This is a genomic window from Kaistia algarum, from assembly GCF_026343945.1.
In the GTDB taxonomy this organism is placed as follows: Bacteria; Pseudomonadota; Alphaproteobacteria; order Rhizobiales; family Kaistiaceae; genus Kaistia; species Kaistia algarum.
Map to the genome: position 1 here is coordinate 110,663 of NZ_JAPKNJ010000005.1, position 57,671 is coordinate 168,333.

At 63.6% G+C, this 57,671-nt stretch carries 40 protein-coding genes, 1 tRNA gene and 3 pseudogenes (2 of these 44 running past the window's edge); 15 read left to right on the top strand and 29 right to left on the bottom strand.

Going from position 1 to position 57,671, the window contains the following annotated elements; genetic code table 11:
• From OSH05_RS24530 to OSH05_RS24540, 3 genes are all read right to left on the bottom strand, one after another.
• A protein-coding gene (locus OSH05_RS24530) for a nucleoside hydrolase (protein WP_165801651.1) crosses the window boundary here: on the bottom strand, nt 1-282 show its start. 747 nt of this gene lie to the left of the window's left edge; the window shows 282 of its 1,029 coding nt (coding positions 1-282); its start codon is at nt 280-282; the stop codon falls past the left edge of the window.
• A gap of 317 nt (nt 283-599) precedes the next feature.
• On the bottom strand, nt 600-2,453 hold the full coding sequence (locus OSH05_RS24535; RefSeq protein WP_104220226.1) for an ABC transporter ATP-binding protein: 1,854 nt from the start codon (nt 2,451-2,453) through the stop codon (nt 600-602).
• A gap of 153 nt (nt 2,454-2,606) precedes the next feature.
• Nucleotides 2,607-3,647 carry a zinc-dependent alcohol dehydrogenase gene (locus tag OSH05_RS24540; protein ID WP_104220227.1) on the bottom strand — a complete coding sequence of 347 codons (1,041 nt, stop codon included), beginning with the start codon at nt 3,645-3,647 and terminating at the stop codon, nt 2,607-2,609.
• A 140-nt stretch (nt 3,648-3,787) separates the two neighbouring features.
• Between OSH05_RS24540 and guaD the strand changes: the two genes are divergently transcribed.
• Nucleotides 3,788-5,134 (top strand): guanine deaminase, encoded by a 1,347-nt coding sequence (gene guaD / locus OSH05_RS24545; RefSeq protein ID WP_104220228.1) that lies wholly within the window; start codon nt 3,788-3,790, stop codon nt 5,132-5,134.
• An 80-nt stretch (nt 5,135-5,214) separates the two neighbouring features.
• Here guaD and OSH05_RS24550 read toward each other — a convergent pair whose 3' ends face one another.
• Complete coding sequence (locus OSH05_RS24550) at nt 5,215-6,609, bottom strand: glycoside hydrolase family 1 protein (RefSeq protein ID WP_104220229.1); 1,395 nt, start codon at nt 6,607-6,609, stop codon at nt 5,215-5,217.
• 217 nt (nt 6,610-6,826) lie between these two features.
• On the opposite strand from OSH05_RS24550, the gene OSH05_RS24555 reads away from it, so the two are divergent.
• The 4 genes from OSH05_RS24555 to OSH05_RS24570 all read left to right on the top strand — a co-directional run bounded on the left by OSH05_RS24555 (nt 6,827) and on the right by OSH05_RS24570 (nt 9,106).
• Nucleotides 6,827-7,777: a ring-cleaving dioxygenase gene (locus tag OSH05_RS24555; RefSeq protein WP_104220230.1), complete on the top strand. Its 951-nt coding sequence runs from the start codon at nt 6,827-6,829 to the stop codon at nt 7,775-7,777.
• Nucleotides 7,778-7,839: 62 nt separating this feature from the next.
• A complete protein-coding gene (locus OSH05_RS24560; protein WP_104220231.1) occupies nt 7,840-8,517 on the top strand; it encodes an alpha/beta hydrolase in 678 nt (225 codons plus the stop codon).
• Between the two features lie 47 nt (nt 8,518-8,564).
• Nucleotides 8,565-8,750, top strand: a complete 186-nt coding sequence (locus OSH05_RS24565) for a tautomerase family protein (protein WP_104220232.1) — start codon at nt 8,565-8,567, stop codon at nt 8,748-8,750.
• 266 nt (nt 8,751-9,016) lie between these two features.
• Nucleotides 9,017-9,106 (top strand) — tRNA-Ser (locus OSH05_RS24570).
• A 494-nt stretch (nt 9,107-9,600) separates the two neighbouring features.
• Here OSH05_RS24570 and OSH05_RS24575 read toward each other — a convergent pair.
• Together OSH05_RS24575 and OSH05_RS24580 are read right to left on the bottom strand one after the other, a co-directional pair.
• Nucleotides 9,601-10,254: a hypothetical protein gene (locus tag OSH05_RS24575; protein ID WP_133163131.1), complete on the bottom strand. Its 654-nt coding sequence runs from the start codon at nt 10,252-10,254 to the stop codon at nt 9,601-9,603.
• A 191-nt stretch (nt 10,255-10,445) separates the two neighbouring features.
• Nucleotides 10,446-11,306, bottom strand: a complete 861-nt coding sequence (locus OSH05_RS24580) for a recombinase family protein (RefSeq protein ID WP_266353079.1) — start codon at nt 11,304-11,306, stop codon at nt 10,446-10,448.
• A 100-nt stretch (nt 11,307-11,406) separates the two neighbouring features.
• Between OSH05_RS24580 and OSH05_RS24585 the strand changes: the two are divergent.
• A pseudogene (locus OSH05_RS24585) lies at nt 11,407-11,857 on the top strand (MucR family transcriptional regulator).
• 971 nt (nt 11,858-12,828) lie between these two features.
• On the opposite strand, the gene OSH05_RS24595 reads toward OSH05_RS24585, so the two are convergent.
• The 4 genes from OSH05_RS24595 to OSH05_RS24610 form a co-directional block, all read right to left on the bottom strand.
• On the bottom strand, nt 12,829-13,374 hold the full coding sequence (locus OSH05_RS24595) for a hypothetical protein (RefSeq protein WP_104220237.1): 546 nt from the start codon (nt 13,372-13,374) through the stop codon (nt 12,829-12,831).
• On the bottom strand, nt 13,371-14,108 hold the full coding sequence (locus tag OSH05_RS24600; protein ID WP_165801652.1) for a carboxymuconolactone decarboxylase family protein: 738 nt from the start codon (nt 14,106-14,108) through the stop codon (nt 13,371-13,373). The genes OSH05_RS24595 and OSH05_RS24600 overlap by 4 nt, the downstream gene beginning before the upstream one ends.
• Before the next feature lie 102 nt (nt 14,109-14,210).
• Nucleotides 14,211-14,600, bottom strand: a complete 390-nt coding sequence (locus OSH05_RS24605; protein ID WP_104220239.1) for a VOC family protein — start codon at nt 14,598-14,600, stop codon at nt 14,211-14,213.
• 58 nt (nt 14,601-14,658) lie between these two features.
• Entirely contained in the window at nt 14,659-15,840 is a 1,182-nt protein-coding gene (locus OSH05_RS24610) for a BKACE family enzyme (RefSeq protein ID WP_123058911.1), read from the bottom strand.
• Between the two features lie 384 nt (nt 15,841-16,224).
• Between OSH05_RS24610 and OSH05_RS24615 the strand changes: the two genes are divergently transcribed.
• Entirely contained in the window at nt 16,225-17,175 is a 951-nt protein-coding gene (locus tag OSH05_RS24615) for an AraC family transcriptional regulator (protein ID WP_266353080.1), read from the top strand.
• A 271-nt stretch (nt 17,176-17,446) separates the two neighbouring features.
• On the opposite strand, the gene OSH05_RS24620 is transcribed toward OSH05_RS24615, so the two are convergent.
• Both OSH05_RS24620 and OSH05_RS24625 read right to left on the bottom strand, forming a co-directional pair.
• Nucleotides 17,447-18,427, bottom strand: a complete 981-nt coding sequence (locus tag OSH05_RS24620; RefSeq protein ID WP_104220241.1) for an antibiotic biosynthesis monooxygenase — start codon at nt 18,425-18,427, stop codon at nt 17,447-17,449.
• A gap of 313 nt (nt 18,428-18,740) precedes the next feature.
• Complete coding sequence (locus OSH05_RS24625) at nt 18,741-19,490, bottom strand: helix-turn-helix transcriptional regulator (RefSeq protein WP_104220242.1); 750 nt, start codon at nt 19,488-19,490, stop codon at nt 18,741-18,743.
• Nucleotides 19,491-20,357: 867 nt separating this feature from the next.
• Here OSH05_RS24625 and OSH05_RS24630 point away from each other — a divergent pair.
• Together OSH05_RS24630 and OSH05_RS24635 are read left to right on the top strand one after the other, a co-directional pair.
• Entirely contained in the window at nt 20,358-20,849 is a 492-nt protein-coding gene (locus OSH05_RS24630; RefSeq protein WP_104220243.1) for a nucleoside deaminase, read from the top strand.
• Nucleotides 20,850-21,173: 324 nt separating this feature from the next.
• Nucleotides 21,174-22,568, top strand: coding sequence for an FAD-binding oxidoreductase (locus OSH05_RS24635; protein ID WP_104220244.1), 1,395 nt, complete (start codon nt 21,174-21,176; stop codon nt 22,566-22,568).
• Between the two features lie 567 nt (nt 22,569-23,135).
• Here OSH05_RS24635 and OSH05_RS24640 read toward each other — a convergent pair.
• From OSH05_RS24640 to OSH05_RS24655, 4 genes are all read right to left on the bottom strand, one after another.
• Nucleotides 23,136-23,951 (bottom strand): glutathione S-transferase family protein, encoded by an 816-nt coding sequence (locus OSH05_RS24640; protein WP_104220245.1) that lies wholly within the window; start codon nt 23,949-23,951, stop codon nt 23,136-23,138.
• Between the two features lie 191 nt (nt 23,952-24,142).
• Nucleotides 24,143-24,343 (bottom strand): hypothetical protein, encoded by a 201-nt coding sequence (locus tag OSH05_RS24645; RefSeq protein WP_104220246.1) that lies wholly within the window; start codon nt 24,341-24,343, stop codon nt 24,143-24,145.
• A 108-nt stretch (nt 24,344-24,451) separates the two neighbouring features.
• Entirely contained in the window at nt 24,452-24,997 is a 546-nt protein-coding gene (locus OSH05_RS24650) for a GNAT family N-acetyltransferase (RefSeq protein ID WP_104220247.1), read from the bottom strand.
• Between the two features lie 280 nt (nt 24,998-25,277).
• The gene (locus tag OSH05_RS24655) at nt 25,278-31,064 is read right to left on the bottom strand and encodes an autotransporter outer membrane beta-barrel domain-containing protein (protein ID WP_133163132.1); all 5,787 of its coding nucleotides are present in this window, start codon (nt 31,062-31,064) and stop codon (nt 25,278-25,280) included.
• A gap of 1,890 nt (nt 31,065-32,954) precedes the next feature.
• On the opposite strand from OSH05_RS24655, the gene OSH05_RS24660 reads away from it, so the two are divergent.
• Nucleotides 32,955-33,611, top strand: a complete 657-nt coding sequence (locus OSH05_RS24660) for an AAA family ATPase (protein WP_266353091.1) — start codon at nt 32,955-32,957, stop codon at nt 33,609-33,611.
• 223 nt (nt 33,612-33,834) lie between these two features.
• A complete protein-coding gene (locus OSH05_RS25245) occupies nt 33,835-34,134 on the top strand; it encodes a dTMP kinase (RefSeq protein ID WP_407660483.1) in 300 nt (99 codons plus the stop codon).
• A gap of 94 nt (nt 34,135-34,228) precedes the next feature.
• Here OSH05_RS25245 and OSH05_RS24665 read toward each other — a convergent pair whose 3' ends face one another.
• The 4 genes from OSH05_RS24665 to OSH05_RS24680 all read right to left on the bottom strand — a co-directional run bounded on the left by OSH05_RS24665 (nt 34,229) and on the right by OSH05_RS24680 (nt 41,842).
• Nucleotides 34,229-35,056: a hypothetical protein gene (locus OSH05_RS24665; protein ID WP_104220251.1), complete on the bottom strand. Its 828-nt coding sequence runs from the start codon at nt 35,054-35,056 to the stop codon at nt 34,229-34,231.
• Between the two features lie 23 nt (nt 35,057-35,079).
• Nucleotides 35,080-36,609: an MBL fold metallo-hydrolase gene (locus OSH05_RS24670; RefSeq protein ID WP_104220252.1), complete on the bottom strand. Its 1,530-nt coding sequence runs from the start codon at nt 36,607-36,609 to the stop codon at nt 35,080-35,082.
• Nucleotides 36,602-40,225 (bottom strand): S8 family serine peptidase, encoded by a 3,624-nt coding sequence (locus tag OSH05_RS24675; protein ID WP_104220253.1) that lies wholly within the window; start codon nt 40,223-40,225, stop codon nt 36,602-36,604. The genes OSH05_RS24670 and OSH05_RS24675 overlap by 8 nt, the downstream gene beginning before the upstream one ends.
• Nucleotides 40,226-40,303: 78 nt before the next feature.
• A complete protein-coding gene (locus OSH05_RS24680; RefSeq protein ID WP_104220254.1) occupies nt 40,304-41,842 on the bottom strand; it encodes a M15 family metallopeptidase in 1,539 nt (512 codons plus the stop codon).
• Between the two features lie 242 nt (nt 41,843-42,084).
• Here OSH05_RS24680 and OSH05_RS24685 point away from each other — a divergent pair.
• Nucleotides 42,085-43,189, top strand: a pseudogene (locus OSH05_RS24685) (IS3 family transposase).
• A 1,402-nt stretch (nt 43,190-44,591) separates the two neighbouring features.
• Here the strand turns inward: OSH05_RS24685 and OSH05_RS24690 are convergent.
• From OSH05_RS24690 to OSH05_RS24720, 7 genes and pseudogenes are all read right to left on the bottom strand, one after another.
• Nucleotides 44,592-44,864: pseudogene (locus OSH05_RS24690) on the bottom strand (peptidase M14); the annotation flags it as partial.
• A 9-nt stretch (nt 44,865-44,873) separates the two neighbouring features.
• A complete protein-coding gene (locus OSH05_RS24695) occupies nt 44,874-45,797 on the bottom strand; it encodes a dihydrodipicolinate synthase family protein (RefSeq protein WP_104220256.1) in 924 nt (307 codons plus the stop codon).
• A gap of 1 nt (nt 45,798) precedes the next feature.
• On the bottom strand, nt 45,799-46,962 hold the full coding sequence (locus OSH05_RS24700) for an ABC transporter ATP-binding protein (RefSeq protein ID WP_104220257.1): 1,164 nt from the start codon (nt 46,960-46,962) through the stop codon (nt 45,799-45,801).
• Nucleotides 46,963-46,969: 7 nt separating this feature from the next.
• Nucleotides 46,970-47,794 carry a carbohydrate ABC transporter permease gene (locus OSH05_RS24705; RefSeq protein WP_104220258.1) on the bottom strand — a complete coding sequence of 275 codons (825 nt, stop codon included), beginning with the start codon at nt 47,792-47,794 and terminating at the stop codon, nt 46,970-46,972.
• A 2-nt stretch (nt 47,795-47,796) separates the two neighbouring features.
• Nucleotides 47,797-48,696, bottom strand: coding sequence for a carbohydrate ABC transporter permease (locus tag OSH05_RS24710; protein WP_165801654.1), 900 nt, complete (start codon nt 48,694-48,696; stop codon nt 47,797-47,799).
• A gap of 109 nt (nt 48,697-48,805) precedes the next feature.
• A complete protein-coding gene (locus OSH05_RS24715; protein WP_104220260.1) occupies nt 48,806-49,996 on the bottom strand; it encodes an alpha-hydroxy acid oxidase in 1,191 nt (396 codons plus the stop codon).
• A 13-nt stretch (nt 49,997-50,009) separates the two neighbouring features.
• Complete coding sequence (locus tag OSH05_RS24720) at nt 50,010-50,768, bottom strand: FadR/GntR family transcriptional regulator (RefSeq protein ID WP_165801655.1); 759 nt, start codon at nt 50,766-50,768, stop codon at nt 50,010-50,012.
• Between the two features lie 179 nt (nt 50,769-50,947).
• Here OSH05_RS24720 and OSH05_RS24725 point away from each other — a divergent pair, with 179 nt between their 5' ends.
• A complete protein-coding gene (locus OSH05_RS24725; RefSeq protein WP_104220262.1) occupies nt 50,948-52,681 on the top strand; it encodes an IlvD/Edd family dehydratase in 1,734 nt (577 codons plus the stop codon).
• Between the two features lie 87 nt (nt 52,682-52,768).
• On the opposite strand, the gene OSH05_RS24730 is transcribed toward OSH05_RS24725, so the two are convergent.
• Nucleotides 52,769-53,518: an SDR family NAD(P)-dependent oxidoreductase gene (locus OSH05_RS24730; RefSeq protein WP_165801656.1), complete on the bottom strand. Its 750-nt coding sequence runs from the start codon at nt 53,516-53,518 to the stop codon at nt 52,769-52,771.
• A gap of 164 nt (nt 53,519-53,682) precedes the next feature.
• On the opposite strand from OSH05_RS24730, the gene OSH05_RS24735 reads away from it, so the two are divergent.
• Together OSH05_RS24735 and OSH05_RS24740 are read left to right on the top strand one after the other, a co-directional pair.
• A complete protein-coding gene (locus OSH05_RS24735; RefSeq protein WP_104220264.1) occupies nt 53,683-55,305 on the top strand; it encodes a GMC family oxidoreductase in 1,623 nt (540 codons plus the stop codon).
• Nucleotides 55,306-55,373: 68 nt separating this feature from the next.
• A complete protein-coding gene (locus tag OSH05_RS24740; protein WP_165801657.1) occupies nt 55,374-56,711 on the top strand; it encodes an ABC transporter substrate-binding protein in 1,338 nt (445 codons plus the stop codon).
• 58 nt (nt 56,712-56,769) lie between these two features.
• Here the strand turns inward: OSH05_RS24740 and OSH05_RS24745 are convergent, their stop codons facing one another.
• Nucleotides 56,770-57,671: the 3' portion of an aldo/keto reductase gene (locus tag OSH05_RS24745; RefSeq protein ID WP_266353081.1), read on the bottom strand. It continues 121 nt past the right edge of the window; 902 of the gene's 1,023 nt are visible here — the last part of the coding sequence; its start codon lies beyond the right edge, outside the window — the gene reads right to left on this strand; its stop codon occupies nt 56,770-56,772.

The window sequence follows — 57,671 nt, forward strand, 5'->3', positions numbered from 1 at the left end:
CGGCTCCGCGACCAGACGCGACAGCGCCGCTGCGCCCGATTCGGCCATGGTATACCCTTCGGACGTCACGATCGCCGCGACGTGGCGGTTTCCGATCACGATCGGGATCGCCATCATGTCGTCAATGTCGAAATCGGTGTCGATGACAACGCATTTGTCGACCGCCGGCGCAGCGTAAGCCGACTGTGCCGTCACGGCGGAAAGGGCGACCAAGAGGGCGCCGAGCGCGGCCCGGAGCCAGGGGTTCCAGCGCGATCCGCCGGCCTCCTTAAGGAATATCATCGCGTATGTCTCGTCTCGTTCGAATGGTCCCGCGCGGCAAGAGCCAACGGGAACGAGCCATGGCGATCGCATAGCAGGCGCGGCCTCTCCGCCACGCGTCGATGTCGTTGCGATCGGCGTTTTGCAACACGCCAATCGGCCGTTCATCGTCCCCTGCCCGGTAATTCCTCAGCCCGTCCCAGCCAATCGTTACACAAGCGGTCCCGCCTTCGAAAGGGAGGCAGGCCGGAATTTGCATCATGGCCAATTAAAGATAAGCCAGCGGACCAGCAGGCGGGCCCGTCCGATCGGGTCGGGAGCGAGGCCTCCGAAGCCGCCTATGCCGCCGGACTGTGCTCGGCGAATTGGTAGCGGTAGAGCTTCTCGTAGAGGCCGCCCTTGCGCACCAGTTCGCCATGGGTGCCGATCTCCAGCACCCGGCCGTTCTCGATCACGGCGATCTGGTCGGCATGCACCACGGTTGACAGGCGGTGAGCGATGACGATCGTCGTGCGGCCCTGCACCAGCTTGTCGAGCGCGATCTGGATGACGCGTTCGGATTCCGAATCGAGCGCCGAAGTCGCCTCGTCGAGCAGCAGTATCGGCGCGTTCTTGAGGATCGCGCGGGCGATGGCGATGCGCTGGCGCTGGCCGCCGGAGAGCTGGACGCCGTTCTCGCCGACCGTACTGTCATAGCCGTTCGGCATCGCTATGATGAAATCATGGGCAAAGGCATCCCGCGCCGCGCGCTCGACCTCGGCATCGGAGGCATCGAGCCGGCCGATGCGGATGTTGTCGAGCACCGAGCCGGAGAACAGGAAAACGTCCTGGCTGACAAAGGCGATTTCGTGCCGGAGCGAAGAAACCGAAACCGTACGGATATCCTGGCCATCGACGCGGATCGCACCCGTCTGCACGTCATAGAAACGCTGGATCAGCGATAGCAGCGTCGACTTGCCGCCACCCGACGGGCCGACGAGCGCGAGGCGCTTGCCGTGGCCAATCGTCAGGCTGACGCCCTTCACTACCGGCTCCTTGGCGCGATAGGCGAAATGGACGTCGTCGAGCTCAATGTCGCCGCGCGAAAAGACGATCGGCGGCTTGTCGTCGACCTCGGTGACGCTGGCCGGCGTATCGAGGACCGAGAACAGCGCGCGCACGGCGACGAAGCTCTCGGCAAGGCCGACATGCATACGCGCCAGCCGCTTCGCGGGCTCATAGGCAAGCAGCAGCGCGGTGATGAACGACATGAACTCGCCCGGCGTGCGGCCGTCCGAGATCGTGCTCCAGCCGGCATAGAAGATGACGAGGCCGATCGAGATGCCGCCGAGCGTCTCCATCAGCGGGCTGGTGCGGGCCTGCAGCTGCGATATCTTATTGGCGCGCTTCTCGACGAGGTCGACCGCCGTTCCCATGCGGCTCATCATATGATCGTGCAGACCGAAGGCCTTGACGATCTTGGAGCCGTGCACCGTCTCCTGGACAATGGCGATGATCTGCGTCGCCGAAGTGAATTCGGAACGGGCAATGCCACGAATGCGCTTCACCAGCCGCGAAACGCCGACAATCGCGATCGGCGCGAACACTAGCGCGAAGAACGACATCATCGGCGCCTGGTAGACCATGACGAAGACGAGGCCGATCAACGTGACGAGATCGCGGCCGAGGCTGACGACGATCGTGTCGAGCACCGAACGGATCGCCTGCGCGCCAACCGAATTCGCCATGATTAATTCGCTGGAGGCGCGATCATTGTAGAATCCCAGCCCGAACTGCAGGACGCGATGATAAAATCGCTTCTGGTTCTCCGCGACGATCCGGTTGCCAATGCGGCTCTGCACGACCATCTGGCCATAGGTCGCCGCACCCTTGACGACGAAGATCCCGACCACCGTGAACGACAGCGCCCAGAGCATCTCGACGTCGCGCTTGACGAAGATCTGGTTGACCACGTCGCGCATGATCCAGGCTGAAAGCGAGGTCATGCCGGCGACGATGAAGAGGAAGAAGAACGAGATCGAATAACCGCGCCAATGCGCGCGGAAATTGCTCCGCAGAATGCGCGTGACGATGCCGACCGTGCCGTCCTCGTCCTTCAGAGCTTGAATAAAGCCATTCCAGCTGGGAATGACGCGCCTGCGGCGCGCCGCGGCAGCGCCCTCAGCCAGTCCGTTCGCTTCGAGATCCGTCATGAGACCTTGTTCGGCGGCCGGACGTCCAATCGGATTCGACGGCCGCTCCGTCGGTTTTCGATAGGCTCCTTGTACCGGCTGGGCCCGCCTCTGTCCATCGAACGGACCTGCGGCCCGTTCACGCTGTCTTGTCCGGCCGGTGAACCCCGAGGTTCAGAGCGCCGGCTCGACGACGACCTTGACGGCCGAACGCGACGTGACCAAGCCGATCCCGCGCTCGAATTCGGATAGCTTCAGGCGCTCCGTCACCAGCGCGCCCGGATCGACGCGGCCCGTTTCGACCAACGCGATCACATCCGGCCAGATGCCGGGACTGCCAAGCGCTCCGCGGATCTCTATGTCGCTCGTCACGATCCGGTCGAGATCGATTCCGTCCGCCTTGCGGCCGGCGAAGAGTCCCTGAAGAATCAACCGGCCGCCGGGCGCGATCGCCGCGATCGCCGCATTGACGGCCGCAGGATTGCCAGTCGCCTCGATCACCACACCGGGTCGCCGGCCATCGCCGATCTCGGCCAGCCGCTCGGCGACACGCCCATCCGCGACATCGATCGCCGCATCGGCACCCAGTCGCTCGGCAAGCGCCAGCCGGTGCGGCGTCGCGCCGACGACGCTGACGCGCCGCGCGCCGAAGGCGCGGGCCATCATCAGAAGCAGCAGCCCGATCGGCCCGTCGCCGAAGATGGCGACATCGTCACGCGGCGAGACGGCGGCAAGGCGCACGCCGTTGAAGGCCACCGCCGCCGGCTCGATCAGCGCCGCCGCCTGCAGCGGCACCGATTTCGAAATCCTGTGCAGGAAGAGCGCTGGAAACTCGATCCGCTCGGCAAAGCCGCCGCGCCGGCCCAAAATCCCGGTTTCGGTACGATTCGGACATTGATGGTAGCGGCCGGAGAGACAGACCGCGCAATGCATGCAGCCGACGCTGCACTCGCCGACGACCCGGTCACCCGCCGCGAAGCCTTCAACGCCGTCGCCGCAGGCGAGCACCTCGCCGACCCATTCATGGCCAGGAACGACCGGATAATGCGCCATGCCGGAAGTGAAATAGGGCATGGTGCCATCGAAGATCTCGACATCCGTGCCACAAATCCCGGTGGCGAGCACGCGGATCGACACCTGGCCCGGCGCCGGCGACACATCGGGGAATTCTTCTATCGCGACCCGCTTCGGCCCGTTGATTACGACCGCCCTCATCGCGCAACGCCACGCATCATCATGTCCTCTGGTATTTCCGCCCGTGCCGCGAGATCGTGACGTCTCGTTCGCGGCGATTGTCAGTCGCCGCGCCGGCCCCGTCAATCAAGCGCGAAGGCGCCAGGGAAACTCCGATCATCATGCGACGCGCCCTTCGCGGACCCACCCTCTCCTTCCGCGGCGACCCCTTCCGCCTGCCCTTCGAGGAGGCCGTGCACTTCCGGCCCGACGCGCTGATCGTGATCGAGGACGGTGTCATCGTCGCGGTCGAGGATGCTGCCACCGCCCTCGCCGCGCTGCCCGCCGACATCGAGGTCGACCACTATCCCGATGCGATCCTCTCGGCCGGCTTCATCGATGCGCATGTTCATTATCCACAAATGCAGATGATCGGCGCCTATGGCGACGAGCTTCTGGCCTGGCTGGAGAAATACACCTTCGTCGCCGAGCAGGATTTCGCCGACGCGGCGCATGCGAGCGACGTTGCCGGACGTTTCCTGCGCGAACTCCTGCGCGCCGGAACGACCACGGCCGCTGTCTATTGCACGGTGCATCCGGGCTCCGTCGAGGCGTTCTTCACGGAGTCGGAGCGCTTCAACACCCGCATGATCGCCGGCAAGGTGCTGATGGACCGCAACGCGCCGGAGGCGCTGCGCGACACCGCCGAGACCGGCTACGAGCAATCCAAAGCGCTGATCGAGCGCTGGCATGGCCGTGGCCGCCAGCTCTATTGCGTGACGCCCCGCTTCGCGCCCTCCTCCACGGAGGCACAGCTGGAAGAAGCCGGCCGGCTCTGGCGCGAGCATCCCGGCACCTATCTGCAGACGCATCTGTGCGAGAATCGCGGCGAGATCGACTGGGTGCGGCAGCTGTTCCCAGAGCGGAGTTCCTATCTCGACGTCTATGACCATGCCGGCCTCACCGGCCCGTGCGCCATATTCGGCCATGCCGTTTACATGGACGAGACCGATTTCGCCTGCTGCCACCGCACCGGCTCGGCGCTCGCCCATTGCCCGACTTCAAACCTTTTCCTCGGCAGCGGCCTCTTCAAGATGGTCGAGGCGCGTCGCACCGACCGGCCAGTGCACGTCGCGCTCGGCACCGATCTGGGTGCCGGCACCGCCTTCTCGCAGCTCCAGACCATGAACGAGGCCTACAAGGTGGCGAAGCTCGGCGGCACGACGCTGACGCCGGCCCAGGCCTTCTGGCTCGCAACCCGCGGCGCCGCCGAGGCGCTGCACCTCGACGATCGTCTCGGCACGATCGAGCCGGGCAAGGAGGCCGACATCATCGTCCTCGACCCGAAGGCGACGCCGCTGCTCGAATTCCGCAGCGCCTATTGCCGCGACCTCTCCGAAACGCTCTCGGTCCTGATGACGCTCGGCGACGACCGCGCCATCCGCGCAACCTATGTGGCCGGCGAGCGGGTCTATGACCGGGAGCGGAAAGAAGCATTTTGCTATGCGGGGGAAGGCCAGACCCAGTGAATTGAGCATGGGTGTCGCGCGCTCCCCTTCAACCCGTCCCTGGAGGGCGGGTTCAAGCGGAAGCCGCAGTCTTCGCCCGCTTACACCCCCTTGGCGATAATTTCCCGATATGTCTCGAAGCTCTGCTTCCTTGTCCGCTTTTGCGTTTCGAAATCGACATGGATGATGCCGAAGCGGCGGTCATAGCCCTGCATCCATTCGAAATTGTCGAACAGGCTCCAGACCATGTAGCCGCGCAGATCGACGCCGCCGGCACGCGCAGCAAGCGCCGCCTCAATGTGGCGGCTGATATAGTCGGCACGCAGCGGATCGAGGACGAGGCCGCGCTCGAAGCGCTCGTCGCTGTCTCCGAAACCGGCTCCGTTCTCGGTGATGTAGACCGGCGGATTGCCATAGTCGTCGCGGATGCGCTCCAACAGCAATTTCAGATATTCCGGCTTCACCGGGCCGTTGAAGGCCTGCGGCTTCGGATCGGGATTGTAGGCGCCCCAGCGAAAGTCGAGCGGCGCCTCGGCGGCGTGGCGCACGAAGGCCGGCGCGTAGAAATTGACGCCGAGGAAATCCGGCCGGTTGGCGGCGAGGATCGGGAAATCCGCTTCGACTGCCGCGAATTGCGGATCGCGGCGCGAGAATTCGGCCATGACTTCGTCCGGATAGCGGCCCTTGAACATCGCATCGAGGCACCAGCGATTGATGACGGCATCGGCGAGCCCCGCCGCCGCGACATCCTCCGGCGCGCCTTCCCGCTCGGGAAGCGTCGGCATCAGCGGCAGCGCCAGCCCGACCTCGCCCTTATATCCGGCAGCGCGGAAATCGCCGATCGTCTCAGCGCTCGCCAGCATCCAGTGATGCATGGGCAGCGCCTGCCGGCCCCATTGCGCATCGGTGATGGCGCCCGGATCGCCAAAGCCGCCCCGGGCGATCTCCACCATCGGTTCGATCAGGAAGAGATCGATAAACGGCTCGTTGAAGGTGATGAAGCTCTCCACCCGGTCGGCGAGGCGTTCACGCACGATGGCGGCATAGTCGCGGAACCAGCCAACGGAATCCCGGCTGCTCCAGCCGCCACGATCTTCCAGCGCCTGCGGCATGTCCCAGTGGAACAAGGTCACCATCGGCGCGAGGCCTGCCTCGAGCAGATCGTCGACGAAGCGGCTGTAATGATCGAGCCCGGCTGCGTTCACCCGCCCCGTGCCCTCCGGCAGGATGCGGCTCCAGGCGAGCGAGAAACGGTAGCCGCCAAGACCCAGTTCGCGCATCAGCTGGATATCGGACAGATATTGCGCGCGGTCATAGGCATTGATGGCGACATTGCCCGTCTGCTGCCTGCCCGTGCCCGGCTCCGTCACGCGGTAGAGATTGGTATAGACGTCCCAGTTGGAGAGGCCTTTGCCGTCCGCCTGCCACGCGCCCTCGACCTGATAGGCCGCGCTCGCCGCGCCCCACAGGAAAGTCTTCTCCTTGTTTCCGGCCATCCTCGTCTCCTCTCCCATTCGCCTCGTGTCCGCGGCGATTACCGCCCAACATCGCGGCGAAGGCGCGGCGTGACACCGGCTGCGCAACAATCGCTCGCGATTGTCCACTAATCAGAGACAAGCTTGTTCTGACAGCCCGATTGCGCTTCGTCCTCGGCGCGCCGATCTTCGCCTCACGAAACGAATTCTCGCGAAACGAATATTAAGGAGCCACATCATGGAACTCGCCCTCGGAGGCTTCCATCATCTGACCGCGATCACCGCGAATGCGTCGGGAAATCTCGATTTCTACACGCGCATCCTCGGCCTTCGCCTGGTCAAGAAGACCGTGAACCAGGACGACACCAGCGCCTATCACCTCTTCTATGGCGACGGTGCCGCGTCTCCCGGCTCGGACATCACCTTCTTCGACTGGCCGGCCAGCCCGGCGCGCCGCGGCAATCAGTCCGTCAGCCGCACCGGCTTCCGCGCCGATGGCGACAGCCTCGGCTGGTGGCGCGATCATCTGAAGGCTGCCGGCGTCAAGGCGAGCGACATCGCCGAGATCGGCGGCCGTCCGACCCTGAATTTCGAGGATCCGGAAGGCCAGCGCCTGGCGCTCGTCGCCAATGGCCAGCCCTTCGACGCCCATCCCTGGGAAAGAAGCACCGTTCCGGCCGAACACCAGATCCTCGGCCTCGGTCCGATCACCATGAGCGTGCCGAACCTGGCGCCGACGCGGCAGGTGCTGGAGACGGTCATGAACATGAAGGAGGTGCGTGACTATCCGGTGAGCGCGATCTCGTCCAACACCGTGCATGTCTTCGAGATGGGCCCCGGCGGTCCGGCAGCCGAACTGCATGTCGCGGTCGAACCGGAACTGCCGCAGGCCCGCGAGGGCGCCGGCGGGGTCCATCACGTCGCCTTCCGCACGCCGGACTATGAAGGGCTGAAGGCCTGGACCGAGCGCGTGCGCGGCTTCCGCGTCCCCTCTAGCGGCGAAGTCGAGCGCTATTATTTCCGCTCGCTCTATTTCCGCGAGCCGAACGGCGTGCTCTTCGAGATCGCGACCGACATACCGGGCTTCGCCGCCGACGAGCCGATGGAAACGCTTGGCGAGAAGCTGTCGCTGCCGCCGTTCCTGGAAGGGCGCCGCGCCTCGATCGAAGCCAATCTGAAGCCGCTCTAGCCAATTGCGGAGATGCTGGCGGCCTCGGCCGCCGGCATCTCCGCCCCGGAAAGGAACGCAAGATGACCCTCACGACCACGCGCGGCCCCGCGCCGCATGGCGGGGCGAAGATCTGGCAGGCGGGCGCGCCGCTCGTCTCGGCCCGCGGTGCCATGGTGATGCTGCATGGCCGCGGTGCCACCGCCGACGACATCCTTTCGCTCTCGGCCCATTTCGGCGCCGACGACTTCGCATATCTGGCGCCACAGGCGTCCGGCCATCAATGGTACCCGCAGCGCTTCATGGAGCCGAAGGCGCGCAACGAGCCCTATCTCTCCGCGGCGCTCGCCAATGTCGCGGCGATCCTCGACGATCTGAACGCAACCGGAATTCCGGACGAGCGCATCGTCCTGCTCGGCTTCTCGCAAGGCGCCTGCCTGACGCTGGAGAGCGCCATCCGCCGGCCCCACCGCTATGGCGGCGTCGTGGCGCTCTCGGGCGGTCTGATCGGGACCGACGCCGAAGTGGCGGCGCCCGAGCCGGCCCTGGCGACGACGCCGGTCTTCCTCGGCTGCTCCGAGCGCGACCCGCACATCCCTCTGGAGCGCGTCGAGCTCAGCGCCGCGCGCTTTGCCGCATCCGGCGCGGATGTCGCCAAGCAGATCTATCGCGGCTCCGGCCATGGCGTGAACCAGGAAGAGGTCGACTGGATCCGCGCGCTTCTTGCGACAATCTCAGTTGCGCCGACGTCAGCGGCTTGACGCCACGCCACCCCTCGCCTCTCCTGAGGCTTCCAACGGAGGAAATCATGCCGGAAGTCATCGTCTATGCCGTCGAAGGCCGCACGCTCGAACAGAAGCGAGGCCTCGTGAGGGATATCACCGACGCGGTGGTCAAGAATTTCGGCGCCGCGCCAGAGGGCGTGACGATCCAGATCGTCGAGGCCCCGAAGACCGACAAGGCCAAAGGCGGCGTGCTGTTCTCGGAACGCTGAAGCCGGTCGCCCCGCCGGCCCGCACGGCGCTTCCCGGCCGCACCCAAGGAGGCGCAGGGCGGGGGTCCTATACGGCCGGACTCGCTTCGTCACATGGCGGAGACGGCTCATTGGGCCTTGTGGGACCGGGCGTCGAAAGCCGCGACAGAGCGGCGCCCGATCCTCCCGCCCCCGCCATCCACATCGACGCCACCGGCCACGCAAGAAGACTTGTCTTCGGCAGCAAGGCCATGTATCACCCGCTTCGCGCTAAAGAGCGCCACCGCGGAGAGGTGGCAGAGTGGTCGATTGCACCGCACTCGAAATGCGGCATACTCGCAAGGGTATCGGGAGTTCGAATCTCCCCCTCTCCGCCACTAAGTCCTTGTTTTTATTACGTCTTTTGATTTTCGGAGACTGCGGCAGATAGTACCGTTGTTTCCGGCGCTTGCGGGCGGCCGATCTTGGGCTGGGTCCGAAGAGACTGCTTTTGCACCCGCTTTAGCCTGCTCTTCAGGTCCCTGTCTCCCTGGTAGCTTTCAGAGGTACCCAATTTTGCGATTTGGGGGACCGACTTTTTGCCCGACTGCACGGCTAGTCCTTTTTTCGATCTTAAACGACCGCCGGCCGCTATCCTGCCGACAGGATTGGCCTTCTGCTCGATCGGTTTGATCGGATGCGCTCCTTTGCCCTGCGTGCAATAGGCGCCGACGAGTCGGAGGGCTTCCAATGTGGCGCGATCCCGACTGGATTTGCCACAGCAGGCCACGAGATTCAGGCGCCTAACATTGGTATGGTGTTTCAGCCCCGGCCGCTTGGCTGCTTTTATGCAAGGAGATAGGCGTGCTGGGGCGACCAGAACGGCGCGGGACTAATTGAACCCGAGCACGCGGCGCTGTTCGACCCAGTCGATCGGAAGGCGTGTATCAGCCATCAACTTGTTGGCGGTCAGGGTAACGGGCTGCCTGCCTTCCAGAATTGCGGTGATGGTATCTGGCGCAAGGAAGGCCAGCCGGACGAGTCGCGACACATAGGATTTGTTCAGTCCCTCTTCCCTGGCCACATCCGCAACGATGAGCTCAGGGTCACCACTCAGCCTGCCAAGAATCTGGTGCGCGCGGGCGATGAGGCGAACGAGACTGGTATCCGGCCGAGCTGCGGTTTCTTTGCCCGGGACGACGAGGCGCAGTTCAAAGCCAGATCGTTTGAAGGCTACCGGGACCGCCAGCGAGATGACCTCGCGCATGTCGCGGTCGGTGGAGTTCTTTGCTGGGTCTGGCTCGGCTGCATGTGGCGTACCGGCAATGTCCTCAGCGTCTACAGAATTGTCGCCACCGACCGGCTCGTCGGGTTCGTTACAATCGCTGTAGCGCAGGCGCTGCAGCAACCCGGCCCTGCCAATCCGCATCTCGACCCGATCGCGATGCACGTCGACCCGTCGCAAGACGGCGAGCAGGAAGCTGCGCTGAGCAACAACATCGGCTGCTGAGAGCGAAGAGGCCTTGCGCTGCGCCGATTCCAGCAATGCGCTCTGGTTGACCGCATCGATGCGATGGTTCGAATGGGTGGCGGAATCGATATCAGGTATCCCGATCGCAAGGACCTAGGCCGGCGAGGCAAGGAATTGGAGCAGCCGTTCGAGCACAAGCCGCTCGATGCCTGCGGCCGGCAGGCGGAGGCCACCCTGGGTCTTTGAGATCGCGCCGCCTGCGCCGCTCAGAGTTGGAGCGCCGTTGGAATCCTGATCCTTTTGTCGTCGGGTGCTGGCTGCCGCGGCGTGATCAAGGTCTTGGAGACATAGTAGCGATAGCGCACGCCCTTCTTGCTGGCATGGGTCGGCGTCATCCGGTTGCGGTCGGCGTCGAACAGGAGACCGGCCAACAGGGAGGGCTCGTCGGCATTCACACTACGCTCGCGGTCCACCCGATTGATGGCGAGAGTTTGCTGAACGTCATTGAACAGCGCCTCATCGATGATCGCATCGTGCTGGCCGGGATGCGAGACGTCCTTGTGGACAATCTCGCCGCGATAGAGCCGGTTCGACAGCATGGCATAGAGCGCGCCACGGCCGAGCGGCTGCCCGCCTCGCGATGGTCCATTGTCGCGCTGGCGGAGCTTGCTCACGATGCCGCGCCGGTCGAGTTCCGCCTGCAGCAGGCGCACTGACTTCAGGGCTTGATAACGCTGGAAGATGAAGGTGACCGTTTGCGCCTCTTGAGCATTCACCACCAGCTTGCGATCCTGGACGTCGTAGCCGAGCAGTGGCAGGCCGCCCATCCACATGCCCTTGCCGACGTTGTCAGTGTCGTAGATGCGCGAAGTGCTGTGACCGTGACGCAGATGCTGGCGACCCCATATGGAGAACGCCTTTCGCTTGACGTGCTCCCCGCCTTTGGGCCTCCCGGCTGGGAGTTTTAGGGGGTGAATGCTCAGGCCGACACGTTGGCTTCTGAGCGTTTCATCCGCTCCATCGGCGTTTTGTGGCCGATCGCACCGTGGGCCGGACCTGATTAGAGCCCATTGTCGAAGCCTCCGACTTGGCCTCCGGTTTTTCTCGCCGCTGGTGGCTTCGGCCACGGCGCCCAGAACGCTTGTAAGAGAACGCTGGAGCTGCACTTGCTTAGGTCGCCGGTATATTAGCCAACGGCAGACCGCTAGTCCCCCTCAAGAGGCATCGATGACCGAGAACCGAGCTTTGACCGAGATCACGTCCTCGATCGTGACTGCCTATGTTGCAAACAATACGGTCTCAGCGGGCGCACTCGGCGCGCTGGTCGGTCAGGTTCACGGCGCTCGCCCGTCTCGGGGCCGCGGCGGGAAGGCCGCAAGCGGAGAAGGCTAAGCCCGCCGTCAATCCGAGGAAGTCGGTGTTCCCGGACTACATCGTCTGCTTGGAGGATGGAAAGAAGTTCAAGTCGCTGAAGCGCCACCTACGCGTGAGCTTCGGACAGTCGCCGGAAGAATATCGCGAGAAGTGGGGCCTGCCGGCGGATTACCCGATGGTGGCGCCGAACTATGCAGCGGAGCGCTCCGCGTTGGCGCTGAGATTGGGCCTTGGCCGCAAGCCTGCGGCCGTGGCGCCGGCCGCCCCGGAGAAGCGGAAAAGTGCGGCGAAGCCGAGAGCATGACACTCAAGGAAGCTGCCTTCCGGCCCATCGTCGGTGTTCAATCGCGAACTTTGTAACACCAAGTTTGCGAAGCAACTGGCAGTCCTTAGGACCTGCTTCGGGTTGCAAGACGCTCCGCTATCCACAGGACTGCAAAGGTCGGGACCGAAAGGATTAACGCTCCCAAAATGATGAAGCCTATCGCGCCACCAACCGTGAATGGTGGTTCGTTTGCATAGACGTCACGAGCATGGATCAGCGCCCCGAAGACGGCCATAAGGGCGGACAACCTCCACTTCGCGACTCCTCCCGACTCTCGTCGCCCTGACTATCCTCGAAAATAGGCTCGCACTAAAATTAGGCCGATTACTACGGCGCAAAGAGCGAGAAAGACCTTCGGTGAAATGTCCACGCCGAGCGCCCCTGAGATTGCGCAATTCTACAACATGAGTAGCGCACAGCTCCTTCGCCGCCAGCACCCTTCCATGACCGGCGACCATCTCGTTGTCATCGCTGATCAGCACCGGGTTCGTGAACCCGAACCGCTGGATGCTGTCGGCGATCTACCGGACCTGGCGCCGCGAATGCGTTCGTGCATTGCCCGAATAGGGTCGCAGCGATGTGATCGGCATTACCTCGATCGAGGGGTAGGAAGCTCTCATTCTCGTCCTTCCTGGTGATATCGGGCGGCCGGATCGGCTGCCCCGCATGGGAACAGGATGAGAACCCGCTCAAAAAGCACAAGCGAAAACAATGACACGCCGCTTCGGCGCATCATCCGCTTCTGTAAGAGGTCCTAAGGGCTTTCTAAGGGGTGCTTAAGGGATTTTCTAAGACGTCTCGAACGGCGAGCGATCCCAAATCGATCGGAGTTCATCCGCTCCCGAGCGGCGGCGCGACGTAAAACGGCGAAGCCAGAGGTCGTGATTCGCGAATCACAGGGCGATGGTCCTTCAACAAACCCCGCGCGGTTCAGTGGCGGACGCCGGTGGTTATTCGCGGTGCTCTGGTCCGTCGAAGAGGATGCGCCGCATTCTTTCCTCGCCGATGACCCGCATGACATTCTTGAACGCGAAGAAAGGCAGCAGCGATACGAAGAGGATGACAACGACAATCGCGAGCCCGAGCGGGCCGCCACCACCAAAGGAGAAAGGACTTTCCGAGGCGGCGGTCCCCCGCACCAGGATAGTGATGCTTCGTTCGATGACGTGAAAGCCGAGGAAAAGAGCGCTACAGAAGGCCGCTTCGAACAGAATAGACAGGATGGCAGGTTTTCTTCGAAGCCACCGGGCGAAGTCGAGATGCTCTGCGACAAGCATGATCTTCCCAAGCACGAGCGCGTTCAGGATCGCGAAGCCCTGGAGCGCGATCGAATCGCCATGTTCTCGCTGCGCGATGTCCTGGTTCAGCACGAAGAGGCCGAACAGCACCCAGAGATAAAGGAACAGCACCATGAACAGGCGGAATTCGCCGATCAGCCGCGTCGTGAGGGAGCGGGGCTTGCCGGCTTCAGTTATGCCTCGATCGTCCTTGTTCATCGGCGGCTCCGTTCGAGAAGGTCGATCTCCTCGGCAAGGATCGGCACTGCGAGATTGCAGGCCGAAACGCCGTAGCCGACGCTGATTTTCAGCACGTCCATGATCTCGGCCACGCTGGCACCGGCTGCCAGCGCGCCCTTGATGTGGCGCCGCGTTCCGGGGGCATACATGTGGGTGAAGGAGGCGTCGAAGGCGATGCTGAGCAGCTCCGTCTCCTTGGGTGAGAATATGCAGGAGCCGTAGATGCCGGCGCCGGTTACCATGAACTCGTCCGTCCAGTGCGGATCGAGCTGGAAGAACGGTTCCCAGGCCGTATTCCACTGACCGATCGCCTTCATCCGGTCGCAGGCCGGCGTTTCCCCGGCAGGCCGGACCGAAGCCGCGATAGCTTCAGATCCCGCTTCCTCGAGCAGGATCGGGGCCGCCAGGCTACAGCTATGAATCGCCATGACCGATCCCATCTTGATGATAGTCAGGATCTCGTCGCGCGTCGCCCCGGCATGGAGCGCGGCGCGGATATGCTGGCGGGCTCCGGCACGGTCGAGATTGGTGCAGGCCGTGCAGAGCGCGACCGCGACCAGCTCGACGAAGCGCGGCGAGAGCACGCCCTCCGTCCAGGCATTGGTGCTCATGGCGCGGCAGAAGGCCGCCCATTCCGCGTCCCAATCCTCCAGGATGGCATAGGCCGTCGTCGACCAAGGCCCGTTCGAACCAATGGGGGTGGACTTCACCATGTTTGTCGTCCTTCGTGCCATCCAGCCGAGGTCATCCGCCGGCGTAGGAAGCGCTGTCTCAGGCTGGGCGGTTCCGGCCTTCGTTCCGTGGAGCCGAGCGCGTCAATCGGGTTCAGGCATCGGGAACGCCGTCGGGTCGGGCTGCCAGACGAGACAGGTGTTTCCGGCCGGATCCGCGATCACGGCGTGCCAGGCCGTCTTCGGTACGGCGGTCTTTCGCTTGAGGATCGATCCGCCTTCGCGGACCGCCGCTTCGACCGTTTCGTCGACGGAATCGACCTCGACGAAGTTCATCCAGCCGCGCTGCCCGAAAGAAGGCCGGCGGGCGATCCCGCCCGTCGTCGGCGCCGTAGCCTCGGCGTTGATACTGATCCGCCAATAATCCACGCCCTCGACGCGGTCGATCTGCCAGCCGAACAAGCTGCTATAGAACCCGGCCAGTTTTTCCGGCTCATCGCCGTAGATCTCGAAGTTGCTGAGACGTCCCGCCATGATGGTCTCCGGAACTCTGGGGCGGGGCAGCGCCAGCCGGCGCCGCCCCGTGACATGATCAGCTCTGGAACTTGGCCTTGGCCGTAGCGGCCGCTTCCATGGCAATCTTGGCGGCGCCGGGCGGCACCATGCAGTAGGCCATGGGGTGCGAGTCGCCACCATTCTTGGCGGTATTCTTCTTCCCGTCAGTGTCGAAGACCAGGAAGCCCTTGTCACCATCGCGACGGTTCGGCGGCAAGCCGAGATGATGCAGCGTCTCCTCGACGCTGTCGTACCAGACTCCGACCTTGAGGATTTCCCGCGCCTCGTCGGAATTGGCGACCTTGCGGCCGAACTCCTCTGCAATGCGCACGGCGCCCTCGATCTGCTGCACAGAGCTGCGGCGCTTCTTGTCAGGCCCCCAGATGTTGTCCTCGTTGCCGACGCGCACATGCTGGCCAAGCACGATAGCCATGGCGGAGAGAGAGATCAGACCGCGCATACTGGACCAGAAGGTCGAGACGGCTCCCTGCGGAACTTGGCGCAGGAAGTCCATCCAATGATACGGGTTTCGGCCAAGCGTGCCGCCGCCATAGCCGGCGATGGCAAGGTTCATCGGTCCCATATAGACCCCGGCGCGGATCAGCCGCTCGATGATCTCGAGCTGATGGACATGTGCCGGCACAAAATAGGGTTGGATGCGATTGGCGCGGAGCCGCTTCAGGTGCTCGAGATAGAAGGCAGGGCCGGCGTCGACCCACATGCCCGACCATGCGGCCTGCACCTGTGGATTGTTGTCGAGATGGGTGCCCTTGATGTCGTCCGGCACGAACATCGAAACCACGTCCCACTGCGTGGTGCCGGTGGCGATGGTGACGAAATCCGGCTTCGGATCGAGTTCGGTCAACATGTGGCGGGTATCGTAGTCGAGCCACTTTGCCTTGGCTTCCGCCGTGTGCGGCGCGAACGAGATCGAGCCGCCGACCTGCAGGATCATCTTCGGTACGGCTTCCCTGAGGCGGCCGAGAAAATAGTTGTACTGGTCGAAATTGGTGGAGCCCTGGCCGGTGGCAGGGTCTCGAACATGCACGTGCAGCATCGTTGCGCCGGCGTTGTAACAATCGACGGCGACTTGGACCTGCTCGTCCCATGTGAGCGGGATGTCGGCATCGCCCGGCAGCCACTGGGGTCCAAACGGGGCCGCCGTGATGATCAACGGCTGCATGTTCTCGGGCAGTATGGAATCGTCCGTGTAGTACATTGTGTCCTCGCTTCTGAACGGCCGGACATTTGCCCAGCTCACAGGCGAACGTTCGGACAGGCAGGCACAGGCCCTAAAGCCCCAGAGACGCACATCTCGCAGGCATGGCTTATCGTCTTCGGCCGCGCGACAGTCGCGCGTTCCGACGCAATGAGGTCTTGCCACTTGCTTGATAATATCTGCGACGTGTGCGCCGCTGACCTGTTCGACTGTCGAGCCCTTTGGATCCCCCACCGCTCGACGTGTTCTGGCATCGGTCTAAAGTAAGTTCGAGTTGCCGACTTGCGATTTTGCGACTGTCGTGAAAACTTCCGCGGGCGGGAGGATAGCTGAATGACGCAAGGGTGGCAGCGTGTCGGCGCGATGAGCGCGCTGCCAGAGGTCGTGCGTGACCTCGGCGTCGATCCGGCCGAAGTGGCGGCCGAGGCGGGGATCGATCTTGCGCTGCTGGCCGACCAGGAGAGCCAGATTCCGTTTCGTGCCGCATGTCTGCTTGCCAGGATCGCCGCCGAACGGACGGGTTGCGATCACATCGGCCTGCTCGTCGCCGCGAGAGAAGGAAGCGACACGCGCAGCATCGGTGCCGTCGGCGCGCTCATGAGGAATGCGCCGACGTTGGGCCGCGCGCTGCTCGATATTTGCGAGAACCATCACCGCTATGTCCGCGGCGGCGTGCCCTATCTCGTCGCGCGCGATGACTCGGCCTGGCTCGGCTATTCGATCTACGAAAATACCGGCGCTTCAGTGGACCATTTTCAGGTCGGCGCCCTTGCCGTCGGCCTGAGCATGGCGAAGGAACTTTGCGGCGCTCGCCCCGACGAGGTGCTGCTGTCGCGGAAAGCACCCGCCGACCCACAGCCTTATCGCCAATTCTTTCGTGCGCCGGTGACATTCGATGCCGATCAGTCGGCGCTTGTGTTCTCCAGGGCGACTCTGGCCCTGCCGGTTGTTCGCGCCGACCCTGCGAAGCGGCGCGCCCTTGAAACGCAGGTCCGCGACTATTGGGCGGTCGATCTCCCGAACATTTCGGATCAGGTCGTCCGCTTGCTGAGGCCGCGAGTCCTCTTCATGGACGACCGGCTGGCTTCTGTTGCCAATGCCCTGGCGATGCATCCACGTGTTCTGGAGCGCGCCCTGCAGGCCGAGGGAACGAGCTTTCGCGCGCTGCTGAAACAGACTCAGATTGACGTCGCTAAGCGTCTGATGACCGGCACCCGCCTCAGCATCACGGCGATCGGTGCAGCGCTCGGCTATGCAGATACGAGTGCTTTCAGCAACGCTTTCAGGCGCATGACCGGGCAATCGCCGCGCGCATGGCGGGCTGGCAACTTCTAGATCGGTGTGGATAGGCGCGTCATGGAGGCCTCGGCTTGAATCGACCTAACTATCTAACTTTCATCATAACTTTTGAATGCACTCGGGGTTGTGATCGGCGCCGATCGAGACACGGCAAACATAGAATTTATGAAGTATTCTCAATTAGTTGAAGTCATCTGGTACGGGGCCTTGCTTGGGCGCTTGATCACATGCTGAGGGTTTGTGGTCGGTTTTGTCGGCGCGCATGGCGATGCGTTTGAAATCTCTGAGTTTGCAGAAGAAGTCGGCCTTAGCCATGGCCCCAGTTCCAGGCAATGAGGCCGGCATAGAGGGCCATGGAGAGGCCATAGAGCACGGCGAGCAGGCAGTAGCCTAGAAGGTTCCTTCGCAAGCCGGGATCGGGCTGGAGCCACCATTCGAGCCTTTTGAAGGCTGCCGGAGCGATCCACCAGCCGAGGAACTGGGTACTCGCGACATTGCCGATGAAGAGTGACAGCCAGAACGGCACGCCGTGGACGTCAATGAATGGTTTGCTGATGAAATAGCCCCAGAGGAAGACGACCGGATAGAGCACCAGAAGCACGATGAGATTGCTCTTGAAGATGAATGATGGTGTCTGATCAGCGGGTTGGCCCGCGGGGAACCAGAAATTGAATCCGTAGCTGGCGCGCTTCACCGCAAGGCCGGTGTTGAACTGTCGGCCTACCTGCAGGAGGGCTTCGCGCTGCGGCGAGTCCATCCAGGCGCTCAGGTTCGCATCGGTGTCGAATGACAGAACGATGACCCAGTCGTCATGCAGGCCGGGGATCGGTCGTTCGATCTTGTGGCGCAGGAACCCCCTGAACTCCGCCTCCGCCGCCTGGATACTCGCCTGCCAGGCGAGGAACTCTACCTCCTCGTCCGGCGGCACATTGAAGGAGATGACGGCGGAGACCGCTTCCGCACGGTGGCCGCCAGCCTCTGGCAGGAGGTGGACGTCCTCAGGTCCGGCGGCAAAGCGTTGGATATCCTCGACGAGCCGGGCGCGTACGTCGCTATGCAGCCAGCCTCTCGCCGCGGCGGGCGTCGCGAACTCGATGATCTGAACCCAGTCCAGCTGGGCGGGCGGCCGTGGCGCAACCACCTCGAGGCCCAGGAAACCGGGCCAAAGTTTGAGCGCTTCCGCGACGCCGCCCGTCCAGTGCGTAAACGCGGCGTAGCCCTCGTCGGCAATGCGTTGTTGGATGACGAGAGCGACCGGCTGGTCGGGCACTTGGCTCTTCAAGCTCATATACGTGATCCGCTCAGCTACTATTTTCCAGGGGTATGGCGGCGCGTGCCCGTCACCCTGGTCTCGCCGGCAGAACGGCCGTCGCCTCACAATGATCCTGCGCGGATGGCACGTGGCCTCCGCCGCGCCCCCTAGCCGGGACGGACGACAGGACATAGACGAACGGCGATGCTTCCCTTGGAGATCATTGTGAAAACGCGCCTCCACGGCACCCGGAACCGTCTAGCAGGCCGACGGCAATGCCGCATATCCCTCACTTGGGGGATATGCGTCGCGTCCCGTCGACGACACTGGAGATGCGAGCCGGCAGAGGCTATCGGTCCCCGCCATCTCCCATTTGAAAGCGCTTCACCAGGGTCATGTGGGAATTGACGCCGAAATGGCTGTAGATGGTCTTCTGGTATTGCGCGATAGTATATTCGGACAGGGACAGGCTGATGGCCATCTCCTTGCGCGTGTGACCGTCGAGCAGAAGATTGAGCACAAGCCGGAGCCGCGGAGACAGGCGCGGCACCGTGGCGCCTCGGTCCGTCGGCCACCCCTGTTCGTGCAGCCAGGGAAGCTCACTGAGCAGGATGTGTGCCATGCGCGATTCCCGCTCGGAGAAGGGCTGATCGTTTCCCCGCCGAAAGATGCAGATCGTGCTGACGGCCCGATTATCGATGGGGCGGAGCGAGAAAATGAAAGGCCCGATATCTGCATCGCGCAGATAGGCGCCGACGCCGGACGCGACGAAGGTCGATTCGTCGACGACCTGCTGCCGAGTACGCGTGACGTGGGACGCTTTTTGGCGCATTTCACCCAGGAGCTTTGCTGACGTCCATGCCATGTCGGGGTGGCCGGCCGCCAGGATCAGCCGGGCGTAGCGCGCCTCGTCGAGGCCGCCATGCGCCATGCCGAGATAGACGGGCATCTCGCCGGGTTCAACGGCGCAGCCGAGACTCCAGGTCCAGGCATCGGCCTTGATGAGTTGGCAGATACCTTCCACGAGCTGACGCTTCACGCCGGCGAAATCGCGCTGCGAGACGATGACATCGCCAAGCAATCGGACGATGTCGCGCACATCCGATTCTAAGAGGCGGCAGCAGGATCGGCTGGCATAGATGTCAGGTCGTTAGTCATGCTACGCCGAGATCATGGAAGCGCGAATACTGGTTAGATTCCCGCCAAAGGCCCCCAATGAGCAGGAATTTCAGCAAGGGAAAACTATGAAAGAATAGCTGGCGGGTCAATCTCCGGCCAGGAAAATCGCCGAGGGAATAGAGGCTTGAACCTGCGCCGATGCGCCCCGCGCGCGCCTTGGCCGCTTGGCGAAACCGGTTGACGCTCTTTTCGGCCGCCGGAGATCATCTCTCTGAATTTGTTCGCGCTTTCAAGGTGCTGGAGCAGATCGCGCCCTCTCGGAGCGAGAGCGGATCCATGCGGGATTGTGGCGCTGCCTTTGGAGGTGATCGCTTCGCGGCGGAGTTGCGAACCTATCCCCCAAATGAGGGAATAGGCGGGATCGTGGAAGGTCTGCTAGACGGATCGAGTTATCCGCCATGAGGCCGATAGTCTCGCGAGAACCTTCAGCCCCTCAAGGAGCGCCGTTTCCGATGCAAGGCCACGCACATATTCTGTACGCAGACATATGAGCTTCGCGGCACGCCTGCTTGTCTCCGCTGAGACTTTCCCGGGTCTGTTCGCCGGAGCGGGTTGCGGTGCCCGCCCGCATCGTCCTCGCAAGGTACGTGTCGCCGGGTCGTTTCGTCAAAGACGCTGGGCGGCAACCGTTCCGGGGGCGGCGATGCCTCGCCGTGGCGTTCGAGGGTCGCACCGCGCCTGCGTCCATCCTGACATTCGAGGCCGCAGCTCTTCTGAAGTGATTCTCAAGGCGCCCTGACGAGAGCAGGCCGTTTCAATCCAACCGGAACCAAAGTGGGGAACGCAAATGACAGTCGAACTTACGAAAGAGCAGCATCGGGCCAACATGCTCAAAGCGATCGACAAGATGCGTCAGGCGGGCGTCGTCGATAAGACCGGCGGGCCGTTCGGATGCGTCATCTTTCTGAATGGCGAAATCGTCGCGGCCGAAGGAAACCGAGTGATCGCCGAGCATGATCCGACCGCCCATGCCGAAGTCGTCGCGATCCGCGAGGCGAGCAAGAATCTCGGGACACATGATCTCTCGGGTGCCATTCTATATACGAGCTGCATGTGCTGCCCGATGTGCTACTCGGCCTCATATTGGGCGCGTGTTTCCAAGGTTTTCTACGCTGCCGAGTGCGACGACTACGCCGATATCTTCGATGATAGCGTCATCTACCGGGACCTTGAGCAGCCGTTCCATGATCGCGCCCTCAAGCCCGAAGAGCTTTGCCGCGCAGAAGCCAACGCCGTGTGGGACGAGTTCCGCGCGTTGCCTGACGGCGCCCGCTATTGATCGGTGCTGGAAAGCAGGTGGAGCTAGCGATCGCTCCGGTCATTCGTGAGCTTGGCGACGGATCCGTAGGGATCCGTCGCCCCGCTTAGGACTAGGGAATATCCGCACGTCCGGCCTGCGTCGCAGGCCGGTCAAGCGCCTCATCCGAACGCTGGGCGGAGAAAATAGGGACGCCCGTGCTCAGGCATAGGACGGCGCCAAATTGCCGGAAAAGACGCCGGTCTCCTGTCCCAGCCGCCATTATACGCTCATTGCCGCCGGCCGCGCTTTTCGGAGTGTCGGCAGCAGATCTCAGTCGTTGAATCAGGATCGCAGAGCCGAGACATGAACATCGATAGCTTGAAGAAGATGTGCAAAGGCACGGTCGTCGCGATCGGTGATCCGGGCTTTCAGGAAGCGATCCACGGGGACCTCTGGAACAAGCTTGTCCCCGACCGCGCACCCCAGATCGTGGTGAAGGCGGCGGATGAGGAAGACATCATCGCGGCGGTGAAGTTTGCCCGCGCGAACAAGCTGAAGGTCGTCGTGCGCGGGGGCGGCCACAATTGGTGTCAGCCCACGCTGCGGAACGGCGGCCTGCTGATCGATATCCAGAACTTCACAAAGGTCATTTCCATTGATGCGGAGAATCGCAGGGCGGTCATCCAGCCGATCATCAGCAACCGCGATGTGCAGAATACCTTGAACGCTGTGGGACTTGCTTTTCCGACCGGCCATTGCCCGCAGGTGAAGGCCAGTGGCTATTTCCTCGGCGGCGGCATGGCTTGGAACCCCACGGTCTGGGGCTCGGGCGCGGAGAGCCTGGAGGCTATCGAGCTGGTTACCGCGCAGGGCGAACTGATCAAGGCGAGCGAAACCGAGAACCCGGACTATTTCTGGGCTGCACGCGGCGCTGGCTCGGGCTTTTTCGGCGTCGTCACAAAGTATTATCTCAAGCTCTATACGCTGCCGAAGGCCATTCAGGGCAGTGTATATTATTACCGCCTGGAGGACGCACCGGCCATCGGCAGATGGCTCGGAGACGCGGCACCGAAGATCTCACCCAGTGTCGAGCTGAGCCAATTCATCGTCCAGGCTCCACCGAAGTTGCAAGAGCAGGCGGCCGGGCAGAATGGTTGGATCTGCATGGTTACGGCCACGGTATTCGAAAACACGCCCGAGGCCGCCAGCGCCGCACTGCAGCCTTTGGAGCAATCGCCGGTCAGGCCGCTTTCAAGTTCGTTCGGAACGCCGCTCGATTTCGAGCAGCTCTTCGATAGCTCCGGGGTCCTCTGGCCGGAAGGCGTCCGCGCCCGCGTGGAGGCAACCTTCTCCAACCACAACCCTGGCGAGATGATGCGGGCTGTCCTGCCCCTCTTGCCGAGGACACCCTCGCCCACCACGGTGCTCCTGTTCACCATCTTCTGCGGCCCAAATGTCCCGGCCCAGCAGAAGGACATGGCCCTTTCCATGCATTCCAAGGTCTATGGCGGTCCATGGACCATGTGGTGGGATGCCAAGGACGATGCCGCAAACACCGAATGGCACCAGGAGATGATCACAGCCCTGCGGCCGTACAATCTCGGTTATTATCTCGGCGAGTCCGACACGGCGGCGCGGCCGGACAACGTCGTACAGGCCTTCACGGCGGAGAAGTGGCGAAAGCTATGCGACCTCAGGCAAAAATACGATCCTGACCGTGTATTCTTCGACTATTTCGACGGCTTCGCGAGCCAATAGGTGGGGCGGTGCGTGGTGTCGCCGCGCCCGACGATCCAAAAACTGCACCAGCGAGGGTGCTTCCTTCTTTAGGTCGCCCCGCCAAACTATATCGGGCTGCGTGCGCTGCGTGTGAATAGGCGCCGAATTGAGGTGACGGCCCATATTGACCTAACTCTCTGATTTTCAGCATAAATTCGGATTACACCTGGGGTCACGATCGGCGCCGATCTAGACCCGGGCAGACATAGAATTTATGAAGCACTCTCAATGCGTTGAAGTCATCTGGTGCGGGGTCCCGCTTGAACGCTTGTTCACAGACAATTCGCTAGGGCATGCAGCGTCGCCTCCCGGATGAATTCCTTTGCGATCTGGCGCTTGAACGCCATGCCTCGAGTCGATGGCGTGACACGCGCTCTCATCCTCTGAAAGCCTAGCCCATGGTCAATTGCAAAAGCTCAGTCCGTCCACTCCAAGAGGCCTACTCCAATCGGGAGTCTGTTTTGACCGCCATTTGATAACCCCACGGTCATTGTTCACGTTTCATTCAGTCAAAGTTAGAATTATTGGATTTTTGCAACGCGACAGCTACTCCCAGAGGGATATTCCCTCTTGCGCTAACGCTCGTTGCACAGCCGCCCGCTCCTCCAACCGATGTGCATGAGAGGTCCAAGCGGGGTAGGTATTTCGCATGTCAACGGCCATACGATTTCCCCACCTGTAGAATACGAGCAAATACGGATCAACGATTGAATAGGACTCTCCTACGGCCCAATCTCGGTCCATCAACTTGGATTCTATAAGCGCAAACGCGGAAGCCAAGTGCTCCTTTCCTTTTTGAATCAAGGGTTCGTACATCGATTGATCCGGTAAGAAGAAGTCGGCGCGCCAGATCATTCGGACGGCCACCGCGTGAACCGCACTCGATAGCCAGTTAAACCATTCGATGGAACGAACGATGTTTTCTGCATCCGCTCCAAGGAGCCGCGCGTTTGGATTTGTCAGGCCCAGGTGAAATAAGATTGCCGGCGCTTCAGTGAGGGTGAAATTCTCGGCAATGAGAACAGGGATTCGCCCTTTCGGGTTTAAGAGGTGAAATTCGGCGGTCTTGGCTTCGGGATGGCCTGGCGACATTAACGCCAGCGAATAGGGCGTTCCAATCTCCTCCATGACGATGTGAGGTGCAAAAGAGCAAGATCCTGGCGCAGCATGAAGTGTGTAATGCATCATTTCCTCCGAAAACCGCATCTTACCTGTTTCAATCTGTACTGAGCTGCCAACGATGGCTTGCTGGATTTGAAAGACGCTCAAGTTGGGTGTGAACAGGCGCGGAACAGAGACATCGGCTTGAATCGAATTAACGATCTGATTTTGATCATCAATTTTGAATACACTCGGTGTCATGATCGGCGCCGATTGAGACCCCAGTAGAAATAGAATTTCTCAATTATTCTCAGTGCGTTGGGGCCATCCGGTGTGGGGTCCCGGTTGAGCGCTTATTCACACTTCGACGTCTTCATGGAATTCCTCGTCCCGGTTTCGGGATCATAAATGGAAAATTCCAGCTCAGATCGGTCCGAGAAAGCGGGGGCACGTCACTGGATGCGTGTCAGCCGGCCCAGTTCATCGGTGATCTGGGTTTCTTCGACCACCGGACCACTCGCCGGGGTGACGTGGCTGTAGACCTTCAGAGGGGCATCGAACTGCCAAACTTCAAACATCCGGTCCAGAGCGTCGTGAGAAATGGTATAGTCATACCGGGGACGGTTCAGGGCACGCTTGGCGAACTTGATCAATGAGGCGCTGAAGTAAGAGTGGCGCTTGAGGATGGGGCCGAATGATTGAACGGCGCCTTCTGACCAGGCGGCCTGGCGATCCGAAGAAACCGAGCGCGCCGCTGGCGTTCAGGGCCGCTGGCGCAGCAGCACCATATGCTGAACATCGTTGTAGGGACCTTCGGCCACGGTTCTGAAGCCGATCTTGTGAGCGAGGTGGATCGAAGGGGCGTTTGTCGTGGCGATGACGCATGACGTCTCGTCGGCATCGATCTCTTCGTCACCCCATGCCTGAATCGCCGCGACCGCTTCCGTCGAGAGCTTCCTGCCATGGAAAGGACTTGCGAGGGCCCAGCCGAATTCTGGCTTGCACACAATTTTGGGCTCGATCGTGCGGTGGAACTCGGCATATCCGGCGATTCCTGCCAGGGCGCCCGTGATCTTGTCCTCCAAGGCCCAATAGCCATAGCCAGACAGCTCCCAAAGTCCCACGAGGCGCAGCATGCGCGCCCACGCATCTTCGCGAGATAGCGGCTTGCCCGTCAGGAGACGATAGACGAGCGGATCACTATACATCTGCTGGAAAGAATCGAGGTCGGACGCTCTTAAGCCGCGGAGGCGAAGACGCTCCGTCTCAAGATCTGGCGCGGTACGGCTCGTCGGGATGATGCTCATTCGCTGATCTTGTCAGCATTTCGGCTACGGCGCCAGACGCCCGAGGGGCGCATGCTCCTGCGCGTCAAATATATCGATGAGATCGAGCATTCCGAGACGGCTCATGGGGCGGCGGCGCGAGAAGATTCGCAGGAAAAGTTGCGCTCTTCTCCTTGAATTGCAGAAAAACCGAGATGTGCCGTCATGAAATTGCGGGGCGAATAAGTGTCCAAACGTCTTAGTTCAAGCTTCCTCAGAAGCTTGAATCACAACTGACATTTCAACACAGTTGGGTACAGACCTAGAACTTGATGGCGAACTTGACGCTGCCGGCCTGGCTGACCGTCGTGTCGCCCAGCGCACCCTCGTACTGCAGGCGCAGTTCATAGGCGCCCCAGTCGATCGAGCTGCCGAGGGCGATGGTCGCCATCACGTCGTCGCGTTCCAGCGCCAGCGGCACGCTGGCTGTCGGGTTCGGCCCGTTTGGCAGCGAAACGTCGACGGAACCTTCGTTCAGTGCGAACAGGGCACCAATCTCGACATGGTTGGTGATGTAGGCGTCGTTTACTTTCGTGGTGCCGCCGATGCGCAGCGCCGGCCGCAGGTCGAACAGCACATTATTCGAGTTCGAGACCTGAAGGGCCAAGTCGTCGAGGCCCTGTTCGGTATAGCCCTGATCAAAGATGCCCTGGACGTCGAAATCCACCAGCGGCATCAGTTCCACCGCGCCGACATCGAACACATAGCCGGCGCGCAGGCGGCCGGTCAGTGCCCAGGTTTCCTGGTCGGCGGTGGCGACGCCATTCACCCATGAGAGGCTGGAATAGCGCGACCCGTCCGCCCAGCCATAGCTGCCCACCACCGACGCAGAGGCGTAGACCGGCCCTTCCACATATTTGGCGATGGCGCCGAGGCTGACGCGGTTGCCATCGCTCGAACTGCCGACGCCGTCGAAGCTGGTCCAGTCATAGGCGAAGCTGCCGCCGACATAGACATTGTCGCTCGCCTCGTCCTGCCGGCCGATACTGATACCGGTGGTGGTGTCGCGCTGGTCGCCGTCGCGGAGCGTGGTCACGGCGTAAGTCGCCTTGCCCCAGTTGCACGGGCTCTGGTCGATCAGCGAATAGAGCCCGACCGGATTGCCGCAGCTCTGCATGGTCGTATGCGCCGCGCTGGCCGCCATCGCGCTTTGTTGTACCGCGGCATAGCTGGCGGTAGCGTCGAGATTCTGCAGATATTGCGAGAGCTCAGCGCTGGTCGTCGCGTTGGACGCGTTGAGGAGCAGCGTATAGAGCGCGGAGGGCGAAGTGGGCGCATCGGCGGCCCAGCCGAGAAGCTGATTATTGGCCGCGCTCGCCAATTGCTGGGTATTGCCGGAGAACCCGCCACGCGTGAAGTCGATCGACACGTCGGCGATCGTCGCGGTCGACAGGGTGAAGTCATAGTCGTACTGCGTCGCGATGGTGCCGCTGGAAAGCCCGAAACTCCCCACTTGATCCGCAGGCACCGGGGTCAGGTCCGCCCCGCCATGGGTCTCGATGATCTGCGTCGCCGTCACATTGCCATTGGGCAGCGCGATCAGAACGGGATGGATGCTGTTAGAGGGAACTTCCAATTGTTGGACGGCGATCGAGTCGCTGCCCAGCGTGGCGGTCGGATCGAAGCGCAGGAAATGTGAGCCGCCGCCAATCGCATAGGTCGAGACGCCGGACACCGAGCCGGTGATCGAGCCTTCATTGAGAAGGATGAAGTCCCCGCCGGTGGCGACGATGTCGCCAAGGACCACACCGCCCGAATGGACGTTCAGCAGGCCGGCGGCATTGCTCTGAAGCGCGACCGCGTCCGGTGCGTTGAGCGCTCCCCAGATATCGGCCGTGGCTTCGCCGTTCCAGTCGGCCATGTTGATTGCGCCGGCGGCTGCGCCGGTGGCATTGATCGTGCCGCCCGCCTGGATGCTGATGTCGGTTGTGAATGCTTCGGTGGAGGGCGCGCCGAAGCCGTCCTGTCCATTGGTGGTATAGATGCCCCAGGCTCCCGCACCGGACACATTGACCGTGCCGGTCGCCTGCACGACCGGATTGCCGGCCTGGGTCGTGTTCATATAGGTGGCGATGCCGTGCGCGCCGACGCCCTGGGTGGTCACCGAGCCCTGCAGTATCACCTGCACCGCCCCTTGTGCCGAGGGTGTGGGCTCCTGAACAATCTCGATACCGTCGGTGCCAAACAGCACCGTGGCGTTGGTCAGGCTCTGCGCCACAATGCCATAGGCATTCGCGCCGGATGTCGCCACACTGCCGTTCAGCGTCACGATAACGGAGCCGCCCATTCCGTTGGGCGTGCCACCCGCCGTCCAGATGACATCGAACAACTCCGTGGGTTGGTCGGCGAAGAGCCCCACGCCCCCCCCACCAATGGACTGCGCCACGATGCCATGCGCGCCGTCCCCGGAGGTCGACAGGCGGAGCGGGTCGTTGGCCAGGTCGCCGACCGTGACGGTGCCGCCATTGCCGACGCCACCGCCCGGAAGGGAGTAGAACGGAACAGCGCCGCCGACGATCGTCAGGTCATTGGCCGCGACCGCGCCGCCGCCACCGCCGATGGACTGCGCGAAAATGCCGATCGACACCGCGCCGGTGGTCTGAATGCGGCCATTCCACGTCACATCCACATTGCCGCCTTGGCCACCGTTTCCGGCGATGCCGCCATTCCTCAAGTCGAACCCGGCTTGCAGGCCGAACAACGTGGCGTTGGAAATGCCGGCTGCTCCACCGCCGCCGCCCACCGACTGGGCGAAGATGCCGGCGGATGCCGACCCGGAAGTCGAAAGGATGGAATCGCCCTTGATCCGAACGGTCGAGCCATTGCCGCCCGCTCCGCCTTTGCCGCCCAGGCTGATGTCGATCAGCCCGGTCGCCGAGCCGGCGCCTCCCAATCCGCCGCCGCCACCGACCGACTGGGCGAAGATGGCATCCGAGCCGCCGCCCGACGTGACGATGTTCGGGGCGTCGATCACACGGACAGAGCCGCCGTCGCCCTGTGCGCCGGCATTGCCGCCTATGGCCATGCTGACCGTCTGCCGGCTGAGGCCGGGAATGCTGTGATCCGAGGTGGAACCGGTGCCGCCGCTCGCGCTGCTACCACCACCTCCTCCGACCGACTGAGCGGCTATGCCATGAGATAGCTGGCCGGCGGTCACGATCCCGGCGGTCGTCCCATCGGGCCCGCTGCCGACGACATCGACGCTGCCACCATCATTGTCATTGCCGCCATTGCCGCCGAGGCTGAGCGCCAGTCCAAATTCGCCGAAGCCGGCAAAGCCATCGCTGTTGGCCATGCCGCCAATGCCGCCGCCGCCGCCGATGGATAGGGCGTAAACACCATGGGAGCTGCTGCCGCTGGTCTGGATAGATGCGTTTGAGGCCAGGTTGACGATGACGTTGCCTCCGATGCCGGCATCGCCGCCATTGCCGCCGACGCTGATCGTGGCCTGAAGGCCGCTCTGGTACTGCCCGGCGGGACCATCTGACGTTTGACTCGAAAAGATCTTTTCCGCCATCGCCCTCCACTGCTTCAACAGGTCGGCCAAACGCTGCGGACTCGTCGGTACGGGAGTTGAGACCGCGAAACTATGGGCGATGCCGCCCGCGCCACCGCCGCCGCCGATGGATTGGGCAATGATGCCGGCGGCGCTCTCGCCCGTCGTCACGATCGAGGAGCCGGACTGGAGACTGACGGTAACGTCGCCGCCGACATTGCCGGCGCCACCCGCGCCGCCGACGGCTATGGATGCGGCGATATCTCGACCGCCCAAGGCATTGCCTTGGGCGTTCTGGGCGTCGAGCGACGCCGCGATCGACAGTTCGAATACCGATCCGCCAACACCACCGCCTCCGCCGACCGACTGCGCGAACAGGCCGGTCGCAAAGTCGCCCGCCGTGGTGATCGCTCCGCCATGCGAGACGGTGACATCGCCGCCGGCGCCGCCGCTGCCGCCCAAGCCGCCGACACCGACGCCCGCACTGGCAGCAAGCCCGCTGCCGTTGATCGCGGAGATGGCGTAGCTGTTGACCGATCCGCCGCCACCGCCGCCGCCGCCGATCGACTGGGCGAGAATGCCGTCCGAATAATGGCCGAGTGTGGCTATGGTGCTGCCCGCGTCGGTCGTCACCGAGACCGAGCTGCCATATCCGCCACCGCCGCCCGTACCGCCCAGGGAAACGCTCAGATTGGCGGCGTTGCTGCCGACCGCGGCGTCGACATTGATGATGTTGCCGCCACTGCCACCCCCGCCGCCGATCGATTGCGCGAAGATGCCGCGCGACTGGCTGGAATAGGTGCTGATGGCCCCGCCGAGATCCACCGAGACGGCATCGCCATTGCCTCCGTTGCCGCCATTGCCGCCGAGTACAATCGACAGATTGCCGGCATATTCGCCGACCGAGGCGTCCACATTGATGGAGGTGCCGCCCTTGCCGCCGCCGCCACCGATCGATTGCGCCAGAATGCCGTCGGCAAGGCGCGCATGGGTGGTGATCGACCCATCCGACGTGACACTGACCGTTCCGCCGCTGCCTCCCGCTCCTCCGGTGCCGCCGAGCGCGACACCGAGCGCGAAAGAGGCATAGCCGGCCGACGCGGAGACGCTGACCGTCTGCGCGCCATGGCCGCCGCCGCCGCCGAGCGATTGGGCGAGGATGCCGCTGGCATGGTCGCCGGGAATGGGCACATTGCCTGGATCTTGCGGCGCATTGCTGGTCGGGGCGCCGGTGACGATTGTGCCGCCGCGGTGGTTGTCGACCACCACGGCACCGCCCGTGCCGCCCATGCCGCCGCTGCCGCCAAAGGAGAAGTTCCAGGCTGCGCCCGGGCCATAGGTGACATTGGTGACTGCGTTGGCATCGCCGCCGCCGCCGCCGATTGAAGATCCGACCATGCCCTTGGCATTGGTGCCCGCCGCGATGATGGTTCCGAAATTATCGAGGGCGACCGAACCGGAATCGCCGCCGCCGCCGCCAGAGCCGCCGATGGCGACGCCGACGAGACCGCCGGCAGTGACGGCCGAACCGCCATGGCCGCCGCCTCCACCGATCGAATAGGCGTTCACCGCATCGGCATAGTCGCCCTGGGTTTGGATGGTACCCCTGTTGGCGAACTGGATGTCTTCGCCATTGCCGCCGCTGCCGCCATTTCCGCCCTGCGAATAGAACGCCCCCTGTCCGCCGCCGCCGTCGCCGCCATTGCCGCCGACGCTCTGCAGCACGATGGCGGTAGCGTTGTCGCCGCTGGTGCTCGCCGTGCCGGCATTTCTTGCGGTGACATCGGCCCCCGAATTGCCGCCGACGCCGCCCGAACCGCCGTTGCCGAAGAAGCTCTGGGCGGGAGCCCCCGCACCGCCCGTTCCGCCATCGCTATGGGCGAAAATGGCGGAGCTGTAGACCCCAGCGGTGCTCAGCGTGCCGTCGTTGTCGACCGTGATATCGCCGCCATTGCCACCCGGTCCGCCATTGCCATCGCCGAGACCGCCATCGACATCCGCTCCACCCTGGCCGCCTGTCCCGCCGCTGCTGATCGCATAGATGGCGTCGGAATTGTCGCCCGTGGTGCTGACCGCGCTCGTGGCACTGATATCGATGATGATGACGCCGCCATCACCGCCACTGCCGCCGTCGCCGGCATGGCGGGCAACTGCGTCATGGCCGCCGATGCCGCCCGTGCCGCCGGTGGTGCTGAAATAGAGACCGTTACCGGCACTAGCTTGCTGAAGAAGCTGCGAACCAGACAGCAGGTCGAACGTGAACGCGGGGCCGGTCGCACCCGGACCGCCATCGGTCGCGCTATAGAACAGATCGGCGCCCGAGCCATTGGGGCCGGTGGCCCCTGTACCGGTAAGCCCGATCAGGCTTGACGAACTCGCCTGACAGCTACCTGAGAAGGCGAAGCCGCCAGAAGGGAGGGCCTGCGCGAAGCATGTGCCGGTCTGGACCTGGGCGAGCGCTGCCGACGGAGCGATGAAGGCGGTCGCCGCAAGAAGCCGCGCGACGCCCAAAACGATCGAGCGGTTTCGACCCTGCCGAACGTAAGAGATCATCGTGCCCCCGCACACAAAAAGGTACTCAAACGAAACCTAGCGGCGTTGCGACGGCCTCGTACCAAGCTGACTATTGGGAACAGGATATCGAAGGTCAAGCGAGGCGTGCCAGCACCCCGAGAACCGAACCAATCTGCCAAACGGCATCGGTCGTGGTATCCAGCATGCTTCAGTGAACGGCTAAGTAGGCGAAAGGGACTCCCGGAGATCGATTCCTTCGCGCGCCGCCGGCCGATCTGGAAGCGCCGTTGCCGCAAGGCCCCCCGGATCTGGAGTTCGGCCCTCCTCTGCAGCCAGTGCTTCAATCGACCGCCACCGTCGCGAGAGGCGCCGGAGAGGTGTCGGCCGATCTTGTTCTCCAACTCGGGCTGCCAAGGCACGAATTGGAAGCCGAGACATCATCCATCCTCGCGAAACGCCGGCTAACCAGATCGACCGCGCCACCGGCCAGCCGGACTTATACTCGCCGGGTCGGCTCAAGAAGCTTCGAATCGTCTACCCATAGCCGCATGCCGACGAGGCGCCCCTGCCAGAGGTTGATATTGGTCAGATACGACCGCCTAGCGCATCATCCTTTGAAGCTACCGTCGCGAAGCCCAGCTCGCAACCAGCTGCCCATCCTCGATAGAACGCTTGTTTGTGGCATCGTGATCGTTGCCGGTAAGCCCTTTTCGAATTCGACAATCCGATCCCGCAAAGCAGCAATCCATGCCCGCTTAGCGGCAAGGCGGCACCGCATAACGACAATGCCGAACCGACAACCGACAATCCGATCCCGGAATCACGCAAGCGGATCCCGCAAGTGTGCAGTCCGATCCCGGCTAACGACAATGCAATCCCACCAAACGACAATCGATTTTCCCTGATAGCGACTGCGAACGCCGCTCCAGAACCGCAAAATTGGCCCATCAATTCAACAGAGGATTTCGGGTAACCCACGGAGATCGCGTCATTTTCTAGCGGGAGTGCCCATCCGAGTCGAGAGACAGACCCTCTCTGGCGTTTCTGCTCCGAACCGGGAATGCAGGCAGAGACAGGTTTACAGCAGACTGCGTCCACCGCCACTAACTAACTCATGGATATTATTATTCTTTTTTACTTTTGACGGCGTGATTCCACCCGTCATTTCCGCGGCTTGCGGCAGCCTCATCGCCGAATTCGGGCCGCTTTCTCTGCCGCGTCTCCCTGCCGGCTTTCGGCAGTACCGAAGCCAGGACCGGCCGGGACTGGGCGTTCGCAGACTGCGCGCTTGCCAGTGTGGCTGAGCGCGGCAGGAGGAGACAAAGCACGCCAGCCCGACGCCTTCGATGACTATTGGCTTCGCATCGCTACCAACGGCATCGCTGCAGCCTGAGTAACAGCCAAGGCTGTGGCAATTGCGGGAGGCGGTGGAATGTTTGTGGCTGGAGCTACGGCTGGACCGGCTGACGGCCAGCCGCGTTGGCACGATGCAATCGGCGCCGCTGGCCGTTTCGCTACACGGTCAGCGACCCGCTACCGGAACCCAAGCGTCTGGCGCTGTCCCGCCCGGTCTATGGGAAGCCGGGTATCGGCCATCAGCTTGTTCGCGCTGAGTTCGAGGGGCTGCCTGCCATCAAGCACCGCGGTAATGATCTCAGGCGCCAGGAAGGCCAGCCGGAGCAGCCGGGTCAAATAGGAGGCCGTCAGCCGGACTACCTCATCGACGATACGGCGAGCTCGCCGTTGCGTCGGTGGACGCGTTAACAGGGGCGCCGCGTGTGCCCCACCTGCCGCCCCACTGATGGGCCGCGTCTCTCCCATCCGCCGACGACCTGCAAAGGGAGATCGAGAGCAACTGGACCGACCCCGCGCTCAACGCAGGCATCAGCGCGGGACTTGCGAACAAGATCCTGACGCCGATCCTCAAAAATCCCAGCGAGCAGCCGCAGCGGGACCGTTGCGCCGGGCTCATGCCGGGCAGCCTCCGGGACCCGGAAGACCTCCCTCGTCAAGGAGATCGCCCGCCTCGCTCGCTGGCCGATGGTCGCGGTTCCCGCCTCGTCCATCTTCAAGGAGGGATTCGACCGGATGGAGGCGCGCGCGAACCACGTGTTCGGACTCCCCAACCATCTGCGAGGCTGTGTCATCTTCTTCGATGAGTTCGAAGAGTTCTTCCTGTCCCGCGGCAAGGACGATACGCCACCGGCCGCAGCCACGCCCGGCCCCGAAGAAGCAGGAGGGCGGCACGAGGACCCGGAACGCCGGCGATGGCGCCGACCCCGCTGGCTCGGCCTCCGCGCATCCGAGTCTAATAAGAGCCGGACCACTGCGGCGTTCACGACCTCGGCGATGCTGCCACGCCTTCAGGATCTGCACGACAAGAACCGGTGCCTCATCTTCCTTGCGACGAACCACGAGAAGAAGATCGACAGCGCGATCAAGCGCGCCGGGCGTTTCGACTTCACTATCACGGTGGAGCATCCGACGTGCGAGAGGCTGGAGCAATACTTGCTCAAGCTGAACGAAAACACCCTACGTATGACCAACCTTGTCGGCGAGCCCCCGAGAACGTGGCCGCGCTGCTAACGGCCGTACGCGCGGCGGTGGTCAAGCAGGTGCCCCCCGGCGGAAGCCTCAAATTCAGCATCGTTGAGGAGACCCTGCGAAAGGTCCGGCCGATCCAAGGCAGGTCGCAGAAGGAGTTGAAGGAGGCCGCGATCGAGATCATCGACGCGCAGCAGTCGGAAGACAAAGGCGGCAACCTACCCGAATTGGTATCGATGAGATCGGCTACGTCGCGTTCGAGGGCATCGATGGATCCGGTAAGGACACCCAACTGCTTCGCCTCGCGGCCGCCCTCGACCGTGAGGGGATTACGCCCATCGTCCTCCACGAAACCAGTTATGGCCACCAAGGTCGCGCGCTCCGGACCGCGCTCGCGAACTTTCCGGCCGACGTTGTCCTGCAACGGGAGCTCTTCACCAGTGAGCGGCGCGACCATGCACAACGCAAGATCAAGCCTGCGCTCTCGTTCGTTCGTTCGACCCCCGGCTTTGTCCTCCTGCAGAACAGGTCCGCGATATCGGCCGCCGCGTACCAGCCCCTCTGAGACACCGACGCCTCCACGGAGATTTGAAGTTCGGCCTTCATTTACTCCGCCCGCTTACCTGGATGACCTCGACACGAACGAAAGGCTCGATGCTCTAGAGCCGGGCGGTGAAATCGAGGATCGCGCCCGGCGCGAAGCGGTAGGTGCCGTCGATATCGGAGGCGACGATCGCGCCCGCCGCGTCGCGGCCCGTCACCTCGATGCGGTACTCCTTGGCCACTTCGACTTCGTAGCCGCCGGCCAGCGGGAAGCGGTTGCGGTCGAGCAGGAAGACCGAGCCGAGGATGGCCCAGAAGCCGCGCGGCGCGACGATGCCGGCAAGCTGCGGCGGACTCGCGTCCGTCACAGGTCCCGCCTCCGTGACGCGCACATAGACCTGGCCGACCGCGCTGCGGCGCTGCACCTTGACCGAGATCCAGGCATTTTCCTTCTTCGGCTTCGGCCGGATTTCGGCTTCGCTCGGCGCCTGCCGGTAGCCGAGCGCGACGAGGATGCGATAGACGCCGGCGCTGCCGCCGGCGAGGATCAGCGCCGTCAGGAAATGCGACAGCGGTCCGCCGCCCTCGCCCGAGACGAGGCCGTACTGGCCGAGCATGGACTGCACGACGTCGATGTTGAACGCCCAGACGGCTAGCGCCGAGACGGCGATCATCACCAGCGTCCTGACGCCGCGGCCATAGAAGAGTTCGAGGAAGAGCCGCCAGTTGAAGATGACCGCCAGGGCGGATTCGATCAGCACCGCCATGACGAAGAGCAGCGTCAGCGCCTTGAACGAGACGGCGTAGAATTCGGCGCTCCCCATCGTGATCCAGGCCGAGGCGGGCGGCGTCGGCGTATCGGCGAACGCCGTGCCGGCAAACCCCGTCACGACGACCAGCGCGACGGCAAGGACGGCGGCGGCATCACGGCTCTTTATGGGCATCGCGGGCTCCCTTCTGGACGTCGTCAGCCAAGATCGAACTCGACCCACAGGCCCGCGCCGTGCCGGATCGCCCGGATCGACCCCGACGGCGTGAAGTTCGGCTGGCCGGCAGGATCGGCGACCCACGGATCATCCGCGCGCACGACACGGCCGGCACAGCGCTGGTTCAGCGCCGCGAGGATCTTGTCGTAGGGCATGGCACCCCAATGAACGTTGGCCGCGTCTTTCTGGTTGGTCGGGATGAAGGCCGAGAGATCGGGGCTCGTCATCAATTCGAGGCCCTTGACGCGGGCCGTGGCGTTCTGGCTGCCGTGATGGCCGACCTTGTAATAGACGGTTCGGCCGAGCAGATCGGGCCCGGTGACGACGGCGCCGTCGACCTGCCATTTCGTATCCTGCCACGACAGCCAGTTGCCGATCTGCGCATCGGCGGCGAAGAGCAGGACGCGGTTCGTGTCAGTGAACTCGAAGGCGAGCACGAGGCTCGCATTGTTGGTCTTGTCGTCGAGCTGCATGGCGAGATCGGCGGAGACGCCGAGCCAGTCCATGTCGATCCTCCGCCAGGACTGGTCGCTGGCATCGGGATTGGGCGCCTTCGCCGTCCGGCGGCCGCGCGACGGCTTGGCTCCGCCGGCCATCGAACCGAAATAGCGTTCGCGGGCGAAGGTGGCGATATTCGGCTCGATATCGTCCGGCGCCGAGGCGGGCGAGGCGGCGAGACGGGCGAGATCGGTGCCGACATTGGGGTCGAACGGCGCGGCATAATCGAAGGCCATACTGCCGGCCGGATCGGTCGCCGCGAACGCGGACGACAGGGCCCGCTCGAGCGCCCAACCCGGACTGGCGCCCATGGCGTACATCTCGCTCGCCCGCTCGGTCAGCCCGAGCAGCGCCGGATCGCGCGGCGGGCCGAGGACATAGATGCGCAGGCCGGGGACGCCCTGAACGTCGATCGGCGGATCGCCCGGTTCGAAATAGCGCACATGCCCCTTGGCGAGCGCGGCCGCCGCGTCGCGAGAGGCGCGGACGCGCTCGCCCTTGACGCCGAAATTGAAGCCGAGCAGCGCGTCCAGCCCCTGGTGCAGACCCGCCAGATGCGGATCGAGCGGCCCGGCGGCGCCAAGACGCTGGCTGGACGATTGCAGCGCCGCGAGGGCCTGCTGCTTGAACTTGTCGAGTTCCCGTGCCTGTACGTCCGACGGATCCTCGGTCCAGGCCATCCAGACCTCGCCGACCGAGAAGCCCTTGAAGGCGTTCGCCGCGGTCAGGAAGGCCGAGACATGGTCCGTATGCTCGTGCGTGACGACGATGACGTCGAGGTGGTTCTTGGTCACCGCCGCGATGTCGGCGACGACCTTGTCCATCTTCGCAGAGCCGCCGGCGACGGAGGAATGAACGCCGCAATCGATCAGCATCCAGAAATCGCCGCCGCCGGCCTTCGGGAATCGCAGCAGATGGCTGTCGCCGATGCCCTGGCAGTAATGGCGTACGGTCACCGACGCGCCGGCGGAAGGTGCCTTGCCGGCCTTGGCCGACGTCGCCTTTTTAGCCATCCTCCGGCCCTCCATCATGGGTGTGCAGCAGCGCGAACGGCTCGCCGGGCGTCTCGCCGAAATAGAGCTGGCGAAGCGGCGAAAGCGCGTTGCCCGATGCCGTCTGGCGCTGCCGCTCCATACGGCTGGGGCTCGCGCTGTTCTTGACGATGCTGTAGCGGACCTCGCCGCTGCCCTTGCGTGTATCGAGGATCAGCGTCGTGCCGCCGCGGAACCAGAACCAGGGCCCGCCCTCATTGTCGGGATCGAGCGGGAGGCGGCGCCGCTGCTGGATCGTGGCGACGACCTCGACGCGGAAGGAGCCATCCGGCGCGACGCGGCGGGCCGGGCGAACGCTGAAGACCTCGAAATTGGTTTCGCCGGGCTTCGCGAGTTTGACGATATTGCCTTCCTGATCGTAGTGCGGCACGTCGGGAATGAGGCCGAACTGGGTGAGGAGCTTCGGGTCCTTGTCGAACTCGGCCTTCAGCGCGCGCCACATATTTCGGCAGTTCTTCTTGTTGAGTTCGAAGACCTGCGAACGATCGAGCTCACGATCCCAGCTGAGATCGAGCTCGGCCAGCACGCTGGGGAGCCATTTCGGCTTGGGGTCGTCCAGCGTCCCCCAGGCGAGCGTCTCCTCCGAGACAGTGCGCACATCGCGCGGCAGCAGGCCGCGCCGGCGGAACGACTCCATGAAGGCGACGCGGTAATAGAAGCGGTCGTCGGGGACGAGATCGATGTCCGCCGTGATCAGGGCGCGCAGATATTCGCCGAAGGTAATGTCGACCGCCGGGCAATAGTCGAGCGCGCGAATGCACATGCGCAGGACATGGCGGGCCGCCTTGCAGCTTTCGTCCGTCAGGGCATCGACGAGGTCGGGGTGCAGCGCGCCCTCGGGCAGGATGCCGGTGCCATTGGTGGCGAGGCGGATCAAAAGCGCCGTCCGCCGTTCGACGATGCGCAGGAAGGCGTCATAGACCGCGGAAACGAGGATGGATCCGCGCGCATGCACCTCCGTGGTCGTCGCGTAGTCGAGCGCATGCACCTCGGCGGCGAGATAGTCGCGCAGCGGCCCGCCGCGCTGCGTGCCCTCGCCGAACTGCTTGGCGAGACCGCCGAGAAGTTCCGCCGCGCTGAGCTTCCCATGCGCCTGCGCGATCTGGAAACGCACCAGTTCGGGGATCGTGAAATGCTGGAACAGCGCCACGATGTCGGCGAAGGCTTCATGGAAGGCCGGGACGTCGGGGTTCGACGCCTCTTGGAAGCGGCGATGCAGGCCGTCGAGCAGGGCATGCGACATTTCGTGGGCGACGATGTCGCTGGAGAGGCAGGCGAAGACCATCGTCCCCGGCGCCGTCGCGTCGTCCTCCTTCGGCTGGGCGGGAAAATAGCCGAACAGCAGCGCGACCTTCTCGGGGCTGTAATAGGCATTCTCGGTGCGGAGCGCGTGCGGGTAGAGCCGCAGGCGCCCGACCTCGAGGCTCTCATAGTGCTCCTGGCCGCTATTGTCCTTCTTCACGACGAGGCGCGGCGCCCAGAGTGCCTTGCGGCCGAGCGCCTCCTCGAAATGGTCGATCGTAGTCATGGCGACCGCATAGACCATCTGCTGGTGAAAGCCGGGATTGCCCTCCGAAGGCGGCCAGCCGTCCTGCGCGAGCAGCTTCGGCTCGTCGAGATCGACGGGATCGTAGAGCCGGTTCGACGCCGGGTCGATGTCGACCACCTCCAGATATTCGCCGACGGGTCCGGGCTTCAGCTTCTCTTCCCAGCGTACCGTCAGCGTCGTCTCGTTGACCGCGACGGAATCGAGCGACTTGGCGACGCTCGGATCGAGCGCATAGACGCGAAGGCGCCGCTTCGGCGGCGGCAGCGCCTTCTGCTTGCGCTTGATCGGCACGACCGGAACCTGCAGACGGCCGAGCTTCGTCTCCAGGGCCGCCCTCAGCGGCCTCGAAGGATTGCCGGCATCGAGCGCCGCCTCGAGATAGCGGCGACGCTCGGCCTCCGGAATCTGGTCTTCCGGCAGGTCCGGATCGCCGATCGCAGCATCGACGGCGGCGACGCGCTGCGCCATCTGCGTCAGCTCGAGCGCCAGCATCTGGCCCCTTCCATCGCCCGACGCAGCGGCAAAGCTCGGATCCGTGCCGAGCAGGATGTCGAGCCAGCCGAGGCTCGCCTTGGCCGGCGGAAGCTTGACGAGCTTGGCGACCGCGACCGGCTGCTGCTGCAGCGCCGCGGCGGCCTTCATCACGCCCTGGCCGATCTTCTGCAGCGTCTCGGCGGCGTTCATCGCGGCCGTGCTCTTGGCCGCCGATGTGAAGAGCGCCCGGCGCGCCGCCTCGACGCGCATCCAGGCCTCGGGATATTGCGCCAGCGCTTGCCGGTGCTCGGCCAGCCACAGCGCCATGGCCGCGGCAATCTGCGGCGTCGCTGAGGACGTTCCGGCGCCGTCCATGTCGACGGCCTTGCCGCAATCGATCATCGCCCAGGGCACGTTCGGCGTAAAGGCGCCGAGCGCCGTCTGCATCTTGCTGTCCGGCCCGTAGCTGCCCTGCATCGTGCCGGCAGCAAGCTCGGCATAGGCCCTTCCGTCGGCCATCACGCCGCAGGCGGCGAGGACGCGCCGGTAACGCGCCGGATAGACGATCGAGCGCGGCATGGGCGACCCGGCATAGTTGTTGCCCGCCGCGGTCACCATGACCATTCCGGAATCATAGGCGAGGTTGATCGCATCGACGAGCGCGGCCGAGGTCAAGCCGCCCATGCTCATGGAGAGCACATGGGCGCCCTGCCGGATCGCATAATCGATGCCCTGCACCATCGTACCGGTAGAGAAGCGGACGACCCAGTCGGCGATGCGGATCGGGATCACGCGGGCATAGGGCGCCCCGCCGATGAAATCGTTGAAGCCCGGCCAGTTCGGCGAGGTGCCGTCGAGCTTTTTGCCGGCGAGCAGCGCCAGCGTCGCCGTGCCATGGCCGCGATTGCGGATCGAACTCATGCCGGTCGGCGTGTGGTCGGAGGCATCGCCCGGATCGGGATCGCCATCGACGAAGCTGTGCTGATGGGCCGTATCGAGGTTCAGCGGCCGAGTCACATGCTGCGGGTCGTAGCCCGTGTCGAGATGGGCGATGACGATCTGGGACAGCTTCTGCTCGAAGGCGGGGCCGAGGGCGGCGCGCGCCTTGGCGAGCTCGGAATAGCCATCGCCGAAGTTCCAGGCGATGCCGGGACCGACGGCCTTGCCGCCGGAGGGGTCCTGGTCGTCGAAGGCGCAGCGGTCCGCCGTAGCCGCCGCGGCGGCTCCGCTCACTTCCCGGGGAAGGGGAAGCCACTGCTGCTGGATATCGGGCTCGACGAACTGCACGTCCGCCGCGGCCGCCGCGGCAAAGCCCTGGCCTGGCAAGAGTAGCTGGTGGGCGTCGTCCCAGGGATTGCCGCCGCCCGCCCCCGGCGCCAAAAGCTGAAGCCAGGCTGAACCGGCCGAAGGCGCGAGACCTTTGCCCTTCGCCGATGGCGGCATAGTCAGGATCGTCCGGACGTCGACGCCGGCCGCGCCGAATGCCTTACCGGTCGCCGCGAGGAAGTTCTTCCCGTCGCCGCGCACCTTCACCAACAGCCGTGTATTCGCCATCGCCGTGCCTCCCGGACGATTTCGCTCGACTTCAGATCCTGCCGCCGCGAGCGCCGCCACCGGCGCGCCGCAAACCCCTCACTTCAGGAATGCCACCTCGAAATGCATGCCGTCCTTGCGGTTCTCGTAGTGTCCGCCCCACCAGAAGCCCCAGTCATTGGCGATCGGCACGAGTTCGCGCACGGAGCCCTTCTCGCCGACAAGGGCCGGCCGATGGCCGAGCTTGTTGAACTTCTCATTGATGTCGAAGGCGCTGCCGAAGGCGTGATTGCTGAGATTGGTGCGGCTGCCGCGCACGAAGCGGGGCACGAAGGAGCCGTCATAGATCAGCACCCGGTCGAGCAGCTTCGCCTTTTCCCAGGCCGCCCACATGCCCTGCAGCTGCGCGGCCGCGAGGCGGTGGAACTGCATCGTCTGCGGCGCCTTGGAACCCAGCGCCTTGCGGAGCTGCGGGATCGGCACGGCGACGATGTTGTCCTTTTCCCAACTGCCCAGGATGCGGATCGCCTCGGGATTGCCGGGCTGCGGCGCCGACACGAAGTCATAGTGGCCGAACACCGCCTCGCGCTGCGCGTTGGTGACGAGCGGCGGGAAGCTCGGGCGCGGCGGGAAATTCGAGCTCGTATCGTCGTTCGCCGGTTCCTCGATCAGTTCGAGGCCCATCGAGGCTGCCGCCAGCAGCGTCTCGCGGCCCGCTACACCGTCGGCCGTCAGTTTCGCCCGCTTCTGAAACGCCCGGGTCGCATCGCGCGTATGCTCGCCGAACCCGCCATCAAGGGCGCCCGGATCGAACCCCTGCCCTCGCAGGAAGGTCTGCCAGGCGAGGATCCTCGGTCCCGACATGCCGATCCGCAGTGCCGAAAGCGTCGCCGGCTGCGGCGCGTCGGCGGCCGGCAAGGCGGCAATCCCTGCGAGATGAAGGGAATTCGCGGCCATGATGCCGCCCGTCACGCCGGGCGCGCCCGCCATCGCCAAGGGCGCGGGGGCCGCAGCAAGCGCCGGGGCAGCAACTGCCGCCGGGGCGGCGGACGGAGCCAGAGCCGCCTCTGCCGTCATCGGAAAGGTCTTGGCAATGTCGAGCGCCTTGTTCCAGCGATTGACCAGCCCCTTCCAGAACTTGCTCTTCTCATCGCGATGGACGACGTCGCGTTCATAAGCTTCGCGTGCTGCGCGCAGCTTCTTCAGAAGAGCCGGGGCATCGCTCTCCGCGGCCGTCTCGGCATCGCGGGTCGTCTTGCCGACGGCGCCATCATCGGCAACGCCGAGCGCACGCTGCAGGATGCGGGCACCACCGCCGGCGCCGCGGTTGAAGACGCAGTCGCGCAGGTAGGATTCGATCGCCGGTATCCGGGTCCAGGCGGCGGCACGATCCGTGTCCTCGGCGATAAAATCGGTCGCGAGCGCTTCGGCCTCGGCGAATTTCTTCTGCGCGAGCAGCGCAACCAGCGCGTCGGCGACGGGCTTGTTATAGCGCTCGTTGATGCCGCCGACCTCATAGGCGCCGCCGCCATCGCCGGCGGGGAGCTTATAGACCTTGAGATTTCCGTCGCGGTCACGCCTAGCTTCGAAATCAAGTATCGTCGCCGCCATGCGGTGGCGCTGTTCTGACGTCGCCATTCAGTCCCCCTCTGAACATTCACTCCGAATAGTTTTTAGTTGTTAGCATTAGATCGTAACTCGTCATAATAGTAAAGGAATACATGGGGCACTCTTGAGACTGCGACAGTGACCCGCCACGGCTTTATATTCCGGCTGCGGTTGGGGCCTCGTTTGGTACCTGATCTGATCCCAGGAAGCTGGACCGCTTTGAGTTAGAGTTTTCCGTGCCCTGATCCCTTGGCTGGGAGGAGCGGAAGACGATGAAAGCGAGCAAGTTTTCGGAACCGCGAGATGAGCGTTCGTTCTCAAACAGGGCGCCGACGGCGTGCCGGTGGCCGAGATCTGTCGCAAGGCCGGGATCAGCCAGGCGACCTACTTCAACTGGAAGAAGCACTACGACGGCATGACGCCGCCGGAGATGCGACGGTTGAAGCAGCTTGAGGACGAGAACGCCAAGCTGAAACGGATCGTGGCGGATCTGTCTCTCGACAAGGAGATGATGCAGGACGTCATCCGGCGAAAAATGTCGGGCCTGGTCTTAAGCGCAAGCTGGTGAGCGTGATCTGTCCGGAGTGGAAGGTGTCGATCCGACGGGCCTGTGGGGCCCTCGAGTTCGATCGCTCGACCTTCCACTACCGGTCACGCAAGCGCGATCAGGCCGGGATTGAGGCAAGGATCAAGGCCATCTGCGAGACCCGTGTGCGGTATGGCTACCGCCGCGTCCACGTCGTGCTCCAGCGCGAGGGCTGGGAGATCAACATCAAGCGAACGCACAGGATCTACAATGAGTTAGGTCTGCAATTCCGCAACACCCCCCCCAAGCGCCGGGTCAAGGCGAAGCTGCGCGAGGATCGTGCGCCGGCGACGCGACCGAACGATGTCTGGGCGATCGATTTTGTCCATGACCAGCTCGCCGCGGGCAAGAAGATCCGGGTCCTGACCGTGGTCGATACCTTCTCCCGGTTCTCCCCGGTGATCGACCCGCGATTCAGCTATCGGGCGGAAGACGTGGTCGCGACGCTCGAGCGGGTCTGCGCCCGGACGGGCTATCCGAAGACCATCCGGGTCGACCAGGGCAGCGAGTTCGTGTCGCGTGACCTGGACCTGTGGGCCTATGCGAAGGGCGTCACGTTCGACTTCTCCCGGCCCGGCAAGCCCACCGACAATGCCTTCATCGATGCTTTCAATGGACGCTTCCGGAGCGAGTGCCCGAACACACACTGGTTCCTGACCCTTGCCGACGCGCGGGAAAAGACGGAGGATTGGCTCAGATACTACAACTGCGATCGGCTGCACGGCGCCATCGGCCACAAGCCCCCGATCTCGCTGCAGAACCCCGGCGGTGCCGCCAGCCCACTGCCGTGAAAGAGGCCGGAAACTCTAGCCTCCGGCGGTCCAACAAAGGGGACCGGATCGCAATCTAGCTAATTCTTAGGGGTCTCGTTGCTAAGACACTGAGAAGGTCTCCGACAGATGGGCGTGATAGACACCCACACAATCGCCGTTTCCTTCGCGAACCAGCCATCTGACGGTCGATCCGGTATTCTCGAATTTCGATCCCGCACCAAGTCGCCATTGGCCTTTATAGTATCCCCTGCTGCCCAACGCGAATAGCCACAGGAGCGTTTTACCAAAATTTTCGAATAAACCATGATTTTAGCTAGTTTCAGTAAGATCGTTCCCATGACCGCTACTGTCAGTACACGAGGGAGGCGCCTTCCATGGCCACACCACGGATAGGAGACCACCAGCAGCTGCGGCAAACACGAAAGTGATCGTTCTCAAATTTGCTGCGATTAGTGCTCCAGCAGCCACGGCGACAATCCTCCGTTCTTATTCCGAACGGGTAAGATAGATCCATTTCTCATAAATATCATAATAACAAACGCCAGGATTGCATAAAACGCTAGACCTACAAACATTCCAAGGAAAAACGGATCTATTACCGCACTGTCTAATGCTCTAGTTCTCGCTTCTGTTCCTTAAAATATGCGATGTCCAAATCCGCATAGGCATCTTGGAGTCGATGAGAGCTTGAAGCCTTGTGCCGATCTTCTTCAGCCCTTCCGCAACATGCCCCCTGGAGTCGGTTGAAAGCCTACGGCCGCCTCCTGGAACGGAGTATGTAAGGAAGCGCGACAGATCAATCGCAACCTCCCTATTTTCCAAAGCGGAGGGAATGGCGGTGGGGAACGTACCCCGCCAGATGACAGGGATTAATACCAGAGGGGGAACTGTCGGGGATGATGCATATGTATCTTTCCGTCTGAGGTAGGCCTGGAACTCTCTTGCGACTCCTGTTCTCAACTCAAGAGCATCAACGCGGTGCTTATACTCCGTGGTACCCAGCAGAAGCATCGCGTCTGCCGTTTCGATTGGCTGCTCGTGTTCATCGATCCGTGCTCCGGGGAACAACTTTGAAGAAATTAGAAATTCAATTGGACGCCTGCAGTGTATCTGTATTTCGTCAAGCAAAACGTCGATGCTTGCCGTGTAGCAAGCCCGCCTGTCGCACGTTGGCAGAACCGAAGCGAAGGATCAGGCCAAAGTCTGCTCCATCCCGATGACCGCCTCCGAACGCGACAGATCAGCGAGCGAGGTCGGACCCGTCCGAACGGTGATCACGGCCCCAAGACTCTGGTCAATCGCGACCGCGGATTGCCCGACGGAGCCGGCAGCCACATTGATGAAGACGGACAGCTCGGTTTTCAGCCGGCCAGCATCCACCAAGGCACGCCAGGTGGTCACGCCGACGCGCCGAGCGCGTCATCATCCCCTCGACGAACAGGGTGATCATGTCGGGATCGAGCACGCGCGCGGCACCAATCTCGGGCGTAGAGGCTGGGATTCCCATGTCCATTAAGGCGTTGTGCACGACACCCGGATACACATGATTGTCGAAGATCTGGTCGACGGGATAAAGCTCGACCTTTGCCCGAACCTCCGGCACATCCATGCCACCGATATTGAAGGCCGCGACGTCGAACCCGGTTGTACCGGTATGGAAGTCGATCACGGCATCGGCGTTCGGCCGCAGCAAGAAGCAGAGTCAGGTGTTGGTCGCCGAACTGCCAAATGGCTGCAACGCCGTGGCGTATTGCCGGATCAATTGTCGGGAAAATTCCGTCGGGCGAAGCGCCGGTGCCCGGTCGTGGACGACAAGGCCTGCGCGCTCGGCGAACAGGCGCTTGCCGTGGCTGATCAGCGTCTCGATGGATTGCATGACGAAGACGACGGCGGGCAGCATCTGGCCGTAAGCGGCGGCGGCTTCCGCCTCGTCGCCGGCGCGAAAGGCCGAATAGGCGCGCACGGCATAGTCGATCACGTCCGGGGCCAGGATGAACCCGGCGCAACCGGCGCGCAGATTGTCGAGCAGTTCCAGGCCGCCGCGCCCGTTCAATATCGGCAGCTCGTTGCGGGTCGTCGCAATGAGGCCCGCAATATCGACGGCCGAGCTCTCGCCCTTCACCACGCGGATGTTGGGGCTGGCCTGCGTCAATTGCCTGAGATCATCGCCGCTGAGGCCGCGGCCGAGATAGGCGGGCGCGTTCTGGATCGCGACCGGAAGCGACGTCTCCTTCGCCACCCGCGAGAAGAAGTCGATATATTCCGAGGCCGCGAAATTGCCGACGACGGGCGGCTGCAGGATGACCCAGTCCGCGCCCTGGGCCTCGGCGAATTTCACCTGCTCGAGTTGCTCGCGCACCGACGTGCCGAAGATCGTGAAGCCGACGGGCACCCGGCCGGCGACATCTTCGGCGACCCACCGCATGGTCTGCAGCCGTTCGGCCAATGTGAGCTTGGCGACTTCCGTCGCCAGGCCGAGCGCGACGATACCGGCGACGCCGGAGCCGATGCACAGTTCGACCTGCCGCCGCATGGCCGCCCGGTCGAGCGTCTCCTCCGCATCGAAGAACGCATAGAGGATCGCGTGAATGCCGCCGAAGGTGGCCGTGCCAGCGCCTTGCGCCATGCTAGTCGCTCCGGCCGATCGAAACGCCGGTCTTGGCGTCGAAATAATGCAGGGCTTCCGGCCGGACCGCCAATCGGGCGGTCTCGCGCGGCGCAATGCGGGAGGTGCCGTCCAGACGCGCCTTGAACAGGCTCTGGTTTGCCGCGGTCGCGGTAAAATCGGTTTCGGGGTCGGCGCTGGTGCCGTCGAACTGATCGGCCCGGATGGTCGGCGTCTCCATCGGGAACACCAGCATGACCTCGCTGCCCAGCCTCTCGACCAGTTCGACCTGGGCGGTGATCGGGCTCCAGCCGGCCGCGCCGTCGAATTCGCGGAAATCCGTCGGCCTCATCCCGACGATGATGTCCTCGCCACGCCGATCGCTCAAATTGGCGTCGGCGGCGATTGGAAGCGTCACGGTGCCGATATGCAGTTCCCCCTCGCCGACCTTCGCCCTGGCGAAGTTCATCTCCGGCGAACCGATGAACCCGGCGACGAAGATGTTGGTCGGACGGGCGAACAGCCGCTCCGGCGTGTCGATCTGCTGCACGCGGCCGTTGCGCATGACGCAGACCCGGTGGCCGAGCGTCATCGCCTCGATCTGGTCGTGCGTCACATAGATGGTGGTCGTCTTCAATTGTTCGCGCAGACGGGCAAACTCGGTGCGCATATGGACGCGCAGTTTGGTGTCGAGATTGGAGAGCGGCTCGTCCATCAGGAAGACGGATGGGTCGCGCACCAGGGCACGCCCGATGGCGACGCGCTGGCGCTGGCCGCCGGACAATTGCGTCGGCCGCCGCGCCATCAGCGGCATCAGGCCGAGCGTTTCCGCCGCCGCCTTGATCCGCCGCTCCGCCTCGGGGCGAGCCGTTCCCCGGATCTTCAGGCCAAAGCTCAGATTCTGCTCGACCGTCATGTGCGGAAACAGAGCGTAGGTCTGGAAGATCATCGCGATGTCGCGGTCCTTCGGCGGCAGGTCGTTGATGCGCTTGCCGCCGACCGTGATCTCGCCGGACGAAATATCCTCCAGTCCTGCGACCATGCGCAGCAAGGTGGACTTGCCGCATCCCGACGGCCCGACGAGGACGACGAACTCGCCATCGGCGATCTCCAGCGAGACATTGCTGACCGCGTCGGCGCCGTTGGGGAACCGCTTCGTGACGCCCTGGATCGAAATATTGGCCATGGCCGATTTATCCCTTGATGGCGCCGAAGCTCAGCCCGCGAACGAGGCTCTTCTGCGCGGCGATGAGGAGGATGGCGATCGGCAGCACCAGCACGGTGGCTGCGGCCATCAGCGGCCCGATCTGCACATTCTGAAAGCCCATGAACGCAAGGATCGCGACGGGTCCGGTCTTGACCGCGCCGCCGGCGAGCGTGAAGGCGAATGCCAGCTCGTTCCATGAAAAGACGAAGACGAGGATCGCGGTGGCGGTCAGCCCGGCGCGAACCTGTGGCAGGGCAACGCTGAACAGGGTCCGGTAGGCGCCGGCCCCCTCCATGTAAGCCGCCTCAAGAATGTCGCGGGGCAATTCGCCGAAGAAGCTCCGCAGCATGAAGAACGCTAGAGCGAGGCTGACGATGACATGCATGATGACGAGGCCGGTCACCGTATCGAGCAGGCCGACGCTGCGGAATAGGATGAAATAGGGCAGCACCACCACGAAGGCCGGCATCATGCGGGTGCTGAGGATCCAGGCTTCGATGCTCTCGCGGCCCTTAAATTCGCGCGTCGCGCAGATGAACGCCGCGGGCACGGAGATTACGATGATGAGCGCCGTCGAGACGGTTCCGATAACGAGCGAGTTCAGCAGGGCCCGGATGAATTCGCCGTTCGCGAATACGGCCTGCATGTTCTGGAAGTCGATGGCCGCGAAGAGCGGCGGCGTGCCGGCCTGACCCTCCAGCGGCGACGTCAGCGCCACGCGCAGGATATAGACCAGCGGCGCCGCCCAGACGCAGCAGAAGGCGATGAGCACCAGAGTGCGGGCGAGTTCGGTCTTTCGGTTGGGGCGCATCGTCAGCTCCTCCTGCCGACAAGGTGCTTCATGAAGGGCTGCGTGAGCACGATAATCAGCACCAGCATGGTGAGGGCCAGCGCCGAGGCCTGTCCGAAATTGAGATTCTGGAAGGCGAGGCGATAGAGCAGCATGTTCAGCGTCTCGGTGGCATTGCCGGGCCCGCCGCCGGTAATCACCCAGAACGTGTCGAAGGTTCGAAACAGATCGATCCCGCGGAAGAGCACGACCACCAGCAGCAGCGGCCGCAGCATGGGCAGCGCCACATGCCAGACGCTCGACCAGTAGCCGGCGCCTTCCATGGAAGCGGCCTCGAACGGCTCCTTGGGAAGGGCTACCAGTCCGGCCAGCAGGATCAGGGTGACGAAGGGCGTCCACTGCCAGATATCGACGATGATCAGCGAAGGCAGGGCCAGTTGCGGCGAGGCGGTCCAGTCCAGCGGCGGCAGGCCGAAATAGCCGAGCAGCAGGTTGAGCGGCCCGCCCGCCGGATTGAAGATCAGCCGCCAGGCCAGCGCCAGCGCCACCGGCGTCAGGCCGAAGGGCAGGATCAGGATCGTCGTGTAAAGGCGCGAGCCGCCGATTGGCTTCCAAAGAGCGAGCGCGACCAGAAAGCCGACGACGAGCTCGATGGCCAGCGAGACGACCACGAAGATCCCGGTGACGGTAAGCGAGTGCAGAAAGGCCGCCTTGGTGACGACTGCGGTGATGTTGCGGGCGCCCGTGAAGCCGGTGTTGAGCGGCTGCGTCAGGTCCTTGGCATGCACCGCGTACCAGACATTGGCGAGGAACGGGTAGAGCGTTAGCGCCGCCAGCACCAGCAGGATTGGCAGCAGCATCAAGACCGGGGCGGCGCGGTCAAGCGTCATCGCACGCGCCCGCGGCCGGGTTGGCACCGTCATCGTCTCCTCCTCCTCAAGGATCAAGGCCGAGCGTTTTCCCAAGCCGCCGACGGTGATCCCGTTCTTTATATCTAATATTGTATGAGAATAAAATGTATCGATTGATGTTTCAGAGCGTCGGCATCCCATCGGACGGAGCCGCGGTTGTCCGGAGTTCCCGTTCCCTGACGATCTCCGGCCCGTCCGCCTTCAGTTCGGCGAGATCTCGAACGCCGGTGAGCGCCATGGCGACATCGAGTTCGGCCTTTATGTGAGAAATGACGGCGGCGACACCGGCCTCGCCGGCCGCCGCCAGGCCATAGGCGAAAGCCCGCCCCAGCAGGACGGCATCGGCGCCGAGCGCCAGCGCCTTGTAGACATCGGTCCCGCGGCGGATACCGCTGTCGAGAAGGATCTCGGTCTGGCGGCCCACGGTCTGGGCGATCGCCGGCAGGACGCTGATGCTGGAGCGGGCCGCATCCAGCTGCCGCCCGCCATGATTGCTGATGGCGATGCCTTCGACGCCGATCTCCACCGCCCGGCGTGCATCCGCAACGGACAGAATGCCCTTGATGACCAGGCGGCCCGGCCATTGCCGGCGCAGCCAGGCAAGATCTTCCCAGGAGAGGCCGGGATCGATCTGCTCCGACAGGCGGCTGGCCTGCGCCATAATTCCGCGGCCGAACTCGCTTCGCCCGGCAATATTGCCAAGCCTTGGGCTTCCCGCACGCCAGATATCCAGGCACCAGGCCGGGTGCATCGCCATGTCGACCAAGGCACGCAGAGGCAGGCGGGTGGCGGTGCGGAAGCCGTTGCGCGTATCGCGCTCGCGAATGCCCGACACATTGGCGTCCACGGTCAGGAACAGGGTCTCGACGCCGCAGGACTGCGCCATGGCCAGCATCGATTCCGTCAGCGCCCTGTCCTTGAAGACGTAGAGCTGGAAACAGGGCTTCGCGGCGCCCGCGGCGGCGATCTGGGCCAGGGAGTTCACGGAGAAGGTCGACAGGCAATAGGGGATGCCAGCCTTTTCCGCCGCGCGCGACGCCTGCAATTCGCCATTGCCCCGCATCATGCCGGAGAAGCCGACCGGACCCAGCATCATGGGCGCCGCCCAGGTGCCGCCGAGGAAATGGGCCGCCATGCTTCTGGACCGCACGTCGCGGAGGATCCGCTGCTCGAGAACCAGCGCGTCGAAATCGCTCCGATTGCGCCGAAGCGTAACCTCGCTGAACGAGCCGCCGTCGAGATAGTCGAAGAACATCCTGGGCAGGCGTCGCTTGGCCGCGCGACGCATGTCGTCGTTGCTGGCTGCCATCATCGGGACGGGTCGATCATGCCACGGCCCGCTGATGCTGCATGGTCTGGAGAGTCTCCTCCAGCGCCTTGTCGACCAGCGAGGCCATCGATGCCGAAGCCCCGGCGCTGTCGCGCCGCAGAATGGCTTCTAGGACGACGACATGGTCGGGGAGGGTTTCCTCATAGATGCGCGGATGGGCCGTCATCTTCAGTCTGGCCGACCACCGCAGCGTCGATTCGATGACGCTGGACAGGGCGAGCAAGGGCTCGTTGCGGGCCGCGACGAGAATGGCGTGGTGAAAGGCGACGTCGGCTTCCAGACCCTCGGCCGAGGATTCCTTGGTCGGCCGCATGGCTGCCATCGTCTGCCGGAGGATCACGGCGTCCTCATCCTCGTGCCGCGTGGCGGCCAAGGCCGCACCCGCGGGCTCGACGATACGCCTCAGTTCGAAAAGCGAACGGATGAACTCGGCGTCAGGCTTGACCTCGAAATACCAGGACAGCACGTCCGAATCGAGAATGTTCCAGGAGCTTCTGGGATTGACGGTCGTGCCCACCTTGGGCTTGGCGCTGACGAACCCCTTGGCCACCAGCGTGCGCATGCTCTCCCGATATGCCGTGCGGGAGACCTCCATCGCGGCGCTCAGATCATCCTCATTGGGCAGCACTTCGCCGGGCTTCAACTGTCCGCTGATGATCCGCACGGCCAGTTCGTGGGCGACGGAACCATGAAGGCGACGGCGGTTGATGCCGGTCGGCTTGCTGAACCGGCCGACATCGTCAAGGAAGCCCATCTCCACATCTCCCAGCACCGGATGACCCATGCAGTGTAGTCGCTTCTATTTACTCATACAATAATAGATGTATCATTGGATACGCTCTGGACGCGGGTCCGCTTCGCCACGCCATGACTCACGCGGTACGCTGCGTTGTGCGCTGCGTCCAGATGAAAAAGCATAGTCGGGTGGAACAGATGAGCGACAAGTCAAAGACCCGTTTCCGGTCGTCAGAATGGTTCGGCAAGAACGACAAAGATTCGTTCATCCACCGGAGCTGGATGCGCAATCAGGGAATACCATCGCGCATGTTCGATGGCCGACCCGTGATCGGCATTTGCAACACCTGGTCGGAACTCACCCCCTGCAATGCTCATTTTCGGACCATTGCTGAACATGTGAAGCGCGGCGTCATCGAGGCCGGCGGTTTTCCCCTCGAATTCCCCGTCACCTCGACCGGCGAATCCAACCTGCGCCCCACCGCCATGTTCTTGCGCAACCTCGTATCCATGGATGTCGAGGAATCGATTCGCGGCAATCCGCTCGACGGCATCGTGCTGCTGTGCGGCTGCGACAAGACCACGCCGGCCCTGGTGATGGGCGCCGCCAGCGTCGACCTGCCGACCATCGTGGTCTCCGGCGGACCGATGCTCAACGGCAAATATCGCGGCAAGGAAATCGGCTCGGGCACGGCCGTCTGGCAGCTCAGCGAAGAGGTCAAGAGCGGCAAGATCAGCGTCGAGGACTTCATGGACGCCGAAGCCGCCATGTCGCGGTCGCCCGGCCATTGCATGACGATGGGCACCGCGTCGACGATGGCGTCGATGGTCGAGGCGCTCGGCATCGCCCTGCCCCAGAACGCCGCCATTCCGGCCGTCGATTCCCGGCGCAACGTGCTCGCCAACACCGCCGGGCTTCGCATCGTCGACATGGTCCGCGAGGACCTCAAGCTGTCGAAGATCCTGACCAAGGCGGCCTTCGAAAATGCCATCCGGGTCAATGGCGCGATCGGCGGCTCCACCAACGCGGTGGTGCATCTCCTGGCCATCGCGGGTCGGGTCGGCGTCGATCTCACGCTGGCCGACTGGGACCGGCTCGGCCAAGACATTCCGACCATTCTCAACCTGCAGCCATCCGGCAAATATCTGATGGAGGATTTCTACTATGCCGGCGGCCTGCCCGCCGTCATGCGCCAGCTGGCGGAAGCCGGGCACCTGCACCGGGAGATCACGACCGTCACCGGCAAGTCGGTATGGGAGGGCATCGAGAAGGCGCCCAACTGGAACGCCGAGGTCATCCACTCCCTCGACGATCCGCTGACCGCCAGCGGCGGCATAGCGGTCCTGCGCGGCAACCTCGCTCCCGACGGCGCCATCATCAAGCCGTCGGCCGCCTCCGCGGAACTGATGACCCATCGCGGGCGGGCCGTGGTGTTCGAGAACATCGAGGACTATCACGACCGGATCAATGACGAGGCGCTCGACATCGACGAGACCTGCATCATGGTCCTGAAGAACTGCGGCCCCCTCGGATATCCGGGGTTCGCCGAGGTTGGAAACATGGGACTTCCGCCCAAAGTTTTGCGGAAGGGCGTGCGCGACATGGTCCGCATTTCCGACGGGCGCATGAGCGGAACGGCTTACGGCACGGTGATCCTGCATACCGCGCCCGAGGCCGCTAAGGGCGGCCCCCTCGCCGCGGTTCAAAATGGCGATTTCATCGAGGTCGATGTTGCGGCCCGGCGCGTCCATCTCGACATTTCCGATGAGGAACTGGCCCGCCGAATGAAGGCGTGGCAGCCCCCGCCGCCGCATTCGAAGAGCGGCTATACGCGCCTCTACACCGACCACGTCATGCAGGCCGATACCGGCGCGGATTTCGACATTCTCGTCGGGTCGCGCGGCTCCGCCGTGCCGCGCGAATCGCACTAGCGCCCGGTGAAATTCGCGGCCGCCATCGACACGGAGTTGCCCGCCAGGGCGCTCCGTGCCGATGCCGCGACCCGTTTCGAACCGGCGCTAGAACGAAGCCAGCATTCCCCCGTCGACCAGATGATTGGAGCCGGTGATGAAGGACGCATCGTCCGACAGCAGGAAGGCGACGGCCTTGGCGATCTCGATCGGTTGACCCAGCCGGTCGAGGGCATGTTCGGCCGCCCATTCGGCGATCTTGGCTTCCGGGTTTTCCGGGTTGAACGATGCGGCATTGGCGCGAAGCAAGGGCGTCTCGATGGCGCCGGGGCAGATCGCGACGACGCGGACCTTGTCCTTGCCGTGGTCGAGCGCCATCGCGCGGGTCATCGAGAGGACCGCTCCCTTGGTTGCGGCATAGGCGGCGACCTGCTGCGACGTCGCATGGGCGTGGATCGACGACATGTTCACCACCGCACCCCCACCATTGGCGACCAGATGCGGGATGACGTGCTTCGACAGGAGGAAGATGGCCTTCAAATTGATGCCCATCACCCGGTCCCAGTCGCTCTCCGGCATCTCTACCACGGTGCCGTGCAGTTCCAGCCCGGCGCAATTGAACAGCCCGCGAACGGGACCGAGGCCGGCCGCGAACGAAGCGACGGCAAGACATTCGGCGTTCCGCGTGAGATCGGCGGAAATCACATGGATTCCCCGGCCTTCGAGCGTCGCGAGACCCGCTGCATCGATATCGGCCGCGACGACCGTCGCACCGCATTTCACCAGATGCTGCGCCGTCGCCCGTCCGATTCCAGAGGCCGCGCCGGTCACGATCACCACGCCTTGCAACTGAGCCACTTTCGTCTCCTTCCCCGTTGATCTTTTGTAATATTCTATTATCCTCAGAGTAATAAGAGGGTCAATTGTCCACGGGTGATAGCGGGGGCGATCGACGGGAGGATTTGCCGGGCAGCGGCACGGGGCCAGCGTCCCTTGGACGGGCGCGGCCTTGGAGGAAAACAATGGACTACGACTACATCGTCGTCGGAGGCGGCAGCTCGGGATGCGTCACGGCGTGGCGTCTGGTCGAGAAGTATGGCGCGCGAGTTTTGATGCTCGAGGCCGGCCATCTCGACGACAGCATGCTGTTCAAGATGCCGGCCGGCTTCTTCAAGATGCTGGGCGGCAGCAAATATCTGAACATCTACGAATCCGAGCCGCAGCCGGCCCTCGGCGGTCGCACCTCCAAGGTGCCGCAGGCCAATGTCCTTGGCGGCGGCAGTTCCGTGAATGCGATGATCTACATGCGCGGCAAGCCGTCGGAATATGCCGAATGGGATGCCGCGGTCGGCAACAATGCCGGCTGGTCGTGGGAGCATATGCTTCCCTATTACACCCGCCTCGAAGGCAATGAGCGGCTGAACGGCCCGGCGCACGGCATTGACGGCCCGCTGAAGGTCTCGGACCACAAATATATCTGCGACATGGCCCATGTATTCCTGAAGACGATGCAGGGCATGGGCGTGCCCTACACGAACGACTTCAATGCCGGCACGCAGTATGGCGCCGGCTTCATGCAGCTGACGACCGACCACGGCAAGCGCTGCAGCGCCTCGGTCGCCTTCCTCGATCCGATCCGGAAGAACAAGAATTTCTCGCTGAAGACGGGCGCCAAGGTGACCCGGCTCCTGTTCGAGGGCGACAAGGTCGTCGGCGTCGAATACGCCCATAAGGGCCAGGTTCATCAGGCGCGCGCGGGACAGGAAGTGATCCTCTGCTCGGGCTCCTATGTGTCGCCGAAGATGCTGATGCTCTCGGGCATCGGCCCGGCCGCCGAACTCGAAAAGCACGGCATCAAGGTCAGGGTCGATCTCCCGGGAGTCGGCCAGAACCTGCAGGACCATCACGAGGTTCCGGTCAGCGCCTATACGAACGGCGCCTATGGCTATTTCGGCGAGGAACGCGGCCTCAAAATGTTGGTCAACGGGGTGCAATACCTGTTGTTCAACAGCGGTCCCGTCGCCTCGAACGGCGCGGAGACCTGCGCCTTCGTCAACCCAATCACCCGCGACAGCGACACGACGGTCAAGATCTACTGCGTCGCGATGATCTATCTCGACCGCGACGTGTTCGACGCCAAGCCCGGCCATGGCGTGACGTTCACCCTATGCCTGATGCGGCCCAAGGCGCGCGGCAATCTCAAGCTGAAGTCGGCGAACCCTCTGGACAACGTCGTCATCAACCCGAACTTCCTCGGTCACCCCGACGATTTGGCGACGGAGATCGCCGCGATCCGCTACGCCCGCGAGATCCTGGCCAGCCGTCCGATGAAGGATACGATTTCGCAGGAGGTTCTGCCGGGTCCCGACATCCAGACGGATGACGAACTCGCAGCCTTCTGCCGCCGCACGGTCAAGACCAACTACCACCCAGTCGGAACCTGCGCGATGGGCCTCGAATCCAACCCCATGTCGGTCGTGACGCCGGAACTGAAGGTCAAGGGCGTCCAGTCGCTGAGGATCTTCGACGCGTCGATCATGCCGAACATCCTGAGTTCGAACACCAACGCGCCGACCATGGCGATCGCCGACAAGGCGGTATCGATGATGATGGGAGAAGCGCCACTGCCGCCCGCGCAGATCTAGGGAGGGTTTGTCGGACCGGGCAGGACGATCGACACGGAGGAGACAGTATCAACATGGAGGAAACCGCAATGAACAAGAAGAACCAGTCGAATTTCATGATGCCGAACCGCCGGCAGGTCGTCGGCGGCCTCGGCGCCGCACTCGGACTGGGCGCCTTCGGACGCGCCTTCGCACAGTCCAATGCCGCGGACTGGAAGAAGTTCTCGGGCACCAACCTGCGCCTGCTTCTGGTGAACCATTGGTGGACCGACGCCATCAAGTCGCGCATCGCCGAATTCGAGGCGCTGACGGGCATGACGGTCACGCTCGATATCCTTACCGAGGATAACTACTACCAGAAGGCCGCCGTCGAACTCTCGGCCGGCACCAGCAATTACGACGCGCTCATGGTCGGCAATCTTCAGGCCGGGCAGTACATGTCCGCCGGCTGGCTCGCGCCTCTCGGCGACATCATCGGCAGCAACGCCATCATCGATTCGAGCTGGTACAATATGGACGACGTCTTCGCGTCGGGCCGCGCTGCCGGCACGATGCAGAACAAGCTGATGGCGCTGCCGATCAGCACCGAATGCGAAGTCGTCATGTATCGCACCGATCTTCTGGAAAAGGCCGGGATCGGCCCGATCGAGACGATGGACCAGTTGGTCAGCGCCGCATCCGCCCTCAACAAGGATGGCGTCTCGGGCATCGTCGGTCGCGGCCGTCGCGGCCTCGACATCGTCTGGGTCTGGACCGGCTATCTCCTCACCCAGGGCGGCGATTTCTTCAAGGACGGCAAGTCGGCCCTCGGCAGCGACGCCAGCAAGATGGCGGCCGACACCTATCTGAACAAGCTGCTCAAGCAGAACGGCCCGCAGGGTACGGCCAACATGTCGTGGCTGGAAGCTTCGGCCGTGTTCAAGGAAGGCAAGGCTGCCCTCTGGACCGACGCGAGCGGCCTGCTGGCGGTGACGCTGGACAAGAGCACGAGCAAGGTGGCCGACACGGTCGGCGCCTATGCGTGGCCGTCCTCCGGCAGCAACGCGCCGGCGCCGAACTACTGGTTCTGGCTGATCGGCATGCCCGCCAAGAGCAAGAACCCCGACGCGGCCTCGCTGTTCATCGCCTGGGCGACCTCGCCGGAAGTGTCGATGCAGGTCGGCCGCAAGACCGGGTCGCCGGTGGCGCGCGCTTCGGTGTGGGCCGACGAGGACTTCACCAAGTTCTTCCCGGGCAACACGGCGGCGCAGGTATCGAAGAGCCTCGCCAGCGTCCAGCCCGAACGGGTGCCGTTCTCCGATCCGAAGTTCCCGCAGGTCGTCGATGCGCTTTCGGTCGAACTGGTCAACATCCTGACCGGCTCGAAGGATGTCGACACGGGAATGAACGACGCCAATACGGCGGTCGACGAAGTCATGAACGGCTGATCGAGGCCCGTTCCCGATACTGGAAGCCCCGCCTCGCGCGGGGCTTCCTTTTCCCGCCTCAGGGCGTCGGCGCGTCGGCGCGCAGTAGGTTTTCGTGCTTCAGCTCCGCCCAGAAATCTCCCGGTATCGGATGTTCGATCAGGGCGACATTCGCCTCGACCTCGCTCGGCCGCACCGCTCCCGGCACCATGGCGCTGACCGCCGGATGGGCCAGCGGAAACTGGATCGCGGCAGCCGCCAGCGGCACGCCATGCCGCGCCGCGACGGCCTCGATCTGCGCGACGCGGTCGAGGATCGGCTGCGGCGCGGGCTTGTAATTGTACATCGCGCCCGGGCGCGCCCCGGTGGCCAGGATCCCCGAATTATAGGGTCCCGCCGTGAGAACGCCGATGCCGCGGCTCTCGCAGAGCGGCAACAACTCGTCGAGCGCCTGCGGTTGCAGCAGCGTATAGCGCCCGGCCAGCATGAAGCAGTCATAATCGCCGGCCGCCGCGAAATCGAGCAGCGGCCCGATCTCGTTGACGCCGACGCCGACGGCCTTGATCACGCCCTGCGAGCGCAGCTCGGCCAGCGCCCGGAACGCGCCGTCGCTCGCCTCCTTGAAGCGCTGCCGGTACCCTTCCTCGCCCCAGGTCTGGACATCGACATCGTGGATATGGGCGACGTCGATGCGGTTCATGCCGAGGCGCTGGAAGCTCTGGTCGATCGCCCGCATCGTGCCGTCATAGCTGTAATCGGCGACCAGCCGGAAATCGAGACCGCCCTTGAAGACGCTTCGATCGACCGAACTCCGGTCCTGCGGGACGAGATAGCGGCCGACCTTGGTGCACATGACGAAATCGTCCCGCTCATGCGGCTTCTGGCGCAGCACGGCGCCGAACCGATGCTCGGAAACGCCCATGCCGTAGAGCGGCGCAGTATCGAACAGCCGCGCGCCGAGCCGGTAGGCAGTCTCGATCG

What these genes read in the sequence shown, in the direction of transcription:
- guaD (WP_104220228.1), top strand. Translation starts at nt 3,788, where the DNA reads ATGCGACGCGCCCTTCGCGGACCCACCCTCTCCTTCCGCGGCGACCCC.
- OSH05_RS24630 (WP_104220243.1), top strand. Translation starts at nt 20,358, where the DNA reads ATGACAGTCGAACTTACGAAAGAGCAGCATCGGGCCAACATGCTCAAA.
- OSH05_RS24715 (WP_104220260.1), bottom strand. Translation starts at nt 49,996, where the DNA reads ATGATGGCAGCCAGCAACGACGACATGCGTCGCGCGGCCAAGCGACGC.
- OSH05_RS24550 (WP_104220229.1), bottom strand. Translation starts at nt 6,609, where the DNA reads ATGGCCGGAAACAAGGAGAAGACTTTCCTGTGGGGCGCGGCGAGCGCG.
- OSH05_RS24740 (WP_165801657.1), top strand. Translation starts at nt 55,374, where the DNA reads ATGAACAAGAAGAACCAGTCGAATTTCATGATGCCGAACCGCCGGCAG.
- OSH05_RS24565 (WP_104220232.1), top strand. Translation starts at nt 8,565, where the DNA reads ATGCCGGAAGTCATCGTCTATGCCGTCGAAGGCCGCACGCTCGAACAG.
- OSH05_RS24700 (WP_104220257.1), bottom strand. Translation starts at nt 46,962, where the DNA reads ATGGCCAATATTTCGATCCAGGGCGTCACGAAGCGGTTCCCCAACGGC.
- OSH05_RS24675 (WP_104220253.1), bottom strand. Translation starts at nt 40,225, where the DNA reads ATGGCGAATACACGGCTGTTGGTGAAGGTGCGCGGCGACGGGAAGAAC.
- OSH05_RS24655 (WP_133163132.1), bottom strand. Translation starts at nt 31,064, where the DNA reads ATGATCTCTTACGTTCGGCAGGGTCGAAACCGCTCGATCGTTTTGGGC.
- OSH05_RS24540 (WP_104220227.1), bottom strand. Translation starts at nt 3,647, where the DNA reads ATGAGGGCGGTCGTAATCAACGGGCCGAAGCGGGTCGCGATAGAAGAA.
- OSH05_RS24720 (WP_165801655.1), bottom strand. Translation starts at nt 50,768, where the DNA reads ATGGGCTTCCTTGACGATGTCGGCCGGTTCAGCAAGCCGACCGGCATC.
- OSH05_RS24650 (WP_104220247.1), bottom strand. Translation starts at nt 24,997, where the DNA reads ATGAGCATCATCCCGACGAGCCGTACCGCGCCAGATCTTGAGACGGAG.
- OSH05_RS24710 (WP_165801654.1), bottom strand. Translation starts at nt 48,696, where the DNA reads ATGACGGTGCCAACCCGGCCGCGGGCGCGTGCGATGACGCTTGACCGC.
- OSH05_RS24705 (WP_104220258.1), bottom strand. Translation starts at nt 47,794, where the DNA reads ATGCGCCCCAACCGAAAGACCGAACTCGCCCGCACTCTGGTGCTCATC.
- OSH05_RS24555 (WP_104220230.1), top strand. Translation starts at nt 6,827, where the DNA reads ATGGAACTCGCCCTCGGAGGCTTCCATCATCTGACCGCGATCACCGCG.
- OSH05_RS24725 (WP_104220262.1), top strand. Translation starts at nt 50,948, where the DNA reads ATGAGCGACAAGTCAAAGACCCGTTTCCGGTCGTCAGAATGGTTCGGC.
- OSH05_RS24610 (WP_123058911.1), bottom strand. Translation starts at nt 15,840, where the DNA reads ATGTACTACACGGACGATTCCATACTGCCCGAGAACATGCAGCCGTTG.
- OSH05_RS24535 (WP_104220226.1), bottom strand. Translation starts at nt 2,453, where the DNA reads ATGACGGATCTCGAAGCGAACGGACTGGCTGAGGGCGCTGCCGCGGCG.
- OSH05_RS24600 (WP_165801652.1), bottom strand. Translation starts at nt 14,108, where the DNA reads ATGGTGAAGTCCACCCCCATTGGTTCGAACGGGCCTTGGTCGACGACG.
- OSH05_RS24595 (WP_104220237.1), bottom strand. Translation starts at nt 13,374, where the DNA reads ATGAACAAGGACGATCGAGGCATAACTGAAGCCGGCAAGCCCCGCTCC.
- OSH05_RS24695 (WP_104220256.1), bottom strand. Translation starts at nt 45,797, where the DNA reads ATGGCGCAAGGCGCTGGCACGGCCACCTTCGGCGGCATTCACGCGATC.
- OSH05_RS24605 (WP_104220239.1), bottom strand. Translation starts at nt 14,600, where the DNA reads ATGGCGGGACGTCTCAGCAACTTCGAGATCTACGGCGATGAGCCGGAA.
- OSH05_RS24560 (WP_104220231.1), top strand. Translation starts at nt 7,840, where the DNA reads ATGACCCTCACGACCACGCGCGGCCCCGCGCCGCATGGCGGGGCGAAG.
- OSH05_RS24635 (WP_104220244.1), top strand. Translation starts at nt 21,174, where the DNA reads ATGAACATCGATAGCTTGAAGAAGATGTGCAAAGGCACGGTCGTCGCG.
- OSH05_RS24640 (WP_104220245.1), bottom strand. Translation starts at nt 23,951, where the DNA reads ATGACACCGAGTGTATTCAAAATTGATGATCAAAATCAGATCGTTAAT.
- OSH05_RS24620 (WP_104220241.1), bottom strand. Translation starts at nt 18,427, where the DNA reads ATGAGCTTGAAGAGCCAAGTGCCCGACCAGCCGGTCGCTCTCGTCATC.
- OSH05_RS24670 (WP_104220252.1), bottom strand. Translation starts at nt 36,609, where the DNA reads ATGGCTAAAAAGGCGACGTCGGCCAAGGCCGGCAAGGCACCTTCCGCC.
- OSH05_RS24735 (WP_104220264.1), top strand. Translation starts at nt 53,683, where the DNA reads ATGGACTACGACTACATCGTCGTCGGAGGCGGCAGCTCGGGATGCGTC.
- OSH05_RS24680 (WP_104220254.1), bottom strand. Translation starts at nt 41,842, where the DNA reads ATGGCGACGTCAGAACAGCGCCACCGCATGGCGGCGACGATACTTGAT.
- OSH05_RS24665 (WP_104220251.1), bottom strand. Translation starts at nt 35,056, where the DNA reads ATGCCCATAAAGAGCCGTGATGCCGCCGCCGTCCTTGCCGTCGCGCTG.